Origin of the sequence: Lysobacter sp. ISL-50, from assembly GCF_018612875.1 — a bacterium.
In the GTDB taxonomy this organism is placed as follows: domain Bacteria; phylum Pseudomonadota; class Gammaproteobacteria; order Xanthomonadales; family Xanthomonadaceae; genus Lysobacter.
Genome location: NZ_JAGGRI010000036.1, coordinates 1 through 40,473 on the forward strand (window position 1 = coordinate 1; position 40,473 = coordinate 40,473).

The following is a 40,473-nucleotide window of genomic DNA, read 5'->3' on the forward strand; positions in this document are numbered from 1 at the left end:
CCGCGGCTGGATCGGCGGCGCCGCCCTGGCCGCGTCGGTCGCGGTCGCGGCCTTGTTCGTGGCGCGGCCGTTCTCCGACGAGGCCGCCGGCGGCGCGAGCGATCCGGCGCAGGTGGCGGCGCAGTCCGCGCCCGTCGCGCAGACGCCGCGGCCCGTTCCCGCGCCGGCTCCGGCTCAGACGCTGGCCGCCGCGCCGGTGCAAGGCGAGCCTTCGCTGACCTCGGCCGATGCCTCGGGCATCGCCGCCGGCGCGATCGCGGTCGCGGAAATCCCGCGCCGTCTCAACGAGCGCCGTTCGCGCGGCCAGAGCCAGCGCGCCGCGGTGCGCGCCTCCGAGCGCCAGAGCCTGCAACCGCCGCTGCAGATTGCGGCCGCCGCCGGCGCCGCGACGCCGGTCGTGGTGGCCGATGCCGCGGCGCACGCCAATCCGTTCCGTCCGCAGCAAAGCGAAGTGCCGCCGGCCTCGCGCCCGTGGCCGCGCGCGGCGCTGCCCAACTACCAGTCCGCCGGCAGCGGCTACGCCGCCAGCTACGGCAACGGCGGCCTGAGTTCGCCTTCGTTCTACCCGTTCGAGCCGGCCGCGTCGGCCGAAGACGCGCGAACCCGGCCATCGGTCCAGGAACGGCCGCAGCCGCAGCCCTAAGCTGCCTGTGCCGCGCCGGCCTTAGTCGCTTGCGCAACGCCCGCGCCGTCCACGACGGCCGGGCGCTTCCGAAACAATCAACGTCAAACCCCGCTCGATGCGCGCCGCGCCCGCGCAATGGATCCGTGTTGCCTTCTGCTTGTCCCTTTCCCCGGAAAAACTACGTCGTAATCGAGGTCGCAGCCCAATGAATCGCCTGACGATGAACCGCCTTCCCACGAGTCTTTCCGCCGACCGCCGCCTGCGCAGTCGTCCGCTGCATTCGCTGATGCTGGTCGGCGCGATCGTCGCCGCCCTGCCGGTCGCGTGCACCGCGCAGCCGCCGGCCACGCCGATCGCTCCGCCGCCCGCGGCCACCCCGGCGGCGCCGCTGGTCGCCGGTCTTCCGGACTTCACCCACTTGGTGCAGCGGGTCGGGCCGGCGGTGGTCAACATCAGCGCCGAGGTCACGCCCAAGCGCGAGCGCACCGCGCGCGGCCAGCCGCAGATGCCCGACGAGGACCAGATTCCGGAATTCTTCCGCCGCTTCTTCGGCCCGGACGGCATTCCCGGCGGACCCGGCGGCGGCGGGCAGAATCCGCGCCAGCCGCGCGGCGGCGCGCGTTCGATCGGCAGCGGCTTCCTGATTTCGCAGGACGGTTACGTGCTGACCAATCACCACGTCGTCGATGGCGCCGACACGGTCACGGTCAAGCTCACCGACCGCCGCGAGTTCAAGGCCAAGGTAATCGGCAGCGATGAGCAGTCCGACGTCGCCCTGCTCAAGATCGACGCCAAGGACCTGCCGTTCCTGCGCACCGCCAACGCCAGCCTGACCAAGGCCGGGCAGTGGGTGGTCGCGATCGGATCGCCGTTCGGCCTGGATCACTCGGTCACCGCCGGCATCGTCAGCGCGGTCGGCCGCAGCAATCCGTATGCGCCCGATCAGCGCTACGTGCCCTTCATCCAGACCGACGTGGCGATCAACCAGGGCAACTCCGGCGGCCCGCTGCTCAATACCAGCGGCGAGGTGGTCGGCATCAACTCGCAGATCTTCTCCAACTCCGGCGGCTACATGGGCGTGAGCTTCGCCATTCCGATCGACGTGGCGATGAACTCGGCCGAGCAGTTGCGGGCCAAGGGCAAGGTCAGTCGCGGCCAGCTCGGCGTGGTGGTCGAACCGCTGACCGCCGAGAAGGTGGCCGGCTTCAAGCTGCCCGACAGCGCCGGCGCGCTGATCAACCAGGTCCTGCCAGGCGGCCCGGCGGACAAGGCCGGGCTGGTGCCGGGCGATGTCATCCGCTCGGTCAACGGTACGAAGATCTACGAATCCAGCGATCTGCCGCCGCTGATCGGCAACATCGCGCCCGGGTCCAAGGCCAGGCTGACGGTGCTGCGCGACGGCAAGAACGTCGAGCTGACCGTGGCCGTCAACGAACTCGACGGCGCCTCCGCCGCCGGGCTGACCGGGGGCGACGCTCCGAACCGTCCCGGCGACTCCGCCGCGCCCGAGTCCAAGAGCAACGCGCTGGGCATCGTCGCGCAGGACGTCGATCCCGCCGCGCGCCAGCGCCTGAGCCTGAAGCCGGGCGAGGGCGTGGTGGTGCGCGATCCGGGCGACTCGGCCGGCGAGGCCGGGGTGCGCCAGGGCGACGTGATCCTGTCGGTCGGCCGCACCCCGGTCGGCAGCGCCGCGGCGTTGAACCGGGCCCTGGCCGGGACCAAGTCCGGGCAGACGGTGATGCTGCTGGTCCGGCGCGGCACCCAGACCCAGTTCATCGCAGTCCAGGCCGGCGGCGCGGAGAAGTGAGTCCGGCCCGTTCGCCGCGATCGCCGGGGTCCGCCAGGACCCGCGGGCTCGCGGCGGCGGGTGCGGCCGTGGCATCGGGCGCCCGCCGGGCTTCGGCGGGCGCCTTCGCATCCGCCGCCTTCTGCCGAGCCTGGCCGGTGTCGCGGTGTGTGAGCCCGGCCAGGCGGATTTCCGGCCGGCGCCGCCTCGCCGGCGCGAAGAACCGCCGGTGGCGGCGGGGGCTGTGCGATAATCTCCCGTTAATTTTCCTGTCCGTTCACTCTTTGGAGTCGGCGAGTCTTACGTCGCCCTGCATGCAACTGATCAGAAACTTCTCCATCATCGCCCACGTCGATCACGGCAAATCGACGCTCGCCGATCGCATCATCCAGCTGTGCGGAGGTCTCGAAGCGCGCGAGATGGAAGCGCAGGTGCTCGACTCGAACCCGATCGAGCGCGAACGCGGCATCACCATCAAGGCCCAGTCCGTCTCGCTGCCGTACAAGGCGAAGGACGGCAAGACCTATCAACTCAATTTCATCGACACCCCCGGCCACGTCGACTTCAGCTACGAGGTCAGCCGCTCGCTGGCCGCCTGCGAAGGCGCGCTGCTGGTGGTGGACGCGGCCCAGGGCGTGGAAGCGCAGTCGGTCGCCAATTGCTACACCGCGGTCGAGCAGGGCCTGGAAGTGGTGCCGGTGCTCAACAAGATCGACCTGCCCACCGCCGACATTGAGCGCGCCAAGGCCGAGATCGAAGCGGTCATCGGCATCGACGCCGAGGACGCGGTCGCGATCAGCGCCAAGACCGGCCTCAACGTCGATCTGGTGCTCGAGGCCATCGTCCAGCGCATTCCGCCGCCCAAGCCGCGCGACACCGACAAGCTGCAGGCGCTGATCATCGACTCGTGGTTCGACAACTACCTGGGCGTGGTCTCGCTGGTGCGGGTCATGCAGGGCGAAATCACCCCGGGCACGAAGATACTGGTCATGTCCACCGGCCGCACCCACCTGGTGGACAAGGTCGGTGTGTTCACGCCCAAGCGCAAGGAGCTGACCAAACTCGGCGCGGGCGAGGTGGGCTGGATCAACGCCTCGATCAAGGACGTGCACGGTGCGCCGGTCGGCGACACTCTGACCCTGGCCAGCGATCCGGCCGCAAAGCCGCTGCCGGGCTTCCAGGAAATGCAGCCGCGCGTGTTCGCGGGTCTGTTCCCGGTCGATGCCGAGGACTATCCGGCGCTGCGCGAGGCCCTGGAAAAACTGCGCCTCAACGACGCCGCGCTGCGCTTCGAGCCGGAAAGCTCCGAGGCCATGGGCTTCGGCTTCCGCTGCGGCTTTCTGGGCATGCTGCACATGGAGATCGTGCAGGAGCGCCTGGAGCGCGAGTACGACCTCAACCTGATTTCCACCGCGCCGACGGTGATCTACGAAGTGCTCAAGACCGACGGCACGATCATCCCCATGGACAACCCGGCCAAGCTGCCGCCGGTGAACATGGTGCAGGAAATCCGCGAGCCGGTGATCCGCGCCAACATCCTCACGCCGCCCGACTACATCGGCAGCGTGATCAAGTTGTGCGAGGAAAAACGCGGCGTGCAGATCGGCATCACCTACATGGCCAGCCAGGTGCAGATCAGCTATGAGCTGCCGATGGCCGAGGTAGTGCTGGACTTCTTCGACAAGCTCAAGTCGGTGTCGCGCGGCTACGCCTCGCTGGACTATCACTTCCTGCGTTTCCAGGAAGGTCCGTTCGTGCGCGTGGACACGCTGATCAACGGCGACAAGGTCGATGCGCTGTCGATCATCGTCCACCGCAGCCACGCCGACCGGCGCGGCCGCGACCTGTGCGAGAAGATGAAAGACCTGATTCCGCGGCAGATGTTCGACGTCGCCATCCAGGCCGCGGTCGGCTCGCAGATCATCGCCCGCAGCACGGTCAAGGCGATGCGCAAGAACGTTTTGGCCAAATGTTATGGTGGCGACATCAGCCGCAAGAAGAAGCTCCTCGAGAAGCAGAAAGAGGGCAAGAAGCGGATGAAGCAGGTCGGCCGGGTCGAGATTCCGCAGGAAGCCTTCCTCGCGGTGCTGTCCACCGACAACAAGTAAAGCGGACGGGAATAGGGAAAGGGGAATCGGGAATCGTCGACAAGTCGGCCGGCCTCCGGTTTTTCTGAAGTTTTCGTCTCCATCAACTAGCGCGGGAGGCGGGTAAGACAGGTTCGAGGATGGGGGGCGACGGCTTTGGCCGACTCCCCATTCCCGATTCCCGATTCCCGGCCATTCCCGCCCAAAGGATTAAGCATGCGTTGGTTCGAAATCGCTCTGGTGTCGCTGACTTTGTTCACCGGCCTGGTCTGGTTGCTCGACAAGGCGGTGCTGGCCAAGCGCCGCGCCGCGCGCGAAGGCCTGCTCGACGACGGCAAGGAGCCGGTCGTGGTCGACTACTCCAAGGCCTTTTTTCCGGTGCTGTTCGTGGTGCTGATCCTGCGCAGCTTCATCGCCGAACCGTTCCGCATTCCGTCGAACTCGATGATGCCGACCCTGCTGACCGGCGACTTTATCCTGGTCAACAAGTTCACCTATGGCCTGCGCCTGCCGATCACCAACCAGAAGATTCTCGCGATGGGCGAGCCCGAGCGCGGCGACGTGGTCGTGTTCCGTCCACCGCACCATCCCGAGCAGGACTGGATCAAGCGCATCATCGGCCTGCCGGGCGACAAGGTCAGCTACCGCGACGGCCGCCTGACGGTCAACGGCGAGCCGATCATTTATGCGCCGATCGGCACTTACCAGGGCCGCGGCAACGGTACGGAAATGACCGGTGCGCAAGAATTGCGCGAACAGATCGGCAAACACGTGCACCGGATCCTGCTGCGCACCGAATCGCCGCTGCTCGACCAGGGCGAGGGCGACTGGGTCGTCCCGCAAGGCGAGTATTTTGTGATGGGCGACAATCGCGACAACAGCGAGGACAGCCGATACTGGGGCTACCTGCCGGAGCAGAATCTGCGCGGCCGGGCTTTCCTGATCTGGATGAATTTCGACGGGGGCGTGGATTTTTCCCGGATCGGTAATAGCATTCCGTAACCGCGCCCGCCGTCGCGCGGGCGCCAGGAGCGGGGCCGCCCTGGATCGGCGAACGTGATCGGCAATGGATCAAATGGGGATTGAAGGTATGAAGCGTAATCAGAGCGGCATCACCCTGATCGGGTTCATCATCGTGCTGGGTCTGGCCGGCGTGTTCGTCTATGTCGGCATGAAGCTGGTGCCGATGTACACCGAGTTCTATTCGGTCAAGCGTTCGCTGGCCGACCTGGCCAAGGAGCCGGGCGCGGGCCACATGGACAGCGCCAAGGCGCGCGACCTGTTCTTCCGCCGCATGGACATGAGCTATGTCGACAGCGTGAAGCCGGAGAACTTCAAGATCGTGCGTAGCGACGGCGGCATGCAGATCACCGTCAACTATGAAGTGCGCCGTCCGCTGATCGCCAACCTCGACGTGGTCGGACGGTTCAACGCGGTCCAGCAACTGACTTCGAAAGAAGGTGATTGATCGCCTCGGCCACGGCTTCGCCAACCCGGCATTGCTGCAGCAGGCGTTGACCCACCGCAGCGCCGGGGCGCCGCATAACGAACGCCTGGAGTTTCTGGGCGATGCGCTGGTGAATCTGTTCATGGCCGAGGCGCTGTACCAGCGTTGGCCGCAGGCCGATGAGGGCGCGCTGACCCGCGCCCGCGCCGAACTGGTGCGCGAGTCGGCGTTGGCGCCGATCGCGCGCGCGCTGGAACTCGGCGCCCGGCTTACGCTCGGCCCCGGCGAAATGAAGTCCGGCGGCCACCGCCGCGATTCGATCCTGGCCGACGCCCTGGAAGCCGTGGTCGCGGCGATCTACCTCGATGCCGGCTTCGAGACCTGCCGCGAGCGGGTACTGCCCTGGTTCGTGGAGGCGATGGACGCCTTGCCGCCGGCGCACAAGGTCGGCAAGGACGCCAAGACGCGTCTGCAGGAATGGCTGCAGGGACGGCAGAAACCGCTGCCGGTCTACGCCCTGTTGTCGGAAAGCGGCGAAGACCACGCCAAGAGCTTCCGCGTCAGCTGCACCCTGAGCCAGCCGCCGCTCACCTCCGAAGGCGAGGCCGGTTCGCGCCGCGCCGCCGAACAACTGGCGGCGGAAGAAGCCTTGCGCCTGCTCAAGGCCGACGACTGAGCGGCGCGGGCTTGCCCGGGATCGGCGCCGCCGACGGATTGGTCGAGTCAGGCGGCTGAGGCCGGCGAACGCCGCGCGCCGCGCATTACGTCCCATCCCGACCGTCCAGCCTCATCCAACGGCCCCCGCCGCCAGCCCTCGCGGCCGCCGGCCGGTGCCGATTTCCTCCTTTCCCGCCGCCATTCGTGAACGCGCCCGGTGCCCGCGTTTGCCCTGGCCGCGCCGCACGCGGACAATTCGCCAATGAACCCCACTCCTTATCGCGCCGGCCACGTCGCCGTCATCGGCCGTCCCAACGTCGGCAAATCCACCCTGGTCAACGCGCTGGTCGGGGCCAAGATCAGCATCGTCTCGCCGCGTCCGCAGACCACCCGCCATCGCTTGCTCGGCATCGCCACCTTTCCCGAGGGCCAGCTGCTGCTGGTGGACACGCCCGGCATCCACCGCGAACAGAAGCGCGCGATGAACCGGATGATGAATCGCGCCGCGCGCGGTTCGCTGGAAGGCGTCGATGCGGCCTTGCTGGTCGTGCGCGCGGGCAAGTGGGAGGACGAAGACAGTCTGGCGTTCGACGCGCTGCGCGGCGCCGGCCTGCCGGTGGTGCTGGTGGTCAATCAGGTCGATCGCATCGCGGACAAGACCGCGCTGTTGCCGTATCTGGCCCAGGTCAGCGAGGGCCGCGAATTCGCCGGCGTGCATCCGATCTCCGCGCTCAAGCGCAGCGGCCTGGAAGCGCTGGTCAAGACCGTGATGGCGCTGCTGCCCGAGCAGGAAGCGCTGTACGGCGAAGACGAGATCACCGACAAGAGCCAGCGCTTCCTCGCCGGCGAGATGGTGCGCGAGCAGGTCATGCGCCAGCTCGGCGAAGAACTGCCGTATGCGACCACGGTCGAGATCGAACGTTTCGAAGTCGACGGCGCGCTGCTGCGCATCGGCGCGGTGATCTGGGTCGAGCGCGACGGCCAGAAGGCGATCGTGATCGGCAAGGGCGGCACGCGCCTGCGCGAGATCGGCGCCAAGGCCCGCGTGCAGATGGAGCATCTGTTCGGCGCGAAAGTGTTCCTGGAAACCTGGGTGCGCGTGCGCGAGGGCTGGTCGGACGACGAAGCGGCGTTGCGGCAGTTGGGGTACGAATAAGGCTTGGGGGCGGGAATTGGGAATCGGGAATCGGGAATCGGAACAGCCGCGGTTCGTTGCTGATGCGCGGCATCGCCGAAACACTTCCTTGAACGGTTTTTCATCAAGCCAGCGAACCCGCTTTTAACCGATTCCCGATTCCCGATTCCCGATTCCCGGCCACCAATGCGCCTGTCCGCCGAACCCGCCTACGTCCTGCACACGCGCCCCTGGCGCGAGACCAGCCTGCTGGTCGAGGCGCTGAGCGAACAGCACGGCCGCATCGGCCTGATCGCGCGCGGCGTGCAAGGGCCCAAGCGGCAGGTGTTGCGCGCGGCGTTGCAACCGTTTCAGTTCATTCGTGTGGACGCGTTGCTGCGCGGCGAACTCGCGCGGCTGATCGCGGCCGAGGCCGTGGACGCGGCGCCGCGCCTGCACGGCGAAGCCGCGCTGGCCGGGTTCTACATCAACGAACTGCTGCTGCGGCTGGTGCCGCGCGGCGATCCGTTCCCGGAACTGTTCGATCTCTACGGCCGCACCCGCGCCGAGCTGGACGGCGACAATCTGGCCTGGACCTTGCGCCGCTTCGAGCGCGATCTGCTCGAAGCCCTGGGCTCGGGCTTCGATTGGCGCGTGGACGCCGACGGCGTCGCCATCGATCCGGCCGCGCGTTACCGCCTCGACGCCGAGCAGGGGCCGCGGCGCCTGCTCAGCGATCGCGGACACGGCGAACGCAACGCCGCCGCGACCGGCCGCGCCTTGCTCGCGCTGGCCGACGACATCGTGCCGCAGGCCTCGGATCTGCCCGGCCTGCGCCACGTCATGCGCAGCGTGCTCGTGCACCACCTGGGGCCGCGCGGACTGAAGTCGTGGGAGATGCTGGCGGAACTGTCGCGGGTATCGGTCAAACGCGAACCGGGCCCGATCGCCGAGTGATGCGGCCGAGACTGTAGGAGGGAGCTTCAGCCCCGATGCTTTTCGGTCCGATCGCCATGCACTGACCGAAAAGCATCGGGGCTGAAGCTCCCTCCTACAAATCAGCCTGCCTGCTCGATCGTGTCCTGCGCGGCCAGATCGAACTGATTCAACAGCGCCTGCGAATCGGGCTGCGTCTGCAGCGCCTGCACCGCCTCGCCCAGGCGCGCGGCGCCGACGAAACCGCAACTCGCGCGCAGCTTGTGCAATTCCCCGCGCATCGCTTCGAGGTTGCCCAATTGCGCGGCTGCCAGAATCGAGCGGCGCGCGTTCGGCAGTTCCTGCGTGAACAAGCCGCGCAAGGTGGCGATGTGGGCGCGGTTGCCGTTGAGCGCGCGCGCGGCACCGTCGTCGTCCCAGACCGCGGACTGGCCGGCGGCGGGCGCGGCGGGTTGATCGTGTTCCGGCAAGCCGAGCAGGCGCCGGATCGCGCAGCGGACAGCCGCCGCCGGCAGCGGCTTGACCAGGACTTCGGAGAAGCCCGAAGCGATCAGGCGATCGCGCACTTCGCTCTCGCCGGTGGCGGTATGCGCCAACGCCGGCGTGCGCGGATGGCGGCGGCGCAGGCGTTCGAGCAGATCGATGCCGCTGCCGTCGGGCAGGTGCGCATCGAACAGCCACAGCTGGTAATCCTGGGAGGCGCTCAGGGCCATCGCCGAGGCGAGACTGTCGGCGCCGTCGACGTAGGCGGGTACCGCTTCGACGGCGGCGGTGAGAAAAGCGCGGCTGGTCGGATCGTCCTCGACCAGCAATACGCGTGGGACTTGGGGATTCTTCATTGCCGGTTCGCTTCCGCCCGCTATCCTGCATCCATGCTGCGGACCATGTTACGCCTCCTGATGGGTTTGTCGCTGCCCGCTTTGTGGGCGGCGACGACCGATGCTGAGGCGCGCACGCTGAACGCCAGGATGGCGCGGGTCGCGACCGCTGTTGCAACTTTGGAACAGGTGCAAGTGCGTCTTTCCTGGCCGGCGCAGGCCACCGAGGGGGCATTGGAATTGCGCGCCGCGCGAATCCAGGCGCCGGACCTGGGCTACCGCTTCCGCGACGTGGTCTGGCGTTGCCCGCTCAAGCGCGACGGCCGCGGCGGCTGGCGCTGCGAAGGCGATCTGCGCGGCGGCGCCGGCAAGCCGCTGCGGCTGGCGCTGGACCTGGGCGTGGCCAGCACCGACGCGCGCCTGAGCCAGGGCGGCGGCGCCTTGTCGCTGCATCGCGCGGCGGCCTCGCCGGACCTGACCCGGATCGAACTGGCGCGGGTGCCGCTGGCCTGGGCGCAGGCCCTGGTCGCGCAGGCCTGGCCGCAAGCGCGGCTCAAGGCCGGCACTCTTGACGGCCATCTCGATATCGCCACGCCCGAACATAAACCGCTCAGCATCGCCGGCCCGCTGCGCCTGCTCGGCGGCGCCCTGGACACGCCCGACGGCCTGACCGCGGCGGAGAAACTCGGCGCGCAATTGCAGATCGACGCCTCGCTGGACCGCAGCGATCGCATCGCCATCGGCGGTCGCCTGCTCGGCGGCGAAATGCTGTTCGGCAACGCCTACGTATCGCTGCAGCAACGCCCGGTCGATCTGCGCATCGAAGCGAGCCAGAACCCGGGCGAGGGTTGGCGCCTGCCGCGATTGTCGTGGCGCGACGGCGGCATCCTCGCGGTCGATGGCAGCGCGGCGCTGACGCCCGATGCCTCGCTGGCGGCGCTCGACCTGAACCTCGACAGCGCCGACCTCGCGCCGCTGCGCGATGGCTACCTGTCGGGTTTCCTCGGCCTGGCCGGTCTGGCCAAGCTGGAGCTGTCCGGCGCCCTGCAGGCGCGTGTGCGCATGAGCGGCGGCGAACTGCAGCAGGCCGAGGCGAACCTGCATGAGGTGGCGTTGAAGGACGACCAGGGCCGGTTCCGCTTCGAAGGCCTCGACGGCAGCGTCGCCTACTCGGCCGACGCGCCGCGCGACAGCGAACTGAGTTGGCGCGAAGGCGCCTTGTACGGGCTCGGATTCGGCGCGGTGCGATTGCCGTTTTCCAGCGGCGCCGGCGAATTGCGCCTGCGGCGCGCGGTGGATTTCCCGATGCTCGGCGGCCGCGCCGGCTTCGACGGCCTGCGCCTGCGTCCGCCCTCCGGCGGCAAGGGCCTGGACCTGCGCTTCGGCCTGAATCTGGAGCGGCTCGACGTCGGCCAACTGGCCAAGGCGCTGGACTGGCCGGCGTTCACCGGCGAACTCAGCGGCCGCCTGCCCGAAGCCCATTACGCCGACGACCGGCTCGAACTCAACGGCGGCCTGACCATGCAGTTGTTCGGCGGCACGGTGGCGGTGTCGTCGCTGGCGATGGAGCGTCCGTTCGGGGTCGCGCCGACGCTGAGCTCGGATCTGGCGCTGGAGAACATCGATCTGGAGTCGCTGACCGGCGTGTTCGGTTTCGGCAGCATCACCGGACGGCTGTTCGGCCGGATCGAGCAACTGCGCCTGGTCGATTGGCAGCCCACCGCGTTCGACGCCGAACTGCACACGCGCAAGACCCGCGGCGTGCGCCAGCGCATCAGCCAGCGCGCCGTGCAGGACCTGTCCAGCGTCGGCGATTCGTCCTTCGTCGGCAGCCTGCAGGACAGGCTGATCGGATTCTTCGACGACTTCGGCTATGCCCGCCTCGGTATTTCCTGCCGGCTGGCCGACGAGGTCTGCAACATGGATGGCCTGGGCGCGGCCAAGAACAACGGTTTCACCATCGTCCAGGGCTCGGGCGTGCCGCACCTGGACGTGGTCGGCTACAACCGCCGCGTCGATTGGCCGACCCTGCTCGAACGCCTGGAAGCGGTCAGCAAGGGCGATGTGAAGCCGGTGGTTCAGTAACCGGCCGGCTTGCCTTCGACGTAGCCTTGTCGTTCAACGGCGCCGTGGTTCAATAGGCGCCATTCGTTCAACCCGCGACCGGACCCGCGGGATACCGCGCCGGACGCGCACAACCAGAAGGATTCGCTCATGCGCCGTTGGATGGGAGTACCGGTCGCCGCCGTGATGTTGACGGCTTGCGTGACGATCAACGTCTACTTCCCGGCCGCCGAGGCCAAGGAAGCGGCCAAGGAGTTCGTGGAGAAGGTGATCGGCGATCAACCGCAGATGCAGACGCCCGAGGTTCCGAAGGAAGGCGGCAAGCCCGGTGGCGGAGGCGGCAACGCTTTCCTGAGCTCGCCCAAATTGGAATGGGGCCAACTGGCCAGCCGCATCGACTGGCTGTCGCTGGCCGGCATCGGCAGCGCGCGGGCGCAGTCGCCCGACATCTCGATCAAGACCCCGGCGATCCAGGCGATCCAGTCGCGCATGGCGCAGCGTTTCGATGGCCAATTGCGCGCGCACTTCGATTCCGGCGCGCTCGGCTTCGCCAGCAACGGCACGGTCAGCGTGCGCGACGCCTCCAAGATCCCGCTGTCCGACCGGGTCGGCGTCAACCAGGCGGTGGCCGACCAGGGCCGCGATTCGGCCGCGGTCTACCGCGAGATCGCCGTCGCCAACGGCCACCCGGAATGGGAAGCGCAGATCCGCCAGGTATTCGCGCGGCAGTGGATCGACAGCGCCAAGGGCGGCTGGTGGTATCAGGATGCGGGCGGCGGCTGGAAGCAGAAGTAAGGCCTGTCGGCGGGAATCGGGAATTGGGAATCGGGAATCGGGAATCGGGAATCGTTAAAGCAAAGGCCCGCGAAAGCGGGCTTTTTGTTTGATCTGGCCGTGACGACGGCTTTTGCCCTTCCGATTCCCCATTCCCCATTCCCCATTCCCGATTCCCGGCGCCATGCGACAATGCGCCCCCTTTGATTCCTGCCAGCAGCTGTGGCCCGCATCGATCAAACTCCCTTCGAGGTCGCCATCACCGGCCTCACTCACGACGGCCGCGGCGTCGCCCGGCGCGTGGACCCCAAGGCGCCCAACGAGGCCGGCAAAGCCATCTTCGTCGCCGGCGCGTTGCCGGGCGAGCGGGTCATGGCCAAGCAGACCGCGCGTTCGCGCAGTTTCGACGAGGCGGTGACGCTGGAAGTGCTGCAGGCCTCGGCCGATCGCGTGCAACCGCGTTGCGTGCATTTCGGCACCTGCGGCGGCTGCGCCTTGCAGCACATGGCCGAAGAACAGCAGATCGTCGCCAAGCAGCGCGTGCTGATGGAAAACTTCGAACGCATCGGCCATGTCATGCCCGAGCGCGTGCTGCCGGCGCTGACCGATTCGGCCTGGGGCTATCGCCGCAAAGGCCGGTTCTCGGTGCGCCGGGTCGAGAAGAAGGACAAGACCCTGGTCGGTTTCCGCGAAACCGACCCGCGTTTCGTCGCCGACATCGGCCGCTGCGAAACCGTGATTCCGGCGATCGGCGACAAGATTTCCGCGCTCGCGCAACTCATCGACGGCCTGCAGGCGCGGCGCGAGATTCCGCAGGTGGAGTTCATCGGCGGCGATCCCCAGGACGCCGGCGAGAATTCGCACAGCGGCATCGCGCTGACCTTCCGTCATCTGGCGCCGCTGTCGCAGGACGACCGCGACGCCATCGTCGCCTTCGCCCGCCAGCATGAATTCGCGGTGTTCCTGCAGCCCGGCGGAATCGAGAGCGTGCACCCGCTGTGGCCGGCCGATCCGCAGCTGTCGTTCACGCTGCCGCAGTGGAATCTGGAACTGAAGTTCCGTCCGCTGGACTTCATCCAGGTCAATGCCGGGCTGAACGGCCACATGATCCAGCACGCCCTGGATCTGCTCGCGCCGCAGCCGGAGGATCGTGTGCTGGATCTGTTCGCCGGCCTGGGCAATTTCACCTTGCCGCTGGCGCGCAGCGTGCGCGAAGTGGTCGGCGTGGAAGGCGAGGCCGGGCTGGTCAAGCGTGCGCGCGAGAACGCCGAGCACAACGGCCTGGCCAACGCGAAGTTCTACGCCGCCGATCTGGGCAAGGATCTGAGCGGCGAGCCGTGGATGCGCGAAGGCTTCGACCGCCTGCTGCTGGACCCGCCGCGTTCGGGCGCCGACTTCGTGCTGACGCAATTGCCGCTCAAGCAGTTCAAGCGCATCGTCTACGTCAGCTGCCACCCGGCCTCGCTGGCGCGCGACGCCGGTTATCTGGTGCGCGAAAAGGGCTGGAAGCTGCGCGCGGCCGGGGTGATGGATATGTTCCCGCATACCGCGCACGTGGAATCGATCGCGATGTTCGAACGCTGAGGCAGCGTTCGCGCGGTGACGGGTCGTTGTTTTTTCTTCAGGGAAATTTCCGTGGGCATTGAAATCGAACGCAAATTCCTGGTGATCGGCGAATCCTGGCGCGACGCCGCGCACAAGGTCGTGCCGATGGCGCAGGGGTATCTCAACGATCTGGCGGCGATGGACACCGGCGCGATGAAAGCCTCGGTGCGCGTGCGCATCGCCGGCGATGAGGCCTTCCTCAACCTGAAATCGCGCGAGTTGGGCCATACCCGGCAGGAATTCGATTACCCGATCCCGGTCGAGGACGCGCGCGGCCTGCTCGCGCTCAGCGTCGGCGGCATGGTCGATAAGCGCCGCCACTACGTCCAGTACGAAGGGCATCTGTGGGAAGTCGATGAATTCCTCGGCGACAACGCCGGGCTGGTCGTGGCCGAGATCGAACTGGCCAGCGCCGACGCCGAATTCGCCAAGCCCGAGTGGGCCGGCGCCGAGGTCACCGACTCGGTGCGTTACTACAACCTGGCGCTGGCGACCCGGCCGTATGCGCAGTGGACCCCGGCCGAGCGCGACGGCGCGCCCTGAGGTCTTTTGTAGGAGGGGCTTTGTGGGAGGGAGCTTCAGCCCCGATGCTTTTCGCTCAGGTCATGGATATTCGCCACATCTGAACCAAGAGCATCAGGGCTAAAGCTCCCTCCCACAAAGCCCTTCATCGACGAATCCACGAAGTCTGTTGTAGGAGGGGCTTCAGCCCCGATGCTTTTCGCTCAGATTGCGGCCATTCGCCCCATCTGAACCAAGAGCATCGGGGCTAAAGCTCCCTCCCACAAAGCCCCCAACGGCGAATCCCCGAGGTCTGTTGTAGGAGGGGCTTCAGCCCCGATGCTTTTCGCTCAGGTCGCGGCCATTCGCCATATCTGAGCCAAGAGCATCGGGGCTAAAGCTCCCTCCCACAAAGCCCCTCCTACAAAAGGCCTCGTGGATGCCGGCTCCCGGGCCGCCACCCCGGCAGGATGCCCCGCCGCCGCATCTGCGCGACAATACGCACAGCGCAGACCGCGCTGTTTTCTCCTTCAGGAGTTCCGCATGCTCGTGATCGGCGTCGCCGGTACCGAACTCACCGCGCAGGAGCGCGACTGGCTGCAGCACGATGCCTGCGCCGGCGTGATCCTGTTCAGCCGCAACTTCGCCTCCCGGGCCCAGGTCGCCGAGCTGTCGGCGGCGATCCGCGCCGCCGCGCCGCGGCCGCAGCTGATCTGCGTGGACCAGGAAGGCGGGCGCGTGCAGCGCTTCCGCGAGGGCTACAGCGCGCTGCCGCCGCTGGAGGTGTTCGGCAAGCTCTACGCCTCCGATCCCCAGGCCGCGCTCACGCTCGCGGAAGAACACGCCCAGTTGATGGCCGGCGAAGTCCAGGCCAGCGGCGTGGACCTGAGCTTCGCGCCGGTGGTCGATCTGGGCCGCGGCAATCTCGCCATCGGCAACCGCGCCTTCGACGCCGATCCGCAAATCGTCGCCGAGTTCACCCGCGCCTACGTCCGCGGCATGCACGCGCGCGGCATGGCCGCCACGCTCAAGCATTTCCCCGGCCACGGCTCGGTGCGCGCCGATACCCATTTCGATCAGGCCGCCGATCCGCGCACGCTGGAGGAACTGCGCGCCACCGATCTGATTCCGTTCGTCGCCGGCATCGACGCCCGCGCCGACGCGGTGATGATGGCGCACGTGTCCTATCCGGCGGTGGCGCCGGAACCGGCCGGCTACTCGCGCTACTGGATCGAGGACGTCCTGCGCGCGCAGATGGGTTTCCGCGGCGTGGTGTTCAGCGACGACATCGGCATGGCCGCGGCGTTCTCGGTCGGCGGGATCAAGGCGCGTATCGACGCGCACCTGGACGCCGGCTGCGACGTCGTGCTGGTCTGTCATCCGCAATTGGTAGAAGAGTCTCTGGCCGCGGTCGAAGGCCGCAGCCTCAACACCGCCGCGCTGCTCGGCCTGCTCGGCCGCGGCGCGATGGGCTGGGATGGCCTGATCGCCGACAGCCGCTACAGCGAAACCCGCACCCGTTTGGAAGGACTGGCTTGATGAGCGCTAACGACCTGGCTTCGGCCCTGGAAAATGCCGACCTGATCTTCGATCGCCGCACCCTGGAGCGGGAGATCGCGCGCATGGCGGTAAGGATTCGCAACGATTACGCCGGCAGCCGTCCGGTCTACTTAACGATCATGCACGGCGGCATGCCGTTCGCCTCGCAACTGGCGATGGAACTGGGCGAGCGCGGGCTGGACCTGGAATTCGATTACCTGCACGCCACCCGTTACCGCGGCGCGACCACCGGCGCCGACCTGGTCTGGAAGCACCGTCCGGCGACGCCACTGCGCGGCCGCCGCGTGCTGCTGGCCGACGATATTCTCGATGAAGGCCATACCTTGAACGGCATCCGCGAATGGTGCCGCGAGCAGGGCGCCGCCGAGGTGCGCATCGCCGCGCTCGCGGTGAAGGCGCACGGACGTTGCGTCGAGGGCCTGCACGCCGATTACGTCGGCGTCGAAGTGCCGGATCGCTATGTGTTCGGCTACGGCATGGACTTCCATGAGCAGGGCCGCAACCTGCCGGCGATCTATGCGTTGAAGTGAAGCGGGAATGACAAGCGGGAATGCAGGGAGTCGGGAATGGATGGGGCGTTAGCGTTTTGCCGGCATGCACGACCGTGTTTTCCGCGAATTCCTTCGCTCCCTTCATTTCCCGTATCCCCCTGATCGCTTGCTTCACCTTTCAATCGGATCTTGCGCAATGACATCCCAAATCGACCTCGCCGTGATCGGCGGCACCGGCCTGTACCGCATCGCCGAACTGCAGGACGTGCAGACCCATCAGCCGGCGACGCGTTACGGCGCGCCGTCGGGTCCGGTGCGGGTGGGCCTGCTGGGCGGCCGCCGCGTCGCGTTTCTGGCGCGTCACGGCGAAGGCCATTCCTTGCCGCCGCATCAGATCAACTACCGCGCCAATCTCGCCGCGTTGCAGGCGCTCGGCGCGCAGCGCGTGCTCGCGCTCAATACGGTGGGCGGAATTACCGAACGGTTCGGCCCGCGCGCGCTCGGTTGTCCGGATCAGCTGATCGATTACACCTGGGGCCGCATCTCCACGGTGTGCGAAGAACCCGGCACCGAAGTGCTGCATGTGGATTTCGGCGAGCCGTACACGCGCAGCTTGCGCGCGGCGGTGATCGCGGCGGCGGCGCGCGCCGGCGTGGCGCTGGTCGATGGAGGTTGCTACGGCGCGACTCAGGGCCCGCGCCTGGAAACCCGCGCGGAAATCGCGCGCATGCGCCGCGACGGCTGCGATCTGGTCGGCATGACCGGCATGCCCGAAGCCGGCCTGGCGCGCGAAATGGGCCTGGATTACGCCTGTTTGGCGATCGTCGCGAACTGGGCCGCGGGCGCCGGTCCCGATCCGGATGAAGTCATCACCTTGCAGGATGTGCTCGATAACGTCGCGGTGGCGTCCGCCGGTTTGCCCGCGCTGCTGGGCGCGTTGCTCGATGCCGCATAGGTGACAGCAGTCGCATAAATGCGAATCTGCGTAAGAAACGTGGCCGGAAATTTCTTCAAATCACGTGCTCGATGCCGTCACGCTGAACCGTTGTCATCCAACGGCACAGTTTGCATACTCGCACTGCGTCTCGCGCCACATCCGGCGACGACGCACGTCAACGCATCCAGCATGAGGTCAATAAGGATATGCAGTACGGCACCGTGAAGTGGTTCAACGACGCCAAGGGCTTCGGTTTCATTTCTCCCGAAGATGGCAGCGCGGATGTATTCGTGCACTTCTCCGCGATCAACGCAAAAGGCTTCCGCAGTCTGCAAGAAGGCCAGCGCGTCAGCTATCAGCTGACCCAGGGTCCGAAGGGCGCTCAGGCGTCCGAGGTGGCTCCGGTGGTTTGATTCGCGTTGCCCCTCGGGGCAATGTCTGGCCCGATCGTATCGGACAGTTTCCAAGGCCCTGCTTCGGCGGGGCCTTTCTTTTTTTGTGGGGTCGCGGTTGCGACGCTCATGGCGTGGCGTGGTGGCGTGGCTGCAGGGTTGCACTAGTGAAGATTCGCGCGCTGCCGCGTGAACCTGCGGTTGATGGGTATTTCCAGTTCTCGCCGCGAACCTCCACCCCGTCATTCCCGCGAACGCGGGAATCCAGTGACTTCAAACGTTCGCGCGCGAAAGGCCCTGGATGTTCGGCTCCGCCGAAGTAAAGCGGAGCCCGCGTTCGCGGGAATGACGAAGTGAAGGGGGCGCGCTGAAGCCTTGTTGTCTCGTACTTCGGTCCCACGCCATCGCCCGCGCACCCCCACAACCCCAAACCCGGCAAGCCCGCCCACCACACACCCACCTCATCCATTGCCACTAGAATCCAGCCATCCCAGCACGGAGAGCTGTAGATGGACACGCTGCCCCCGTTCGCCACCCATCGGGTCGAGAACCAGCCGCCGCCGTTCGCGCCGCGCGATCTTTGGAACGACGACGCCGCGCTGCGCGACGCGGTGCGGCGCGAAGGCGGCGACGATTTCGCCGGACAGCTCGCCGCCTACGGCGTCCTGGCCGGCGGCGACATCTACGCGCTCAGCTTCGACGCGCATCGCGACAAGCCGCGCCTGCGCAGCCATGACGCCTACGGCCACCGTATCGACCTGGTCGAATTCCACCCCAACTACCACGCGATCATGCGCGCGGCGATCGAGCACGGCGTCGCTGGCCTGTCCTGGCATGATCCGCGCCCGGGCTCGCACGTCGCCCGCGCCGCGCTGAGCTATCTGCACCATCAGGTCGAGCCCGGCACCAGTTGTCCGCTGACCATGACCCACGCCGCGGTGCCGGTGCTGCGGCACGCGCCCGCGCTGGGCGAGTGGATGCGCAAGGCCGCCGCGCCGCACTACGACGGCCGCGATACCGGCAGCGGCGACAAGGCCGGCGTCACCCTCGGCATGGGCATGACCGAGAAACAGGGCGGCTCGGACGTGCGCGCGAACGAAACCGTGGCCACGCCGATCGGCGGGCCCGGCGGCGACGAGTACGAACTGGTCGGGCATAAATGGTTTTTCTCCGCGCCGATGTCGGACGGCTTCCTGGTGCTGGCGCAGGCCCCGGGCGGCCTGAGCTGTTTCCTGATGCCGCGCTGGCATCCGCACGGCGGCAAGAACGCGCTGCGGCTGATGCGGCTCAAGGACAAGCTGGGCGACTGGTCCAACGCGTCGTCGGAAGTGGAATTCCAGGGCGCCTGGGCGCAGCGCATCGGTGAGGAAGGGCGGGGCGTGGCGACTATCATCGAGATGGTGATGCTGACCCGCCTGGACTGCATGCTCGGTTCGGCCGGCGAGATGCGCATGGCGCTGGCGCAGGCGCTGCATCACGCGCGCCATCGCCGCAGCTTCGGCAAGCCGCTGCTCGATCATGCGCTGATGCGCAACGTGATCACCGATCTGGCGATCGAATCGGAAGCCGCCATCGCCCTGGCGATCCGCGTCGCCGGCGCGATCGACCGCGCCGGGCGCGACCCGCATGAGGCCGCGTTCGCGCGCATGGCCACCGCGATCGGCAAGTTCTGGATCTGCAAACGCGCGCCGGCCTTCGTCAACGAAGCGCAGGAATGCCTGGGCGGCGCCGGTTATGTCGAGGAATCGATCCTGCCGCGGCTGTACCGGCAAGCGCCGCTGAACTCGATCTGGGAAGGCAGCGGCAACATCCAGTGCCTGGACGTGCTGCGCGCGCTCGCGCGCGAGCCCGAGGCCGGCCGCGCGCTGCTGACCGAACTCGAACGCGCGCGCGGCCGTCACGATGCGCTGGATGCGCGCATCGACGAACTCGCGCCGGCGCTGCGCGGACAGGCGCCGCCGCAGGAAGCGCAGATGCGCGGGTGGGTCGAACGCTTGGCGCTGGCGTTGCAGTCGGCGCTGTTGTTCGTTGCCGACAGTCCCAGCGCGGATGCGTTCTGCCGCAGCCGCCTCGGCGGCGCGCATGGACTGGGTTTTGGCACCTTGCCGGCCGATCTGGATTTCGAGGCCATCGTGCAACGCGGGCTGCCGGCATGAAGGCATTGCGTCTGTGTCTGTTCGCCGCCGTCCTGGCGTGCGTGCCGGCGTGGGCACGCACGCCGCCGGCGATGGCGCCGGCGGCCGCGCGCGCCGACCGCATCCTCGTGGACAAGTCCGAGCGGCGCATGCAACTGCTGCGCAACAACACGGTCATCCGCACCTATCCGATCCTGCTCGGCGACGCGCCGAACGGGCCCAAGGGTCAGCAGGGCGACGAACGCACGCCCGAAGGCGATTACCGCATCAGCGGACGCAATCCCAACAGCCGCTTTCATCTGTCGCTGCGGGTGTCGTACCCGGACGCAGCCGATCGCAAGCGCGCGCGCCTGCGCGGCGTCGATCCGGGCGGCGACATCATGATTCACGGCGGCACCCCGCCGGGCTATCGGCGCGACTGGACCGATGGTTGCATCGCGCTGACCAACGAGCAGATCGAGGAAGTGTGGAGCCTGGTGCCGAACGGGATTCCGATCCGGATCAATCCCTGAGCGCTGGCCGACCGCGCGTCAAACACGTAGCCGCGCAGCGGTGTGTGAGGTTGCAAGCGTTGGCGACGGGTGGCGTGCCAATACTCGCGCTGTGGTTCGCGGGCCGGTTTTTCGTCGCTGGCGCATCGGCTCGATCCGTCCGCCGCTAGCGCAGCTTCTGCGCATACGCATCGCCGACGTGCTGGCTGATGTAGGCGCTCAGCCCGCGCCCGCGCTCGGCCAGTTCGAGCATGCGCGCGATCGTGTCGATGCCGGCGCTGTCGCTGGTGTACAGATAGACCGAGCCGTCGAGGAACTCGATCGCGATCGCATCCGGCCCGGGCAGATAGGCGCGCACGCCCGAGTCGCCGCTGAGGTTGAGGTATCGCTTCATCTTCGAAGGCATGTGTGAACCGGGAACCCGGCGGATTCTCGCGCCGCCGCGATACCGGCCGTCGCCTGTTCCGGCAAGGGTCATGCCACCGTAGTGCGGTTGGGTGTAAGGTCGGGTGAGGCGGCCATCCGGGCCGTCGCGGGAGGTGCACCATGCGTGGTTCACGTAAATCCCAGGCGCTGGCGCTGGTGGCGTTGGCTGCGATTCCGCCGCCGGCGCACGGTTCGGATTTTTCCCTGGCGCTGTTCTGGCTGAGCCGCGGCGCGGGCTTGTTCGCGCTGTGCCTGCTCAGCGTGTGGCTGGTGAGCGAGTTCAAGCGCGCGGGTTGAAGCCGCGGCGACTTGCAGCGCGACGAGGTTCGCGAACGCCGCCAGCCCCGCAGGCAGCCGTCGTCCGCGCCGGTATCGACATCGGCGTGTCTTTGCCGATGCGGCGAGGGCGCATGCGCACGCACAACAGCGCAAACCCGATCCCATCGATTGCAACCGCGCCGCGTTTGCGCTGAAGTGGCGCGTCCGCGGGCATGGGGTCGGCGGCGATTGGAGCCGTGCTTATGTCCTCGCTGGAACACACGGCGGCGTGCCTGCGAATCTGGGGCGAAGAGCTGATTCCCGACGAACTCACCCACGCGCTCGGCGCGCAGCCATCGTTTTCGCATCTCAAGGGCGACACGATCGTGGTGAACGCTCGGACCGGTGCCGGACGGATCGCCAAGACCGGCGCCTGGCAGCTGACATTGGAAAAGCGCACCCCGGGCGATCTGGATGAGCAGATCGATGAGTTGTTTGCCCGGCTCAATCACGCTCCCGCGCTGTGGGCTTCATTGCAATCGCGTTTCGAGCTCGATTTGTACTGTGGTTTGTTCATGGACACCAGCAACGATTCCGCGGCGATTTCGCCACGCAATATGCGTCTGCTCGGCGAGCGCGGCATCGAGTTGCGGCTTGAGATCTATGACCCGACCCGTGAAGCCGCCGGCATCGGCAGGTTCCGTCGCGGTCGCTTGCAGTGGCGTCGCTGATCGCAACGCGATCGATTCCGCTGCATCGCAACAGCCGAATAAATCGCTACATACCTCCCCGCATCGATAACGCATCGACGTCGCGTTTCGTTCATTCGCTTATGCCAATACGCGTTCTTGTGACGCGCCTCGGACTGTGGGTGTGATCGCGCCTGGGCTGCGACCTTGCGCAGGGCTGGCAGTTCTTTTTAGCTGGGATTGCCTCGCAAGCGCGTGCGCGCATCCGGATTGCGCGTGAGCTTGCCGACGAGAGGCCGTCGTCGCCATGACGGCGTCGAGAAGCCGCTCGGCTTCATTCCATCGATCCCATGTCAGATTCCCACTAGGAGTTCCTCGCATGTCCGTATCGAAATCCCGTTCGCGCCGTTCGTTCGCGCGCGCTTCCGTGTTCTGCGCTGTCGCGGCGGTCGCCGCGCTTGCGTCCGGCGCCACCCTGGCCGCCGACGAAGTCAGCCCGGCGCTTAAATTCGCCATGCAGCGCGACCTGGGAATTTTCCCGGGTCAAATCGCCCAGTACCTGCAAACGGAAAAACTCGCGCGCGAGCAGGCCACGGCGATCGAGCGCGAGTTCGGCGGAAACTTCGCCGGCAGTTGGATCGAGCGCAATGCCGATGGCAGCTCCCGCGTCGTCGCCGCCACCGCCGGCGCGCGCAAGTCCAGCACGCTGGGCGGTGTGGAAGTGCGCAATGTGCGCCACAGCCTGAAGCGGTTGCAGCAGTCGATGGACCTGCTCGACGCCGGCGCCAACGCGCGGGTCAAGGGCGTCAGCAAGCCGCTCGCCGGGGTGCAGACCTGGTATGTCGACGTGCGCAGCAACACGGTGGTGGTCAAGGTCGATGAAGGCGCGACCGATGCCGGCATCGACTTCATCGCCCTCAGCGGCGCCGACAGCGGCGCGGTGCGCATCGAAACCGCGCCGGGCCAGTTGCAGACCACCGCCAACATCATCGGCGGAATCGAGTACTCGATCAACAACGCGAGCTTGTGCTCGGTCGGCTTCTCGGTCACCCGCGGCGCCACCAAGGGCTTCGTCACCGCCGGCCATTGCGGCACGGTCAACTCGATCGCGCGCATCGGCGGCGCCCAGGTCGGCACTTTCGCCGGCCGCGTGTTCCCGGGCAACGATCGCGCCTGGGTCAGTCTGACCAGCGCGCAGACGCTGTTGCCGCGCGTGGCCAACGGCAGCGGCTACGTCACCGTGCGCGGCAGCGCCGAAGCGGCGATCGGCGCGGCCGTGTGCCGCTCGGGCCGCACCACCGGTTATCGGTGCGGCACGATCACCGCCAAGAACGTCACCGCCAACTACGCCGAAGGCGCGGTGCGCGGTCTGACCCAAGGCAACGCCTGCATGGGCCGCGGCGATTCGGGCGGTTCGTGGATCACCAGCGCCGGCCAGGCGCAGGGCGTGATGTCGGGCGGCAACGTGCAGTCCAACGGCAACAACTGCGGCATCCCGGCTTCGCAGCGCAGCAGCTTGTTCGAGCGCCTCGGGCCGATCCTGAGCCAGTACGGTTTGGCCTTGGTCACCGGCTGAGTCCGGCACGCGGCGCCACTCGCGCGCGCAATGCCGATGGTGCGAACGCCCCGCGAATGCGGGGCGTTCGTTTTTGTCCGCTGCGCGCAGCGCAACGGACATCGAGAGAATGCGGCGGACATCGGCGGACAACATCGCCGCCGATGTCTGGATCGGCGTTCGTGGTGTTCGCCTGGTTTGTTCGCGGCCGCAAAAAATAAAACGCGCCCATAGCACGAGTCGTTTACTCACGATTTGCGCCTGATCGCACGCAATGCCTGCGGTGCGGTTTTCGCGCGATGCGGAAGCGTTCGCCGCCGGCGATGGCGCACGGCCTATCAGACTCGTCCGAATCTTTTTTTTGCGTGGCGAGTGTCGCGTTCTGACCGTTGTGCAGACCGTTCGCCATCGCTCGAACAAACGCATGGGCCTGTATCAAGGAACTGCACGCCGTGGGCATCGTCATGTTCGAGATCGATCCCGGACAGCGGCCTTGCGCCATCGCGGCGAACAGGTCAGCGCGGCTGGCCCATCCATTCCATACAAGAAGGGGTTTTTCATGTCCTTGTTTCAATCCGCTCCTCGCGCCCGCCGGCGCTCTTTGGTCCTCGCTCTGGCGTCGGTGGCTTCGCTCGCGTCCGGCGCCGTATTCGCGGCCGATTCGATCGACCCGCGCCTGCAACAGGCGATGCAGCGCGACCTGGGTATCTCCGCCAGGCAACTGCCGCAATACCTGAAAACCGAGAGCCTCTCGCTGCGGCAGGGCGCATCGGCCAAGCGTGCGCTGGGTTCGACCTTCGCCGGCAGCTGGATCGAACGCAAGGCCGACGGCAGCTTCAAGTTCGTGGTCGCCAGCTCGGGCACCGGCAAGGCGGCGCGCAGCCTCGGCGGCGCGGAAGTGCGCACCGTGCGCCATAGCCTGAGTCGCCTGGAAAGCACGATCGCCGCGCTGCGCAGGCTCGCGCTGTCGCGCGTGGCCGGCATCAGCAAGCCGCTGGGCGGCGTGAATTCGTGGTACATCGATCCGCTCACCAACTCGGTGGTGGTCAGCCACGCGCCCGGCGCCGACGCCGACGCCGTCGATTTCGTAGCGTCCAGCGGCGCCGACGCCGCTACCGTGCGCTTCGAGACCGATGTGGGTTCGCCGCAGACCTTCGATCTCGTGCGCGGTGGCATCGGGTACCACTGGCCGCTCGGCGAGGGGCGCGGCGTGTGCTCGGTCGGTTTTCCGGTGACCAAGGGTGAGGTCAAAGGCTTCGCCACCGCCGGCCACTGCGGCAGCGTCGCCCGAATGGTCTACATCGACGCCTTCCCGAACTCGCGTACCGTGCTGGGTGTCGTCATGGCGTCGGATTTCCCCGGGACCGATATGGCCTGGGTGGCGCTCGACGACAAGCACCTGCCGGTCGGCCAAGTCACTCAATGGGCCAATGACAGCACGGTGGCGGTGAAAGGCAGCGTCGAGGCGGAGATGGGCGCTGTGGTATGCAGGTCGGGCCACGTCACGTTCTATAAATGCGGCATCATCCGCGCCAAGAACGTCGACTTAACGAGTATCGCCGGTGTCGTCACCGGTTTGACTCTAACCAACGCCTGCTCCGGCCGCGGCGATTCGGGCGGTCCCGTGATCACTGGCGCCGGGCAGGCCCAGGGCGTGAGTGCGGGCGGCACCCTCCCGACGACGAGCACCATGGACAACTGCTCGCTCCCGGTCGAACAGCGCAGGTCGTATTTCCAGCCACTGAATCCGCTTCTGAGAAAGTACGGCCTGAAGCTGATCACCAGCTGAGCGCGCCGCGCGATTTGAGCGATATCGACGCCCCGCAGCGCGGGGCGTCTTTTCCTGGCCGCGCGGGTCGCTGTCGAGTGCGTTCGGCCGCGGTGGAGCGGCAGGCGGAATCCCGTCTTCGATCTCGATCGGCGTTCGCGTCGTTCGTTTGGTTTTGTTCGCGGCCGCAAAAAAGCGCATGCGCCCGCGGCATGAGTCGTTTACTCGGGATTTGCGCCTGATCGCACGCAATGCATGCGGCGCGATTTGGGCGCGATGCGGAGGCGTTCGCCGTCGGCGACGGCGCGAGGCCTATCAGACTAGTCTGAATCTATTTTTTGCGTGATGCCTGTCGCGTTCTGTCTGCCGTGCGGAGCGTTCGCCATCGCTTGAACAAACGCACGGGCCTGTATCAAAGAACTGCCCGCCGTGGGCATCGTCGTGTTCGATATCGATCCTGGACAGCGGCCTTGCGCCATCGCGGCGAACCGGCCAGCCCGGCTGGCCCATCCATTAAATACAAGAAGGGGGTTTTTTCATGTCCTTGCGTCAATCCGTTCGTCGCGCCCGCCGGCGTTCTTTGGTCCTCGCCCTGGCGTCGGTGGCTTCGCTCGCGTCCGGCGCCGTATTCGCGGCCGATTCGATCGACCCGCGCCTGCAACTGGCGCTGCAGCGCGACCTGGGTATCTCCGCCAAGCAAGTGCCGCAATACCTGACGACCCAGAGCCTCTCGCTGCGGCAGGGCGCATCGGCCAAGCGCGCGCTGGGTTCGACCTTCGCCGGCAGTTGGATCGAGCGCAAGGCCGACGGCAGCTTCGGCTTCGTGGTCGCGACCTCGGGCACCGGCAAGGCCGCGCGCAGCCTCGGCGGCGTCGAAGTGCGCAACGTGCGCCATAGTCTGGGCCAACTCGAGACTGCGTTCGCGGCGTTGGAATCGCAGGCGCGTTCGCGCGTGGCCGGCGTCAGCAAGCCGCTCGACGGCGTGCACTCCTGGCGCGTCGATCCGGCCACCAACTCGGTCGTGGTCAGCCTCGCTCCGGGCGCGACCGGGGAGGGCGTGGACTTCGTCGCGCTCAGCGGCGCCGACGCCGGCGCGGTGCGCTTCGAAACCGACGCGGGCACGCCGACGCTGCTGTCCGAGGTGATCGGCGGCGATCAGTACTACTGGGATGTCGGTGAAGGGTACCGCCCGTGCTCGGTCGGTTTCTCGGTGACCAAGGGCGTGGTCAAAGGCTTCGTCACCGCCGGCCACTGCGGCAAACCCGGCCTGGCGTTGCTCACCGGCGACACCGCGGCCCCGGTGGCGTTGGGTACGGTCACCGCTTCGGACCATCCGGGTACCGACATGGCTTGGGTGACGGTCAATTCCGAGCACACCCTGCTCGGTCAGGTCAAGAACTACAGCGGCGGCCTGCTGCCGGTGAAGGGCAGCGTCGAAGCTCCGGTCGGCGCGGCGCTGTGCCGTTCGGGCCGTACCACCGGCTACCATTGCGGCACCATCCGCGCCAAGAACGTCACGGTGAAGGTCGGCTTCGTCGACCGGATCAACGGGTTGACCGAAACCAACGTGTGCACCGGCCCCGGCGATTCGGGCGGTTCCTGGATCACCGCGGACGGCCAGGCCCAGGGCGTGACTTCCACTGGCTTGATACCGTTCGGAGCCCGGACAATTGCGCGGTGAAGGAAAGTTCGCGCAAGGCCTGGTTCCAGCCCTTGAATCCGATCCTGAGCCGGTACGGTCTGACCCTGGTGACCAACTGACCTGAGCGTTTCTCCGGCTGCGCGTTCGCGGCCGGAGTGCTTCGCGACGCCCCGCCTTGCGCGGGGCGTTTTTATTGGCGCTGGCAATGCGGGCGAGCCAATGATCCTGACGGCAAGTAAGCCGCCGGTTGTGTGGCGCCGCGTTTACCCGCGCCGACCAAGTCGGCCGGCGGTTTCGCCGACAGCGCTCCTCAGTCGAGGAACTGCAACTTCGCCAACTCCGCGTACAAGCCGCCCTGGGCCAGCAACTGCTCGTGGGTGCCTTCCGCGACGATCCGGCCGCGGTCCATCACCACGATCCGATCGGCCTTGAGCACGGTCGCCAAGCGATGCGCGATCACCAGCGTCGTGCGTCCCTGCATCAGCGCTTCCAGTGCCTGCTGCACCGCGCGTTCGCTCTGCGCGTCGAGCGCGCTGGTGGCTTCGTCGAGCAGCAGGATCGGCGCGTCCTTGAGCAGGGCGCGGGCGATCACGATGCGCTGCTGCTGGCCGCCGGACAGGCGCGCGCCGCGTTCGCCCAGTTCGGTGGACAGGCCGTCGGGCAGCGTCTCGATGAAGTCGGTGGCGTAGGCGGCGCGCACGGCTTCATCGACTTCCACGTCGCTGGCGTCGAGGCGGCCGTAACGCACGTTGTCGCGCGCGGTGGTGGCGAAGATGGTCGGCTGTTGCGGCACCAGGGCGATGCGCTCGCGCAGCGCGCCCGGATCGGCGTCGCGCACATCCACGCCGTCCACGCGCACCGCGCCGTGCTGCGGATCGTGGAAACGCAGCAGCACGGAGAACACCGTGCTCTTGCCGGCGCCGGACGGGCCGACCAGGGCCACGGTCTCGCCGGGATTCACGCGCAGGCTGAAATCCTGCAGCGCCGGCAGATCGGGGCGCTGCGGATAGTGGAAGCCGACGTGATCGAACACGATCTCGCCGCGCAGCGGCTGCGGCAGCGGCTGCGGATGCTCCGGCGCCTGCACCGCGCTTTCTTCGTTGAGCAGTTCGCTGATCCGGCCCATGCCGCCGGCCGCGCGCTGCAGGTCGTTCCAGACCTCGGCCAGCGCGCCGATCGAGCCGCCGCCGATCAGCGCGTACAGCACGAACTGCGCCAGAGTGCCGGCGGTCAGGCGGCCGGCGATGACGTCGTGCGCGCCCGACCACAGCACCATGATGATCGCGCCGAACACCAGGGTGATGGCGATCGCGGTGACCCAGGCCTGGGCGGTGATGCGCTGGCGCGCGGCCTTCACCGCGACCCGCAGCGAATGGCTGAAACGGCCTTGCTCGTAAGGCTCGCGCGCATGCGCCTGGACCGTGCGCACGGCGCCCAGGGTTTCGCTCGCCAAAGTGTTGGCGTCGGCGACGCGGTCCTGGCTGGCGCGCGAGATGCGCTGCAGCTTGCGGCCGCCGGCCACGATCGGCAGCACCGCCAAGGGAATGCCGATCAGCGAGAACGCGGCCAGGCGCGGATTGGTCACGAACATCATCGCCAGGCTGCCGATCACCGTGACCGAACTGCGCAGCGCCACCGACATGCTGGAACCGACCACGCTGCGCAGCAGCTCGGCGTCGGCGGTCAGGCGCGAGACCAGTTCGCCGCTGCGGTTGCGATCGTGGAAGCCGGCGTCGAGCCCGACCAGATGCCGGTACAACTGCTCGCGCAGATCGGCGACGACTTTTTCGCCGAGCACCGACACCAGATAGAAGCGCGCGGCGGTGGCGAAGGCCAGGCCGATGGCGACCAGGAACAGGATCAGGAAGGCGCGGTCGATCGCGCCGCTGCCGCCGCCGGAGGTGCTCTGGGCGAAGCCCTGGTCGATCATGGTCTTGAACGCGGCCGGAAAGCTCAGGGTGGCGGCGCTGGACGCGGCCAGCGCGAACAACCAGGCGACGAACAGGCCTTTGTGTTTGCGCACGAACGGCCAAAGGGTGCTCAGGCTGCCGATCGGGGCCTTGTCGCGTCGGGGGGCGGCCTTCGGGCCGGCGCTGGCATCGGTCATGGATCGCAGTCTATCGAGGGGAGGGCGGTTCGCCGGGAGAATTCAGGCGCACGCGATTACGAGTGGCGTCGCGCAGTTGTTCTTTCAAGGCGGGCAACTGCGACGCCGGCAGGCGAATCCGCACATGCGCGCCGTCGGCGTCGAAGCGTTCCCCGGCTTTTTCCGCGCCGAATGCGTTCAAGGCCGCGTGCACGGCGCCGATGTCCTCGAAGGCGTAGGCCAGATCCAGCTCGCCGTAGACGATCAATTCCCGGCGCGCGGCGCGGCGCAGGCACTCGGCCGCGGCGCCGCCGTAGGCGCGGACCAGACCGCCGGCGCCGAGCTTGATCCCGCCGTACCAGCGCGTGACCACGGTCACCACCTGATCGCAGCCCTGTCCATCGATCGCGGCCAGGATCGGCCGGCCGGCGGTGCCGGAGGGTTCGCCGTCGTCGTTGAAGCGGTAACTCGCGCCGATCCGGTAGGCCCAGCAGTTGTGGGTGGCGTCCGGGTCGGCGACCTCCTGGACGAAAGCCAGCGCCGCCTCGGGCGAGGCCACCGGCGCGGCCAGGGCCAGGAAGCGGCTGTGCTTGATCTCGATCGGGTGGCGGGCGCGTTCGGCCAGCGTGGTCGCGCTCATCGCGGCGGCCTCAACTCGCGGGCTGCGGGCGCGGCAGGGGCGGGGGCAGGGCGGCCCGGCGGCGCCCGACGGCCGCGCTCATTTGAGCAGCGGCCGCAGGTCGCGCGGAATCCGGGTGTGCGGATGGCTGCGGCGGAACTGGCGCAGGCTTTCGCGGGCGCGTTCGAGCTCGCCGCCGTCGCGGTATTGGCGGATGCGGTCCAGCCATTGCGCGGCGGGCAGCTTGCTGTCGTCTTCGACATTGGGCGAGATGCGCGAACCGGTGACCATGACGCGGTCGAGCGCGGGCTCCTCGCGCACGGGCGCCGGCGATCTGACTTCTTCCGCGGCGGCCTTGAAGTTCTCCGACTTGGCCCGCGACTGCGCCGGCTGCGCGCCCGCGGGGGCTTCGGCATCGGTGGCGGTGAGCCCGCTGATCGACGCCGGTGCCTGCGCCGGCGCGGCGCGGCGCATCTTGGCCTCGCCGGCGGGCTTGGCGGCGTCGCGGGCGGGCGCTGCAGGTGCCGCGGGCGCGGAGGAGGCGGCGGCGGGCGCGGCATCGGCGGGGAACGGCGCGGGCGCGGCGATCGGGGTCGGATCGAAATTCGGCACCGGCGCCGGCGGCGGAGGCGGCGCGGCCATGACCTTCGCCGGGTAGGCGGGCTCGTTGCGCGGCTGTGTCTGCAAATAACCTTGTTCGCGCGGTTGCTCGGCGGCGCGGTTCGCGCTCGCCGCCGGGACAGGATCGGCGACGGCGTTGCTGCGCTTGGCGAACTGCGGGGGCGGTGGCGGCGGTGCGATCTGGTGCGGCGGCGCGGGTTCGGCCGGCATCGGCTTGATCGGGACGGCGGCGTTCTCGGCCATCGCCGCGCTGCTGGCGGCGGCATCGGCGGCCGGTGTCGCGCCGCCCTGGCCGGCGATCGAATCCTGGCTGTCGGCCGAGGCGGCGTCGGCCGCGGCAGAACTGTGGACGGCGCCGGCCGTGACGGCGACCTCGTCCTCGCGCATGGCGTCGGCGGCCTTGTCCATCGGCCGCAATTGCCAGGCGATACCGACCGCCAACGACAGCGACGCGGCCACGCCGATCCACGCCGGCCAGCGGGTTTTGCGCGCGCGCGCACGCGGCGTCTGCGCCACCGCGGCGTGCGCGGCGGCGAGGATCTTCGCGTCCAGCGCGGAAGAGGGACCGTCGTTCGGGCCCAGCCGCAGCAGGCGGTCGGCCAGGTCGCGTTCTTCCGGCGACAGCGGATCGGGTGCGTCGGGACGGCGGTTCATTCGGTCAACCTCGCGCGAAGCTTGTCCATCGCGTATCGCAGCCTGGACTTCACCGTTTCCCGGCCCGCCCCCGTAATGGCGCCGATCTCCTCCAGGCTCAGTTCCTGTTCCAGTCGCAGCAGCACCACTTCACGCTGCTCCTCGGGCAATTCCTCGATCGCGCGCTGCAGGCGGCGGCGCTGTTCGAATTCGGACAGTTCGCGCTCGGGCGTGGTTGGGTCGGGCACGCGCGCGGCGCGTTCGTCGCCGTCTTCCGGCGTCGGCGGGCGGTGCTTGAGGCCGCGCCAGTGGTCGTTGAGGCGGTTGTGGGCGATCCGGAACAGCCAGGTGCTGAACTGCGCGTCGGGTTTCCAGCCGTGGCGCGCGCCGATCACGCGCTGCCAGACATCCTGGAAGAACTCGTCGGCCAGCGCCGAATCGCGGATCTGCCGCAGCAAGAACCGGTACAAGGGGCCGCGGTGGCGCGCGTACAGCAACTCGAACGCGGCCGCGTCGCCGGCCGTCCAGGCCAGCATCAGCACGTCGTCGCTCGCGTCGGCACCGGAGTTCATTCGCGGCAGGGTACGGTGACTCGGCGCGGACGGGAAGCGCTTGCGCGTCGGCGGGGCGTCGTATAGCGATGTGGGCAGGGCCAGTAGCATGTCTGGAACAACGGATCGGGACCGGCGGCGGGGTTGCGATCTGCCGAACATGTAAAGCTCGCGTTATCCTGCGTCCTGTATGGAAGGCGGCGATCCGGTGCGGACAGATTCGATTCAAGCGGCAGCGGTGAGCGAATCGTCCGCGGGCGAAGCCCTGGCGTGCGCCCTGCAGGAGGCCCTGCCGGCCGGCTCGCAGGTGGTGGTGTGCTGGCGTCCGGCCCACGGCCGGGTATCGGATTCGTTCACGCCCGGCACCGATACCCCTCTGCGCGATGCCGCGCGCCGCCTGCTGGAACGCGACCCGCCTGCCGTCGGCGCCTCCGACGATCGCTATGCCGACCGCATCGAGGCGGCGTGGTGGCTGGAAGACCGCAGCCGCGCCAGCATCGTCGCGCAGATGCCGCAAGTGCTGACCACGCCGCTGCGCGCGGCCTGGCTGGCGATGGCGCGGCGCATCGTCGTCGCCGACCTGGCCGCCGGCCGCGCCCACGCCCGCGCCGAGGCGCTGGAGAAGTCCGAGCGCCTGCAGCAGGCGCTGTACGGCATCGCCGATCTGGCCGGCTCCGGCCTGGAGATGCCCGACCTGCTCAGCCGCATCCACGGCGTGGTCTGCGGCCTGATGTACGCGGAGAATTTCTACATCGTGCTCTACGACGACGTCGCCGACACGATGCGCTTCCTGTATTTCGCCGACCGTCACGACCCTTACGTGGCCAATCCGATGCAGTCGATCCGCGGCGAAGACATGCCGACCAGCCTGACCCTGGCGCTGCTGCGCCACGGCGAATCGCTGCAGGGCAGCTCGGCGGATCTGCGCGAACGCCTGAACGTGCCCAACGACGAGCGCCACGGCCCCGACAGCGCCGACTGGCTCGGCGTGCCGATGCGCCGCGACGAGCGCGTGTGCGGCGCGATCGTGGTGCAGAACTACGACACCGCCGGCAGTTACGGCGACGAAGACCGCGCCCTGCTGTCGTTCGTCGCCCAGCACATCCTCACCGCGCTGGACCGCTTCCGCGCGCGCGAGGAACTCGAACGCCGCGTCGCCGAGCGCACCTACGCGCTGCAGCTGAGCAATCGCGACCTGCAGGCCGAGATCATCGAACGCCAGCGCTCCGAGCGCCTGCAGCGCGCGCTGTTCCGCATCGCCGAGCTGACCATCACCTCCGACACCCTGGAGCGCTTCTATTCCCAGGTCCACGACGTGGTCAGCGAGCTGCTGTACGCGCGCAACTTCTATATCGCGCTGCTGTCCGACGACGGCGAGCGCCTGCAGTTTCCGTATTCGATCGACGAACGCGACGTGATCCGCGAAACCCGCCGGCTCGCCGACGGCCTGACCGAATACGTGATCCGCCAGGGCAAACCGCTGCTGGCCGATCGCCACCGCATCGCCGAGCTCAACAGCCGCGGCGAAGTGCGCAGTCACGGCTCGGCCGCGCACTGCTGGCTCGGCGTGCCGCTGTACCGCGACGACGCAGTGGTGGGCGTGATCGCCATTCAAAGCTACTCGCGCGCGATCAGCTTCAATGCCCGCGATCAGGAACTGCTGACCTTCGTCGCCCATCACATCAGCATCGGCCTGGCGCGCAAGCAGGCGCAGGACCGGCTGGTCACCGCGCACGGCGAACTCGAGCAGCGCGTGGCCACGCGCACGCGCGAGCTGGCCCACACCAACGCCGAACTGGTCGCGCAGATCGGCGAACGCGTGCGCGCCGAGCTCAAGCTCACCCATCAGGCCCTGCACGACGCGCTGACCGGTCTGCCCAATCGCGGCCAGCTGCTCGATCGGCTGGACCACGTCATCGCCCACGCCAAACGCGACAACCGCGCGTTCGCGGTGCTGTTCCTGGACCTGGACCGGTTCAAGCTGGTCAACGACAGCGTCGGCCATTCGGCCGGCGATGAACTGCTGATCGAAAGCAGCCGCCGCATCGTCGGCACCGTGCGCAGCGCCGACATGGTCGCGCGCCTGGGCGGCGACGAATTCGCGATCCTGATCGAGAACATCGACGGCCTGATGGTCGCCGAAGACCTGGCCCAGCGCGTGCTGCGCGCGCTCGGCGAACCGTGCTGGGTGGCCGGACGCGAAGTGTTTCCCTCCGCCAGCGTCGGCATCGCCATGTGGCATCCGCGCTACGGCAACGGCACCGAGCTGCTGCGCGACGCCGACGCGGCGATGTACCGCGCCAAGGGCGCCGGCCGCGGCCGCTTCGCCGTGTTCGACGAGGAAATGCGCGAGCAGGCCTTGCGCATCCTGGACCTGGAAGCCGACCTGCGCCGCGCCATCAACGGCGATGCCTTCGTCGCCTATTACCAGCCGATCGTGCGCCTGGACGATCAACTGGTGATCGGCCACGAAGCGCTGCTGCGCTGGCGCCACGAGAAGCGCGGGCTGCTGTTGCCGCGCGAGTTCATCGGCCTGGGCGAAGACAGCGGCCTGATCGAGGAAGCCGACTGGATTCTCTACGGCCGGGTGATCGCCGAGCTGGCGCGCGGCGGCCACGGTTATATCTCGGTCAACGTATCGCCGCGGCATTTCCGTTCCGGCGATTTCGCCGACCGGTTGCTGCGCATGATCGAAGAAGCCGGCGCCGACCCGCGCCGGCTGCGCATCGAGATCACAGAGGTCGCGTTGCTCGACGATGTGCCGCGCGCGCTGCGGATATTGCGCACCTTGCGCAATCACGGCGTGCTGGCGCAGCTGGACGATTTCGGCACGGGGTTTTCCGCGTTGTCGTATTTGCATCGGTTTCCGATCGAGTGTTTGAAGATCGATCAAAGCTTCGTCGCCGGTTTGATCGGCGAATCGCGCCCGGAGAGCATCGCCGTGGTGCGCGCGATCCAGGCGCTGGCCGGAACCTTGGGCATCCACTCCATCGGCGAAGGCGTGGAGACGCAAGCACAGCGGTTGATCCTGCGCGAACTGGGTTGCACCTACGGCCAGGGCTATCTGTTCGGGCGTCCGGCCGAGCGGGTCAGCGGCGAAGTGCGGATTCCCGAGGGCGTCGCGGATGTGATCGGCGTGGATGGTGTCGCTTCGAATGTCGCCGCGGCCGAGGTTGGCGGCGCGAGTGCGCAGGACATTGGCGCGCGGATCGAATCGCGCGATCCGGCGGCGCTGAAGGGCGCCGCCGGCACCGGATTCGGCGAGCCTGACTTCGTCGAACATACCGGCACCGGCGACGCTTAGAACTTCGTGGCGCGGGATCGTCTTGCGGTTGCTTCAGCCAGTCCTTCCACCTCGACCGAGCGAGTCAATTCGCCCCCTTTGCAAAAGGGGGCTGGCGCCCGGCGTGGATGTGGTTGCTGTGTAGCGGTCGAAGCGCTGGGGGATTTGCTTTTCCGTTTGGTCAGGAGCAAAAGCGAATCCCCCCTGGCCCCCCTTTTTCAAAGGGGGGAAGAGCACTGGGGCGCTGTCAGTCGCTGACCGCCACGCCGTTGGCCGGCTTCAACTCACCGATCTGCGACTTGGCCCGCTCCACCAATCGCACGAACTCGGCGCGCTGACCCCAGCGATCATCGAGCCGCACGCTGCGCGCGCTGGCCAGAATCTGATCCCAACCCCAGCCGTCGTACTGACTGCCGCCACGCAAGGCGTCGGCGAAAGCGGCAACCGAGGCGGCCATGCGCATCGGATCGCTGGCGACCGCGCGCTGGCCCGAACGCAGCACCGGCGTTTCGATCAGCTGGCTGCGGTCTTCGCCCGGACGCTTGTAGCGCAGCTTGAGGTTGGCGATTTCGCCGTCCTTGCCGCCCGCGGCCGCAGCCGCTCCGGTGTAGCGCAACGCCGGCAGGCGCGTGGCCTTGGAGCCGACCGGGGTGATCTCGTACAACGCGGTGACCTCATGACCCGCGCCGATATCGCCGGCGTCGACCTTGTCGTTGGCGAAATCCTCGCGCTTGAGCAAACGGTTTTCGTAACCGATCAAACGGTACTCGGCGACCTGCGCCGGATTGAATTCGATCTGGATCTTGACGTCGCGGGCGATGGTCAGCAGGGTCGAGCCCATTTCCTCGACCAGCACCTTGCGCGCTTCCTGCAAGGTGTCGATGTAGGCATGGTTGCCGTCGCCGACATCGGCGAGTTTCTCCGACAGCTGATCGTTGTAGTTGCCGGTGCCGAAGCCCAGCGTGGTCAGGGCGATGCCGCTCTTGCGCTGATCGGCGACCATCGTCTCCAGCGCGTTGTTATCGACCGTGCCGACGTTGAAGTCGCCGTCGGTGGCCAGGATCACGCGGTTGACGCCGTTCTTGACGAAAGCCTGCTTCGCCGTCGCATACGCCAGGCGGATGCCGTCGCCGCCGTTGGTGCTGCCGCCGGCCTGCAGGCGGCCCAGCGCGTCGAGAATCTCCTGTTGACGATCGCCGGGCGTGGGCGGCAGCACCAGGCCGGCGGCGCCGGCGTAGACCACGATCGAGATGCGATCCTGCGGGCGCAGTTGCCTGGTCAGCATCGAGAACGCGCTCTTGAGCAGCGGCAATTTGTCCGGCGAATCCATCGAGCCGGAGGTGTCGATCAGGAACACCAGGTTGACCGGCGGCAGCGTCTGCTTGGGCACATCGAAGCCCTTGATGCCGATCATCAGCAACTGGCGCTGCGCGTTCCACGGCGCCGGCGCCAGTTCGGTGGACACCTTGAACGGCGTGGCGAGCGATTTCGGCGCGGCGTGGCCGTAGTCGAAGTAGTTGATGAACTCTTCCGCGCGCACCGCGTCGGCGGGCGGACGCTGGCCGTCGTTGAGCATGCGCCGCACGTTGGCGTAGCTGCCGGTATCGACGTCGATGGAGAACGTGGACAGCGGCTGTTCGCTGGCGCGCACCACCGGGTTGTCCTCGCGTTCGGCGTATTTCTCCGTGTTGGCCGGCTGCGAGTAAGAGGGCGGCGGGGGCGGCGCGATCATCGCCGGCGATGCGACGGGCATCGGCGCGGCCATGTGCTTCATGAGCCCGCTGTTCTCGCGAATGCGCGAGCCGGTCACCATCACTCGCTCCGCCTGCGCCTGCGCTTGCGCGCGGCCGGCCGGAGCGAGGTTGCCGACCGGCTTGGCTTTGTATTCGGTCACGGGCTGGGCGGGCATGGACTTGACCGGTTCGGCGGGGGCGGTGTAACCCGCGCCGGCCGAGGCCGCCGCGTCGGCGGCCTGGAGCTCGTCGCGCCGCATATCGGCTTGCGCGGCTTGCGCGCCGCGGACCTTGCCGACTTGTTCGTTCTTGCTCGTGGAGGAATTCACATCGCCCGGCGCCTGGCAGGCGCTGAGTGCCAGCGCGGCCAGCAGGGCGGCGCTGAGCAGGTGCATGGAGTGGCGGGCGGACGGCGAACGGCGCGAGGTTGAGGCTTGCATGGCGGCTTCCCTGGTGTGTGGACCTGGGAAGACGAACGGGCCGGTACGACGGGCGGGGTTGAGGCTACAAAAAATATTTGCTGTTTCCTTCTCCCGCAGGCGGGAGAAGGTGCCCGGAGGGCGGATGAGGGCGGATGAGGGCGCAGCGCGGCTGGCTGGCCCTCACCCCAACCCCTCTCCCGCAAAGCGGGAGAGGGGCTGACGGCTGAGGATGGGTAGATCGTGGCTTCGGAGAAGTCCGGGGTTACTTCGCTTCGGTTGGATCCCGAATCACCAGCAACCGCTGCTCGCTCATATCCTCGATCGCATACCGCACGCCTTCGCGCCCTTGCCCGGAATCCTTGACGCCGCCGTAAGGCATGTTGTCGACGCGGAAGCTCGGCACGTCGCCGACGATCACGCCGCCGACGTCGAGCCGGTCCCACGCGCGCATCGCATGATCCAGCCGGCCGGTGAACACGCCAGCCTGCAAGCCGAAATCGCTGTCGTTGACCTCGTCGAGGACACTGTCGAAATCGTCGAACGGCTCGATCAGCGCGACCGGGCCGAAGGCTTCCTTGCGGTACAGGTCGGCATCGTGCGGCACCTTCTCCAGCAAGGTCGCGGGAATCATGTTGCCGGCGCGCGGGCCGGCGTTGATGCGCTTGGCGCCGCCCTTGACCGCCGCGTCGATCCACGACTGGATGCGCTTGGCCGCATCCTCATCGACCACCGGGCCGATGAAGGTCGAATCCAAGCGCGGATCGCCCATGCGCAGTGCGCCGATCGCCGCCTTGAGCTTCTTGCGCAGCTTGTCGTAGATGTCGGCGTGGGCGTAGATGCGCTGCACGCTGATGCAGCTCTGGCCGCTCTGGTAGTAAGCGCCGAACACCAGCCGCTCGACCACATGATCCAGGCTCGCGCCCGGATCGGCATCGATGATGCAGGCGGCGTTGCCGCCGAGTTCTAGGGTGACCTTCTTCTTGCCGGCGCGCGCCTTCAGATCCCAGCCGATCAGGCCGCCGGTGAAGCTCAGCAGCTTGATCCGCTCGTCCTCGACCAGCAGCGAGGCGTCTTCGTTCGAACAGCACAACACCGAGAACGCGCCTTCGGGCAGATCGGTTTCGGCCAATACCTCGCCGATGATCAACGCCCCGACCGGGGTCTTGATCGCCGGCTTGAGCACGAACGGGCAGCCGGCGGCGATCGCCGGCGCGACTTTGTGCGCGACCAGATTCAGCGGGAAATTGAACGGAGTGATGAAACTGCACGGCCCGATCGGCACGCGCTTGACCATGCCGCGATAGCCGCGGGTGCGCTCGGAGATCTGCAGCTCGATGATCTGGCCGTCGCCGCGGGTGGCTTCGCCGGCGGCGATGCGGAAGGTATCGATCAGGCGGGTGACTTCGCCGCGCGCGTCCTTGATCGGCTTGCCCGCTTCGATGCACAGGGCCTGCGCGAGTTCTTCGAAACGCTCGCCGAAGCGGCGCACGCAGTGTTCGAGCACGTCGCGGCGGCGATCGGGGGTGAATTGCGCCATCGCCTCGCGCGCCTTGTGCGCGGCGACGATGGCCTTGCGCACCGCGGCGGCATCGGCCATCGCCACGCGGGTGGCGCGCTTGCCGCTGTATTTGTCCAGCACTTCCAGCTCGGTATTGGCCGCGACCGGGCGGTTGGCGAGGTAGTAGGGGTAGCTGGACTTCAGACCCTTGGCGGGTTTTTTCTTGTTGGGCTTGGCCATTGGCTGCTCCTTGAAGGATGAGCGAAGTCGGAGAGATTCGTAGCTTCGGGTGTCGGGGCTGAAGCTCCCTCCCACAAAAGATTCCGCGGCATCGAGGTCTGTGTGGGAGGGAGCTTCAGCCCCGACCGAGGTCAGGCCGAACGCGGCAAACCGCGTTACTGCACCGCCGAAGCGAGCCTGGGAATATCTTCGTTGAGAATCCGGTCGTCGTCGTTGTAATCGATCGGCACTTCGATCACATCCACGCCCGGCGTATCCAATGCCTGGCGCAGCAACGGCAAGAACGCGTCGCTGGATTCGGGCCGGTGCCCGCGCGCGCCGTAGCTGCGCGCGTAGGCGACGAAGTCCGGATTGCCCAGGTCCATGCCGAAACTCGGGTAGCGCTCGTGCGCTTGCTTCCACTTGATCATGCCGTAGGCGTCGTCACGCAATACCAGCACGACCAAGTCCAAGCCGAGGCGCACGGCGGTTTCCAGTTCCTGCGAATTCATCATGAAGCCGCCGTCGCCGCACACCGCGACGACCTTGCGGTCCGGACAGACGATGCGCGCGGCGATCGCAGAAGGCAGGCCGGCGCCCATCGTCGCCAGCGCGTTGTCGAGCAGCAGGGTGTTGGGCTCGCGGCAGCGGTAGTTGCGCGCGAACCACAGCTTGTACAGGCCGTTGTCGAGGCAGACCACGTCGCGCGGCGACAGCGCCGCGCGCATGTCGGCGACCAGACGCTGCGGCGCGAGCGGAAAGCGGTCGTCGTCGGCGCGATCGCGCAGTTGTTCCAGCAGCGCGGCGCGGACGCGGTCGAAGAAGGCGAAGTCCCAGTGCGCCTGCGGCTGCAGGGCTTCCTGCAAGCGCCAGACCGAGTGGGCGATGTCGCCGACGACTTCGATCTGCGGGAAGTACACCGCATCGACCTCGGCGCTGGCGTAGTTGACATGGATCACCGTGCGCCGGCCTTCGCGCATGAAGAACGGCGGTTTCTCGATCACGTCGTGGCCGATGTTGACGATGCAGTCGGCCGAATCGATGGCGCGATGGACGAAGTCGTGATCGGACAAGGCCGCATTGCCGAGCCACAGCGGGCCTTGCTCATCGAGCACGCCCTTGCCCATCTGCGTGGTGAAGTAGGGGATGCCGAGCTTGGCGACGAAATCATCCAGGGTCTTGGAAGTGGTCTTGCGATTGGCGCCGGCGCCGATCATCAGCAGCGGATGGCGGGCGCTGGCGATGGCCTGCGCGGCGCGTTCGATGGCCTTGTCCTCGGCCACTGGACGGCGCGAGAACGAGGCCGGAATCAGCCGCGCCTGGGTCGGATCGGCGGCGATATCCTGCGGCAGTTCCAGATGCACCGCGCCGGGACGTTCTTCCTCGGCGCGGCGAAAGGCTTCGCGCACCCGCGCCGGGATGCTGTCGGCGGCGACGATCTGGCGCGTGTACTTGGTCAGCGGCCGCATGGTGTCGACCACATCGACGATCTGGAAATGGCCCTGCTTGCTGGTCTTGATCGGCTTCTGCCCGGTGATCATCAGCATCGGCATCGCGCCGAGTTGGGCGTAGGCCGCGGCGGTGACCAGATTGGTCGCGCCCGGCCCCAGGGTGGACAGGCAGACGCCGGCCTTGCCGGTCAGCCGGCCGTAGGTCGCGGCCATGAAACCGGCGGCCTGTTCGTGGCGGGTGAGCACGAGTTCGATCGTGGAGGTGCGCATCGATTCGAGCAGGTCGAGGTTTTCCTCGCCGGGAATGCCGAAGACGTATTGCACGCCTTCGGCTTCGAGCGCGGCGACGAACAGGTCGGACGCCTTGGTCATGCGGAACTCCGGGAGCGGGCAGGGCCCGAATCCGTCGATGCTCGCGCAAACGATGTTAGCGGTGGGCGATGGCGGTGGAACGGTGCGGGCTATGCGCGAGCATCGAAGTCTGTGTGGGAGGGGCTTCAGCCCCGATGCTTTTCGCTCAGATCGCCTCGGCAAACCGGTTTCCGGGATTCAAGGCGACCGGAACGAAGAGCATCGGGGCTGAAGCCCCTCCTACAAAA

General features: G+C 67.7%; 32 protein-coding genes and 1 pseudogene. 24 read left to right on the top strand and 9 right to left on the bottom strand.

What is annotated here, in order from left to right; translation table 11 throughout:
• The 8 genes and pseudogenes from J7J50_RS19200 to recO form a co-directional block, all read left to right on the top strand.
• Nucleotides 1-643 (top strand): annotated as a pseudogene (locus J7J50_RS19200) (hypothetical protein); the annotation flags it as partial.
• 268 nt (nucleotides 644-911) lie between these two features.
• Complete coding sequence (locus J7J50_RS19205) at nucleotides 912-2,432, top strand: DegQ family serine endoprotease (RefSeq protein WP_215059362.1); 1,521 nt, start codon at nucleotides 912-914, stop codon at nucleotides 2,430-2,432.
• Nucleotides 2,433-2,725: 293 nt separating this feature from the next.
• Complete coding sequence (lepA, locus tag J7J50_RS19210) at nucleotides 2,726-4,519, top strand: translation elongation factor 4 (protein WP_215059304.1); 1,794 nt, start codon at nucleotides 2,726-2,728, stop codon at nucleotides 4,517-4,519.
• A gap of 195 nt (nucleotides 4,520-4,714) precedes the next feature.
• Nucleotides 4,715-5,500 carry a signal peptidase I gene (gene lepB, locus J7J50_RS19215; RefSeq protein WP_215059306.1) on the top strand — a complete coding sequence of 262 codons (786 nt, stop codon included), beginning with the start codon at nucleotides 4,715-4,717 and terminating at the stop codon, nucleotides 5,498-5,500.
• 88 nt (nucleotides 5,501-5,588) lie between these two features.
• The gene (locus J7J50_RS19220) at nucleotides 5,589-5,966 is read left to right on the top strand and encodes a DUF4845 domain-containing protein (RefSeq protein ID WP_215059309.1); all 378 of its coding nucleotides are present in this window, start codon (nucleotides 5,589-5,591) and stop codon (nucleotides 5,964-5,966) included.
• A complete protein-coding gene (gene rnc, locus J7J50_RS19225) occupies nucleotides 5,959-6,621 on the top strand; it encodes a ribonuclease III (protein WP_215059311.1) in 663 nt (220 codons plus the stop codon). Before J7J50_RS19220 ends, rnc begins: the two co-directional genes overlap by 8 nt.
• 243 nt (nucleotides 6,622-6,864) lie before the next feature.
• Entirely contained in the window at nucleotides 6,865-7,758 is an 894-nt protein-coding gene (gene era, locus J7J50_RS19230) for a GTPase Era (protein WP_057942368.1), read from the top strand.
• Nucleotides 7,759-7,923: 165 nt separating this feature from the next.
• Entirely contained in the window at nucleotides 7,924-8,673 is a 750-nt protein-coding gene (gene recO, locus J7J50_RS19235; RefSeq protein ID WP_215059313.1) for a DNA repair protein RecO, read from the top strand.
• A 101-nt stretch (nucleotides 8,674-8,774) separates the two neighbouring features.
• On the opposite strand, the gene J7J50_RS19240 is transcribed toward recO, so the two are convergent.
• Nucleotides 8,775-9,491: a response regulator gene (locus tag J7J50_RS19240; protein ID WP_215059315.1), complete on the bottom strand. Its 717-nt coding sequence runs from the start codon at nucleotides 9,489-9,491 to the stop codon at nucleotides 8,775-8,777.
• Nucleotides 9,492-9,536: 45 nt separating this feature from the next.
• Between J7J50_RS19240 and J7J50_RS19245 the strand changes: the two genes are divergently transcribed.
• From J7J50_RS19245 to J7J50_RS19290, 10 genes are all read left to right on the top strand, one after another.
• Complete coding sequence (locus J7J50_RS19245; protein ID WP_215059317.1) at nucleotides 9,537-11,555, top strand: YdbH domain-containing protein; 2,019 nt, start codon at nucleotides 9,537-9,539, stop codon at nucleotides 11,553-11,555.
• A 129-nt stretch (nucleotides 11,556-11,684) separates the two neighbouring features.
• The gene (locus J7J50_RS19250; protein ID WP_215059319.1) at nucleotides 11,685-12,329 is read left to right on the top strand and encodes a DUF1318 domain-containing protein; all 645 of its coding nucleotides are present in this window, start codon (nucleotides 11,685-11,687) and stop codon (nucleotides 12,327-12,329) included.
• Between the two features lie 189 nt (nucleotides 12,330-12,518).
• Complete coding sequence (gene rlmD / locus J7J50_RS19255; protein ID WP_215059364.1) at nucleotides 12,519-13,892, top strand: 23S rRNA (uracil(1939)-C(5))-methyltransferase RlmD; 1,374 nt, start codon at nucleotides 12,519-12,521, stop codon at nucleotides 13,890-13,892.
• Between the two features lie 51 nt (nucleotides 13,893-13,943).
• A complete protein-coding gene (locus tag J7J50_RS19260) occupies nucleotides 13,944-14,456 on the top strand; it encodes a CYTH domain-containing protein (protein WP_215059320.1) in 513 nt (170 codons plus the stop codon).
• Between the two features lie 501 nt (nucleotides 14,457-14,957).
• Nucleotides 14,958-15,953, top strand: coding sequence for a beta-N-acetylhexosaminidase (nagZ, locus tag J7J50_RS19265; protein WP_215059323.1), 996 nt, complete (start codon nucleotides 14,958-14,960; stop codon nucleotides 15,951-15,953).
• Nucleotides 15,953-16,504 (top strand): hypoxanthine-guanine phosphoribosyltransferase, encoded by a 552-nt coding sequence (locus J7J50_RS19270; protein ID WP_215059326.1) that lies wholly within the window; start codon nucleotides 15,953-15,955, stop codon nucleotides 16,502-16,504. The genes nagZ and J7J50_RS19270 overlap by 1 nt, the downstream gene beginning before the upstream one ends.
• A gap of 157 nt (nucleotides 16,505-16,661) precedes the next feature.
• Nucleotides 16,662-17,420: an S-methyl-5'-thioinosine phosphorylase gene (locus J7J50_RS19275; protein ID WP_215059329.1), complete on the top strand. Its 759-nt coding sequence runs from the start codon at nucleotides 16,662-16,664 to the stop codon at nucleotides 17,418-17,420.
• 188 nt (nucleotides 17,421-17,608) lie between these two features.
• A complete protein-coding gene (locus J7J50_RS19280; RefSeq protein WP_031373678.1) occupies nucleotides 17,609-17,815 on the top strand; it encodes a cold-shock protein in 207 nt (68 codons plus the stop codon).
• A 488-nt stretch (nucleotides 17,816-18,303) separates the two neighbouring features.
• Complete coding sequence (locus J7J50_RS19285; RefSeq protein ID WP_215059331.1) at nucleotides 18,304-19,950, top strand: acyl-CoA dehydrogenase family protein; 1,647 nt, start codon at nucleotides 18,304-18,306, stop codon at nucleotides 19,948-19,950.
• Nucleotides 19,947-20,441: a L,D-transpeptidase family protein gene (locus J7J50_RS19290; protein ID WP_215059334.1), complete on the top strand. Its 495-nt coding sequence runs from the start codon at nucleotides 19,947-19,949 to the stop codon at nucleotides 20,439-20,441. Before J7J50_RS19285 ends, J7J50_RS19290 begins: the two co-directional genes overlap by 4 nt.
• A gap of 145 nt (nucleotides 20,442-20,586) precedes the next feature.
• Here the strand turns inward: J7J50_RS19290 and J7J50_RS19295 are convergent, their stop codons facing one another.
• A complete protein-coding gene (locus J7J50_RS19295; protein WP_215059366.1) occupies nucleotides 20,587-20,814 on the bottom strand; it encodes a hypothetical protein in 228 nt (75 codons plus the stop codon).
• Nucleotides 20,815-20,966: 152 nt separating this feature from the next.
• Here J7J50_RS19295 and J7J50_RS19300 point away from each other — a divergent pair, with 152 nt between their 5' ends.
• The 5 genes from J7J50_RS19300 (at nucleotide 20,967) to J7J50_RS19320 (ending at nucleotide 26,797) form a co-directional block, all read left to right on the top strand.
• A complete protein-coding gene (locus J7J50_RS19300) occupies nucleotides 20,967-21,143 on the top strand; it encodes a hypothetical protein (RefSeq protein ID WP_215059336.1) in 177 nt (58 codons plus the stop codon).
• Between the two features lie 224 nt (nucleotides 21,144-21,367).
• Nucleotides 21,368-21,835 carry a DUF4279 domain-containing protein gene (locus J7J50_RS19305; protein ID WP_215059338.1) on the top strand — a complete coding sequence of 156 codons (468 nt, stop codon included), beginning with the start codon at nucleotides 21,368-21,370 and terminating at the stop codon, nucleotides 21,833-21,835.
• A gap of 337 nt (nucleotides 21,836-22,172) precedes the next feature.
• Nucleotides 22,173-23,369: a S1 family peptidase gene (locus J7J50_RS19310; RefSeq protein ID WP_215059340.1), complete on the top strand. Its 1,197-nt coding sequence runs from the start codon at nucleotides 22,173-22,175 to the stop codon at nucleotides 23,367-23,369.
• A gap of 472 nt (nucleotides 23,370-23,841) precedes the next feature.
• Nucleotides 23,842-25,137, top strand: coding sequence for a S1 family peptidase (locus J7J50_RS19315; protein ID WP_215059342.1), 1,296 nt, complete (start codon nucleotides 23,842-23,844; stop codon nucleotides 25,135-25,137).
• 517 nt (nucleotides 25,138-25,654) lie between these two features.
• The gene (locus tag J7J50_RS19320) at nucleotides 25,655-26,797 is read left to right on the top strand and encodes a S1 family peptidase (RefSeq protein ID WP_215059344.1); all 1,143 of its coding nucleotides are present in this window, start codon (nucleotides 25,655-25,657) and stop codon (nucleotides 26,795-26,797) included.
• A 271-nt stretch (nucleotides 26,798-27,068) separates the two neighbouring features.
• On the opposite strand, the gene J7J50_RS19325 is transcribed toward J7J50_RS19320, so the two are convergent.
• The 4 genes from J7J50_RS19325 to J7J50_RS19340 all read right to left on the bottom strand — a co-directional run bounded on the left by J7J50_RS19325 (nucleotide 27,069) and on the right by J7J50_RS19340 (nucleotide 31,289).
• Nucleotides 27,069-28,865 carry an ABC transporter transmembrane domain-containing protein gene (locus J7J50_RS19325; protein WP_215059347.1) on the bottom strand — a complete coding sequence of 599 codons (1,797 nt, stop codon included), beginning with the start codon at nucleotides 28,863-28,865 and terminating at the stop codon, nucleotides 27,069-27,071.
• 10 nt (nucleotides 28,866-28,875) lie between these two features.
• Nucleotides 28,876-29,484 carry a YigZ family protein gene (locus J7J50_RS19330; protein WP_215059349.1) on the bottom strand — a complete coding sequence of 203 codons (609 nt, stop codon included), beginning with the start codon at nucleotides 29,482-29,484 and terminating at the stop codon, nucleotides 28,876-28,878.
• A gap of 78 nt (nucleotides 29,485-29,562) precedes the next feature.
• Nucleotides 29,563-30,738 carry a hypothetical protein gene (locus tag J7J50_RS25165; protein WP_215059351.1) on the bottom strand — a complete coding sequence of 392 codons (1,176 nt, stop codon included), beginning with the start codon at nucleotides 30,736-30,738 and terminating at the stop codon, nucleotides 29,563-29,565.
• Nucleotides 30,735-31,289, bottom strand: a complete 555-nt coding sequence (locus tag J7J50_RS19340; RefSeq protein WP_215059354.1) for an RNA polymerase sigma factor — start codon at nucleotides 31,287-31,289, stop codon at nucleotides 30,735-30,737. The genes J7J50_RS25165 and J7J50_RS19340 overlap by 4 nt, the downstream gene beginning before the upstream one ends.
• Before the next feature lie 217 nt (nucleotides 31,290-31,506).
• Between J7J50_RS19340 and J7J50_RS19345 the strand changes: the two genes are divergently transcribed.
• The gene (locus J7J50_RS19345) at nucleotides 31,507-34,572 is read left to right on the top strand and encodes an EAL domain-containing protein (RefSeq protein WP_343222550.1); all 3,066 of its coding nucleotides are present in this window, start codon (nucleotides 31,507-31,509) and stop codon (nucleotides 34,570-34,572) included.
• A 226-nt stretch (nucleotides 34,573-34,798) separates the two neighbouring features.
• On the opposite strand, the gene J7J50_RS19350 is transcribed toward J7J50_RS19345, so the two are convergent.
• The 3 genes from J7J50_RS19350 to J7J50_RS19360 all read right to left on the bottom strand — a co-directional run bounded on the left by J7J50_RS19350 (nucleotide 34,799) and on the right by J7J50_RS19360 (nucleotide 40,246).
• Nucleotides 34,799-36,283 (bottom strand): VWA domain-containing protein, encoded by a 1,485-nt coding sequence (locus tag J7J50_RS19350; protein WP_251044638.1) that lies wholly within the window; start codon nucleotides 36,281-36,283, stop codon nucleotides 34,799-34,801.
• 685 nt (nucleotides 36,284-36,968) lie between these two features.
• Complete coding sequence (locus J7J50_RS19355) at nucleotides 36,969-38,444, bottom strand: aldehyde dehydrogenase family protein (RefSeq protein WP_215059359.1); 1,476 nt, start codon at nucleotides 38,442-38,444, stop codon at nucleotides 36,969-36,971.
• A gap of 155 nt (nucleotides 38,445-38,599) precedes the next feature.
• Complete coding sequence (locus tag J7J50_RS19360; protein WP_215059361.1) at nucleotides 38,600-40,246, bottom strand: acetolactate synthase large subunit; 1,647 nt, start codon at nucleotides 40,244-40,246, stop codon at nucleotides 38,600-38,602.
• Nucleotides 40,247-40,473: the final 227 nt, after the last annotated feature.

Coding starts and splice junctions, on each gene's coding strand:
- lepA (WP_215059304.1), top strand. CDS start 2,726: ATGCAACTGATCAGAAACTTCTCCATCATCGCCCACGTCGATCACGGC.
- J7J50_RS19245 (WP_215059317.1), top strand. CDS start 9,537: ATGTTACGCCTCCTGATGGGTTTGTCGCTGCCCGCTTTGTGGGCGGCG.
- J7J50_RS19295 (WP_215059366.1), bottom strand. CDS start 20,814: ATGAAGCGATACCTCAACCTCAGCGGCGACTCGGGCGTGCGCGCCTAT.
- J7J50_RS19360 (WP_215059361.1), bottom strand. CDS start 40,246: ATGACCAAGGCGTCCGACCTGTTCGTCGCCGCGCTCGAAGCCGAAGGC.
- J7J50_RS19290 (WP_215059334.1), top strand. CDS start 19,947: ATGAAGGCATTGCGTCTGTGTCTGTTCGCCGCCGTCCTGGCGTGCGTG.
- J7J50_RS19205 (WP_215059362.1), top strand. CDS start 912: ATGCTGGTCGGCGCGATCGTCGCCGCCCTGCCGGTCGCGTGCACCGCG.
- J7J50_RS19310 (WP_215059340.1), top strand. CDS start 22,173: ATGTCCGTATCGAAATCCCGTTCGCGCCGTTCGTTCGCGCGCGCTTCC.
- J7J50_RS19305 (WP_215059338.1), top strand. CDS start 21,368: ATGTCCTCGCTGGAACACACGGCGGCGTGCCTGCGAATCTGGGGCGAA.
- J7J50_RS19350 (WP_251044638.1), bottom strand. CDS start 36,283: ATGATCGCGCCGCCCCCGCCGCCCTCTTACTCGCAGCCGGCCAACACG.
- J7J50_RS19270 (WP_215059326.1), top strand. CDS start 15,953: ATGAGCGCTAACGACCTGGCTTCGGCCCTGGAAAATGCCGACCTGATC.
- nagZ (WP_215059323.1), top strand. CDS start 14,958: ATGCTCGTGATCGGCGTCGCCGGTACCGAACTCACCGCGCAGGAGCGC.
- J7J50_RS19320 (WP_215059344.1), top strand. CDS start 25,655: ATGTCCTTGCGTCAATCCGTTCGTCGCGCCCGCCGGCGTTCTTTGGTC.
- J7J50_RS19240 (WP_215059315.1), bottom strand. CDS start 9,491: ATGAAGAATCCCCAAGTCCCACGCGTATTGCTGGTCGAGGACGATCCG.
- J7J50_RS19355 (WP_215059359.1), bottom strand. CDS start 38,444: ATGGCCAAGCCCAACAAGAAAAAACCCGCCAAGGGTCTGAAGTCCAGC.
- J7J50_RS19275 (WP_215059329.1), top strand. CDS start 16,662: ATGACATCCCAAATCGACCTCGCCGTGATCGGCGGCACCGGCCTGTAC.
- J7J50_RS19280 (WP_031373678.1), top strand. CDS start 17,609: ATGCAGTACGGCACCGTGAAGTGGTTCAACGACGCCAAGGGCTTCGGT.
- J7J50_RS19300 (WP_215059336.1), top strand. CDS start 20,967: ATGCGTGGTTCACGTAAATCCCAGGCGCTGGCGCTGGTGGCGTTGGCT.
- J7J50_RS19325 (WP_215059347.1), bottom strand. CDS start 28,865: ATGACCGATGCCAGCGCCGGCCCGAAGGCCGCCCCCCGACGCGACAAG.
- lepB (WP_215059306.1), top strand. CDS start 4,715: ATGCGTTGGTTCGAAATCGCTCTGGTGTCGCTGACTTTGTTCACCGGC.
- J7J50_RS25165 (WP_215059351.1), bottom strand. CDS start 30,738: ATGAACCGCCGTCCCGACGCACCCGATCCGCTGTCGCCGGAAGAACGC.
- J7J50_RS19340 (WP_215059354.1), bottom strand. CDS start 31,289: ATGAACTCCGGTGCCGACGCGAGCGACGACGTGCTGATGCTGGCCTGG.
- J7J50_RS19220 (WP_215059309.1), top strand. CDS start 5,589: ATGAAGCGTAATCAGAGCGGCATCACCCTGATCGGGTTCATCATCGTG.
- recO (WP_215059313.1), top strand. CDS start 7,924: ATGCGCCTGTCCGCCGAACCCGCCTACGTCCTGCACACGCGCCCCTGG.
- J7J50_RS19285 (WP_215059331.1), top strand. CDS start 18,304: ATGGACACGCTGCCCCCGTTCGCCACCCATCGGGTCGAGAACCAGCCG.
- J7J50_RS19330 (WP_215059349.1), bottom strand. CDS start 29,484: ATGAGCGCGACCACGCTGGCCGAACGCGCCCGCCACCCGATCGAGATC.
- J7J50_RS19250 (WP_215059319.1), top strand. CDS start 11,685: ATGCGCCGTTGGATGGGAGTACCGGTCGCCGCCGTGATGTTGACGGCT.
- era (WP_057942368.1), top strand. CDS start 6,865: ATGAACCCCACTCCTTATCGCGCCGGCCACGTCGCCGTCATCGGCCGT.